The 47757-nt window shown below is 70.9% G+C and carries 38 protein-coding genes, 1 other RNA gene and 1 riboswitch; of the genes, 25 read left to right on the forward strand and 14 right to left on the reverse strand.

What is annotated here, in order from left to right:
- Positions 1-173 precede the first annotated feature (173 nt).
- The gene (locus ACI79V_RS19530; RefSeq protein ID WP_456891901.1) at positions 174-824 is read right to left on the reverse strand and encodes a hypothetical protein; all 651 of its coding nucleotides are present in this window, start codon (positions 822-824) and stop codon (positions 174-176) included.
- Positions 825-1083: 259 nt separating this feature from the next.
- A riboswitch (cyclic di-AMP (ydaO/yuaA leader) is annotated at positions 1084-1243 on the reverse strand.
- A gap of 201 nt (positions 1244-1444) precedes the next feature.
- On the opposite strand from ACI79V_RS19530, the gene rnpB reads away from it, so the two are divergent.
- An RNA gene (rnpB, locus tag ACI79V_RS19535) (RNase P RNA component class A) lies at positions 1445-1857 on the forward strand.
- A 46-nt stretch (positions 1858-1903) separates the two neighbouring features.
- Here rnpB and ACI79V_RS19540 read toward each other — a convergent pair.
- Together ACI79V_RS19540 and ACI79V_RS19545 are read right to left on the reverse strand one after the other, a co-directional pair.
- Positions 1904-3040, reverse strand: coding sequence for a tyrosine-type recombinase/integrase (locus ACI79V_RS19540; RefSeq protein WP_456891903.1), 1137 nt, complete (start codon positions 3038-3040; stop codon positions 1904-1906).
- A gap of 1 nt (position 3041) precedes the next feature.
- The gene (locus tag ACI79V_RS19545) at positions 3042-3701 is read right to left on the reverse strand and encodes a helix-turn-helix domain-containing protein (RefSeq protein ID WP_456891905.1); all 660 of its coding nucleotides are present in this window, start codon (positions 3699-3701) and stop codon (positions 3042-3044) included.
- Positions 3702-3791: 90 nt separating this feature from the next.
- Between ACI79V_RS19545 and ACI79V_RS19550 the strand changes: the two genes are divergently transcribed.
- From ACI79V_RS19550 to ACI79V_RS19575, 6 genes are all read left to right on the forward strand, one after another.
- On the forward strand, positions 3792-4013 hold the full coding sequence (locus tag ACI79V_RS19550) for a helix-turn-helix transcriptional regulator (RefSeq protein ID WP_456891907.1): 222 nt from the start codon (positions 3792-3794) through the stop codon (positions 4011-4013).
- Positions 4013-5020, forward strand: coding sequence for an AAA family ATPase (locus tag ACI79V_RS19555; protein WP_456891969.1), 1008 nt, complete (start codon positions 4013-4015; stop codon positions 5018-5020). The genes ACI79V_RS19550 and ACI79V_RS19555 overlap by 1 nt, the downstream gene beginning before the upstream one ends.
- A 485-nt stretch (positions 5021-5505) precedes the next feature.
- Positions 5506-6264 (forward strand): hypothetical protein, encoded by a 759-nt coding sequence (locus ACI79V_RS19560; protein WP_456891909.1) that lies wholly within the window; start codon positions 5506-5508, stop codon positions 6262-6264.
- Between the two features lie 96 nt (positions 6265-6360).
- Positions 6361-6741 carry a hypothetical protein gene (locus tag ACI79V_RS19565; protein WP_456891911.1) on the forward strand — a complete coding sequence of 127 codons (381 nt, stop codon included), beginning with the start codon at positions 6361-6363 and terminating at the stop codon, positions 6739-6741.
- Positions 6742-6867: 126 nt separating this feature from the next.
- Complete coding sequence (locus tag ACI79V_RS19570; protein WP_456891912.1) at positions 6868-8283, forward strand: ATP-binding protein; 1416 nt, start codon at positions 6868-6870, stop codon at positions 8281-8283.
- Positions 8244-10262, forward strand: a complete 2019-nt coding sequence (locus ACI79V_RS19575) for a Druantia anti-phage system protein DruA (RefSeq protein ID WP_456891914.1) — start codon at positions 8244-8246, stop codon at positions 10260-10262. Before ACI79V_RS19570 ends, ACI79V_RS19575 begins: the two co-directional genes overlap by 40 nt.
- On the opposite strand, the gene ACI79V_RS19580 is transcribed toward ACI79V_RS19575, so the two are convergent.
- From ACI79V_RS19580 to ACI79V_RS19600, 5 genes are all read right to left on the reverse strand, one after another.
- Positions 10263-11492, reverse strand: coding sequence for a RecB family exonuclease (locus tag ACI79V_RS19580; protein ID WP_456891916.1), 1230 nt, complete (start codon positions 11490-11492; stop codon positions 10263-10265).
- Positions 11489-17086, reverse strand: a complete 5598-nt coding sequence (locus ACI79V_RS19585) for a DEAD/DEAH box helicase (RefSeq protein ID WP_456891918.1) — start codon at positions 17084-17086, stop codon at positions 11489-11491. Before ACI79V_RS19585 ends, ACI79V_RS19580 begins: the two co-directional genes overlap by 4 nt.
- Positions 17083-18162, reverse strand: coding sequence for a hypothetical protein (locus ACI79V_RS19590; RefSeq protein WP_456891920.1), 1080 nt, complete (start codon positions 18160-18162; stop codon positions 17083-17085). Before ACI79V_RS19590 ends, ACI79V_RS19585 begins: the two co-directional genes overlap by 4 nt.
- 2 nt (positions 18163-18164) lie before the next feature.
- The gene (locus ACI79V_RS19595; RefSeq protein ID WP_456891922.1) at positions 18165-21017 is read right to left on the reverse strand and encodes a hypothetical protein; all 2853 of its coding nucleotides are present in this window, start codon (positions 21015-21017) and stop codon (positions 18165-18167) included.
- Positions 21018-21704: 687 nt separating this feature from the next.
- The gene (locus ACI79V_RS19600; protein WP_456891924.1) at positions 21705-22574 is read right to left on the reverse strand and encodes a hypothetical protein; all 870 of its coding nucleotides are present in this window, start codon (positions 22572-22574) and stop codon (positions 21705-21707) included.
- A 910-nt stretch (positions 22575-23484) separates the two neighbouring features.
- Here ACI79V_RS19600 and ACI79V_RS19605 point away from each other — a divergent pair.
- Together ACI79V_RS19605 and ACI79V_RS19610 are read left to right on the forward strand one after the other, a co-directional pair.
- A complete protein-coding gene (locus tag ACI79V_RS19605) occupies positions 23485-24048 on the forward strand; it encodes a dihydrofolate reductase family protein (RefSeq protein ID WP_456891925.1) in 564 nt (187 codons plus the stop codon).
- A 110-nt stretch (positions 24049-24158) separates the two neighbouring features.
- Positions 24159-25040, forward strand: a complete 882-nt coding sequence (locus tag ACI79V_RS19610) for a response regulator transcription factor (protein ID WP_456891927.1) — start codon at positions 24159-24161, stop codon at positions 25038-25040.
- Here ACI79V_RS19610 and ACI79V_RS19615 read toward each other — a convergent pair.
- Positions 24931-25269 carry a GYD domain-containing protein gene (locus ACI79V_RS19615; protein WP_456891929.1) on the reverse strand — a complete coding sequence of 113 codons (339 nt, stop codon included), beginning with the start codon at positions 25267-25269 and terminating at the stop codon, positions 24931-24933. The two genes, ACI79V_RS19610 and ACI79V_RS19615, sit on opposite strands and share 110 nt — an antisense overlap.
- 180 nt (positions 25270-25449) lie before the next feature.
- Between ACI79V_RS19615 and ACI79V_RS19620 the strand changes: the two genes are divergently transcribed.
- The 7 genes from ACI79V_RS19620 (at position 25450) to ACI79V_RS19650 (ending at position 36578) form a co-directional block, all read left to right on the forward strand.
- Positions 25450-26583: a serine hydrolase domain-containing protein gene (locus ACI79V_RS19620; RefSeq protein ID WP_456891931.1), complete on the forward strand. Its 1134-nt coding sequence runs from the start codon at positions 25450-25452 to the stop codon at positions 26581-26583.
- Positions 26584-26782: 199 nt separating this feature from the next.
- Positions 26783-29011 carry an RNA polymerase recycling motor ATPase HelR gene (helR, locus tag ACI79V_RS19625; RefSeq protein ID WP_456891933.1) on the forward strand — a complete coding sequence of 743 codons (2229 nt, stop codon included), beginning with the start codon at positions 26783-26785 and terminating at the stop codon, positions 29009-29011.
- Positions 29012-29033: 22 nt separating this feature from the next.
- Entirely contained in the window at positions 29034-30494 is a 1461-nt protein-coding gene (locus ACI79V_RS19630) for a family 14 glycosylhydrolase (protein WP_456891935.1), read from the forward strand.
- A 153-nt stretch (positions 30495-30647) separates the two neighbouring features.
- Positions 30648-31484 (forward strand): hypothetical protein, encoded by an 837-nt coding sequence (locus tag ACI79V_RS19635; protein ID WP_456891937.1) that lies wholly within the window; start codon positions 30648-30650, stop codon positions 31482-31484.
- A 45-nt stretch (positions 31485-31529) separates the two neighbouring features.
- The gene (locus ACI79V_RS19640; RefSeq protein WP_456891939.1) at positions 31530-35297 is read left to right on the forward strand and encodes a CHAT domain-containing protein; all 3768 of its coding nucleotides are present in this window, start codon (positions 31530-31532) and stop codon (positions 35295-35297) included.
- A 79-nt stretch (positions 35298-35376) separates the two neighbouring features.
- Entirely contained in the window at positions 35377-35895 is a 519-nt protein-coding gene (locus tag ACI79V_RS19645; RefSeq protein ID WP_456891941.1) for a nitroreductase family deazaflavin-dependent oxidoreductase, read from the forward strand.
- A gap of 50 nt (positions 35896-35945) precedes the next feature.
- Positions 35946-36578, forward strand: coding sequence for a hypothetical protein (locus tag ACI79V_RS19650; protein WP_456891942.1), 633 nt, complete (start codon positions 35946-35948; stop codon positions 36576-36578).
- Positions 36579-36666: 88 nt separating this feature from the next.
- On the opposite strand, the gene ACI79V_RS19655 is transcribed toward ACI79V_RS19650, so the two are convergent.
- Positions 36667-36807: a hypothetical protein gene (locus ACI79V_RS19655; RefSeq protein ID WP_456891944.1), complete on the reverse strand. Its 141-nt coding sequence runs from the start codon at positions 36805-36807 to the stop codon at positions 36667-36669.
- A 174-nt stretch (positions 36808-36981) separates the two neighbouring features.
- Between ACI79V_RS19655 and ACI79V_RS19660 the strand changes: the two genes are divergently transcribed.
- Positions 36982-38382, forward strand: coding sequence for a TonB-dependent receptor (locus tag ACI79V_RS19660; protein WP_456891945.1), 1401 nt, complete (start codon positions 36982-36984; stop codon positions 38380-38382).
- Positions 38383-38400: 18 nt separating this feature from the next.
- On the opposite strand, the gene ACI79V_RS19665 is transcribed toward ACI79V_RS19660, so the two are convergent.
- Positions 38401-39297, reverse strand: coding sequence for a helix-turn-helix transcriptional regulator (locus ACI79V_RS19665; RefSeq protein WP_456891946.1), 897 nt, complete (start codon positions 39295-39297; stop codon positions 38401-38403).
- A 187-nt stretch (positions 39298-39484) separates the two neighbouring features.
- On the opposite strand from ACI79V_RS19665, the gene ACI79V_RS19670 reads away from it, so the two are divergent.
- Genes ACI79V_RS19670 through ACI79V_RS19680 form a run of 3 tightly spaced genes read left to right on the forward strand, consistent with a single transcriptional unit; the run spans position 39485 to position 42256 of the window.
- On the forward strand, positions 39485-40321 hold the full coding sequence (locus ACI79V_RS19670; RefSeq protein WP_456891948.1) for an alpha/beta hydrolase: 837 nt from the start codon (positions 39485-39487) through the stop codon (positions 40319-40321).
- 58 nt (positions 40322-40379) lie between these two features.
- Positions 40380-40763, forward strand: a complete 384-nt coding sequence (locus tag ACI79V_RS19675; protein ID WP_456891950.1) for a hypothetical protein — start codon at positions 40380-40382, stop codon at positions 40761-40763.
- 35 nt (positions 40764-40798) lie between these two features.
- A complete protein-coding gene (locus ACI79V_RS19680; RefSeq protein ID WP_456891951.1) occupies positions 40799-42256 on the forward strand; it encodes a protein adenylyltransferase SelO in 1458 nt (485 codons plus the stop codon).
- Here ACI79V_RS19680 and ACI79V_RS19685 read toward each other — a convergent pair.
- Together ACI79V_RS19685 and ACI79V_RS19690 are read right to left on the reverse strand one after the other, a co-directional pair.
- Positions 42205-42645 carry a hypothetical protein gene (locus tag ACI79V_RS19685; protein WP_456891953.1) on the reverse strand — a complete coding sequence of 147 codons (441 nt, stop codon included), beginning with the start codon at positions 42643-42645 and terminating at the stop codon, positions 42205-42207. The genes ACI79V_RS19680 and ACI79V_RS19685 overlap by 52 nt on opposite strands.
- Positions 42638-43591, reverse strand: coding sequence for an ABC transporter substrate-binding protein (locus ACI79V_RS19690; protein ID WP_456891955.1), 954 nt, complete (start codon positions 43589-43591; stop codon positions 42638-42640). Before ACI79V_RS19690 ends, ACI79V_RS19685 begins: the two co-directional genes overlap by 8 nt.
- A 178-nt stretch (positions 43592-43769) precedes the next feature.
- Here ACI79V_RS19690 and ACI79V_RS19695 point away from each other — a divergent pair, with 178 nt between their 5' ends.
- The 3 genes from ACI79V_RS19695 to ACI79V_RS19705 all read left to right on the forward strand — a co-directional run bounded on the left by ACI79V_RS19695 (position 43770) and on the right by ACI79V_RS19705 (position 45792).
- Positions 43770-44261: a hypothetical protein gene (locus ACI79V_RS19695; RefSeq protein ID WP_456891957.1), complete on the forward strand. Its 492-nt coding sequence runs from the start codon at positions 43770-43772 to the stop codon at positions 44259-44261.
- Positions 44258-44899 carry an SIMPL domain-containing protein gene (locus ACI79V_RS19700; protein ID WP_456891959.1) on the forward strand — a complete coding sequence of 214 codons (642 nt, stop codon included), beginning with the start codon at positions 44258-44260 and terminating at the stop codon, positions 44897-44899. The genes ACI79V_RS19695 and ACI79V_RS19700 overlap by 4 nt, the downstream gene beginning before the upstream one ends.
- Positions 44900-45054: 155 nt before the next feature.
- Positions 45055-45792: a hypothetical protein gene (locus tag ACI79V_RS19705; protein ID WP_456891961.1), complete on the forward strand. Its 738-nt coding sequence runs from the start codon at positions 45055-45057 to the stop codon at positions 45790-45792.
- Between the two features lie 124 nt (positions 45793-45916).
- On the opposite strand, the gene ACI79V_RS19710 is transcribed toward ACI79V_RS19705, so the two are convergent.
- Complete coding sequence (locus ACI79V_RS19710) at positions 45917-46183, reverse strand: DUF1905 domain-containing protein (RefSeq protein WP_456891963.1); 267 nt, start codon at positions 46181-46183, stop codon at positions 45917-45919.
- Positions 46184-46524: 341 nt separating this feature from the next.
- Here ACI79V_RS19710 and ACI79V_RS19715 point away from each other — a divergent pair, with 341 nt between their 5' ends.
- Together ACI79V_RS19715 and ACI79V_RS19720 are read left to right on the forward strand one after the other, a co-directional pair.
- Positions 46525-47208 carry a prepilin peptidase gene (locus ACI79V_RS19715; protein WP_456891965.1) on the forward strand — a complete coding sequence of 228 codons (684 nt, stop codon included), beginning with the start codon at positions 46525-46527 and terminating at the stop codon, positions 47206-47208.
- 212 nt (positions 47209-47420) lie between these two features.
- Complete coding sequence (locus tag ACI79V_RS19720; RefSeq protein ID WP_456891967.1) at positions 47421-47630, forward strand: Flp family type IVb pilin; 210 nt, start codon at positions 47421-47423, stop codon at positions 47628-47630.
- Positions 47631-47757 lie beyond the last annotated feature (127 nt).

The raw sequence follows: 47757 nt of genomic DNA on the forward strand, positions 1-47757 counted from the left end.
CCCCCCCCCCCCCCCCCCCCCCCCCCCCCCCCCCCCCCCCCCCCCCCCCCCCCCCCCCCCCCCCCCCCCCCCCCCCCCCCCCCCCCCCCCCCCCCCCGGGATGAGGCCGGCCGGTGCACGACGAAGCGTGCCGTGGGGACGCGGCCGGGGTACCGCGTCCCCACGGCCGCCGGTCAGTTGAAGCTGACGTGCACGTGGTCGTAGTGGTTGGCGGTGATCGACCCGCGGTCCTCCATCGCCTGCCAGCCGGAGCCGCCGATCATGTAGATCCGCTGCTCCCAGATGACGTAGTCGACGTTGAACCGCTCGGCGTTGTCGATCACGTACTGGGCGACGGCGTCACCCTTGGCGGAGTCGCTGTAGACCATGAAGTCGGCGGCGAGCTCCTGCGTCGGCGAGTGGCCGGGCCGGGTGAGGACCGTGGACACGCCGAAGGCCTGGGTGACCTCGGCGACGACCGGGCGGACGTGCGCCGCCCACGCGCTGTAGGCGGTCGAGGTGGGGGTCGGCTTGCCGCTCAGGTCCGTCGAGACGGGCAGCGTCGCAGCCGGAGCCGGTGCGGCAGCCCCGGTGGGCACCGCGGGCGCCTCCGCCGGAGCGGGGGCGGGTGCGGGGGCCTCCGCCGAGGCCTCGGACCCGGACTCGGCCGGAGCCGTGGCCGAGGTCCGGTCCCAGCGGTCCCAGCCGCCACGGTCCCAGCCGCGGTCGCGGTCCCAGTCGTGGGCCTGAGCAGCGGACTGGCCGGCGAGGCCGAAGGCGACGGCGAAGGCGCCGACGGTCAGCGACCGGCGGACGCCGGTGCGGCGAGGGGTGTTCGAGGGCATGGTGAGGAGAGCTCCTGACTGTGGTCCGTGGGGCCGCCCGCTGACCGGGCGGGTCCCCGTTCCGGATGAGGGGTGACCTGAGGGGACGGGCAGCCGGACGCGCGCGACCGTGCGGAGCCCGCCGGAGGCAGGCGACGCGCAGGGGTGCCGAGGTCCGTGCCCGGTACGCGGCGACCGGCGTAGGTGTCCAGCGGGTCGCGGCGACGGTGTCTGGGGGTGCGAGGACGGGCGCCGCTCGGCGCCCCTCGCTGCAGATCTCCGTTTCTCCCTTGGCCGCCTACCGGGTCAGCTGACGGGTTCGGGCGGGGATGCGCCCTACCCGCCCCCGAGCAGGGCTCGGGAGGCGGGACTCACCCCAGTGGTGCGGTGGGTCCCCGGTTCGCGTCGACGGGGCCGGCGCGACTCGGCGGCATCCGGCGCGGTTCCCCCGGATGGGGGAGGTGACGACCGACCGGACGCCGAAACCGTAGAGGTCTTGTGCGCTTGTGCCAACTCCGGGTCGGTGAACTGGAGGAGTTGGCTGGTGGGCCCCGGCGTGTCTTTTCACCGGGAGCGTCGCGCCGGTGGCCGGGCGTCATGGGACCCCGTGCGGAGGGCCCGTAGACTGGCCGCACGACGGACGAGTCGGCCGGGCGGTCGCGTCGGCGGGGGAGACCCCGTCGCCGAGGAACGTCCGGGCTCCACAGGGCAGGGTGGTCGCTAACGGCGACCCGGGGTGACCCGCGGGACAGTGCCACAGAGAACAGACCGCCAGCGGCTCGCCGCTGGTGAGGGTGAAACGGTGGTGTAAGAGACCACCAGCGCACCGGGTGACCGGTGCGGCTCGGTAAACCCCACCCGGAGCAAGGTCGAGAAGGGACGGCGGCTGGGCGACCGGACCGCCGTCCCGCGCAGGCGTTCGAGGGCTGCCCGCCCGAGCCTGCGGGTGGACCGCTCGAGCCCGCCGGCAACGGCGGGCCTAGATGGATGACCGCCCATCGGGAGGCCGCGAGGCGCCCGAGGACAGAACCCGGCGTACAGGCCGACTCGTCCGTCGCCCCCGCTCCAACGGGGCGTTGGCCTGCAGAGACCTCGCTGCGTTACCGAACCGCCAACGCCTGGGGGCACACCGGGGGCACGACCGCTCCGCGCCAGGCCTCGTCCACGGCCTCACGGGTGCGGTCATCGGAGTCCGGCCACAGGTGCGAGTAGGTGTCCAGCGTCTCTGAGGCCGAGGCGTGCCCGAGACGCGCCTGGACGGTCTTCACCGACTCGCCGTGCCGGATGAGCAGCGACGCGTAGTGGTGCCGGAGCCCGTGGAACGTCTCCGTCGTCGGAAGCCTCACCGCCCGCGCGGCGGGCTGCCACACCTGCGCTGAGAACGCCGTCCGCCGGATCGGCTTGCCCACCTCTGTGGTGAACACGAAGCCGTCCGCGTCGACGGGAAAGGCCGCCAAGTGTCCCGCCAGGGCGTCCAGGACGAGCTGGGGGAGCGGGATGGTCCGGTGGGAGGCGGGCGTCTTCGGTGGGGCCAGGAAGGGCTCCCTGCCCGGGAGGAGCACGAGCTGCCGATCCACCGTGATCTGGCGCCGGAGGAAGTTGATCCGGTCGACGGTCAGGCCGAAGACCTCGCCCTGACGCATCCCGGTGCCGGCAGCCAGCACGAGCAGGGCGCGGTAGCGGTCCGGTGCGGCGGCGATGAGCGCGGCCACCGCCTCGGTGGACAGTGGCTCCACCCGCTTCGGCTGCCGCTTGGGGAGCTTTGTCCCCTCGCACGGGCTCGTCGCCACTCGCCGGTCGCGGACGGCGGCCTTGAAGATGCCGGCGACGATGCGGTGCACCACACCGACGGTGGACGGCGCGAGTGTCTCGGACAGCCGCTTCACCCAGGCCTGGATCTCGCTGGGCCGGATGTCGGCGAGCGGCCGGTGGCCCAGGTGCGGGTACGCGTGCCGGCGCAGCATCGTCTCGTGGTGCGCCTGCGTGGTGGGACGGTGCACCTGCCCGGCGCGCCACTGCTCGGCGTACTCCTGGAAGGTCACCTTTCCGGCCTTTGGGTCGACGTAGGCCCCGGTCAGCATCGAGTGCTCGATGGCGGTGGCGTACCGGTCGGCGTCGACCTTCCGCGTGAACGTCTTCTTCCGCTGGGCCCCGGTGAGGTCTCGCCACCGCGTCTCCCAGGTGACCAGGTCCGGCTTTCCCTCGCGCCGCCGGTTGCGCTTGTAGACGCTCGCCACGCTAGTTCCCGACCTCTCTGGAAGCTGGACCATCGACCGTCTCGATGACATCCGCGGGCCAGATCTCCGGTGGCAGCCGGCCCGGCTCCAGCCCCAGGTCCCTCATCCGCCGACGGTGGCGACTCCATCTGTTGGCTGCTGCGATCAGCTCTCTGCGGGCCTGCTCGACGACTCCAGGTGACGACTCTGGCGCGTGTAGCAGCCAGCCGCGCGCGACGAGGTACGAGTCTCGGAGCGCGTCGTCTTCTCGGAACATCGCGACCGGTGGGTCCGCCCGCACGCCCGAGTAGGGCTCGGACACCTCGGCCCCATCCGACGCTCTCGGTGTCCCGCCCTCACCGGTGAACCAGCGCACCGCGGTCCAGGTGCCGACGCTTGTCCCGGGCAGTACCTCCACGTCCGACCGGCGTCCGAGGGGGAACAGGAGTGTCACGGGGGGGACGTCGAGGGCACGCGCGAGCACGAGGACCTCGGGAATCCCGATGGAGTCCCTGCGGCCGTTCTCGAGGTTGGCGATCACGGAGCGAGGCACCGGGTGGCCGAGGTTCACCGTGGCGTCCGCGAGCTGCTGGGCGCTCATGCCCCGCTCTTGACGGATGGCCTTGAGCTGACCGGCGATGACGGCCGTGAGCCGCTGCGCCCACTCGTTGTCCTGTGTCACAAACGCACAGTAACAACGCGCCTTGACAGCTGTCCACACACCGTGGCACCGTCTGTCTCGTCACAACACATCGTATCTAGAGAGTGACTCATGGCAACACAGATGAACCGGATCGCCGAAGCTGAGCCGCTGCTCACGGCGATCGACGTGGCGGGCTACCTCGGCGTACCCGTCGCCACCGTGTACGCCTGGAACAGCCGCGGGCTGGGCCCGAAGCGCTTCCGGGTCGGGAAGTACGTGCGGTACCGCCGTACCGACGTGGACGCCTGGCTGGACCGGCAGGCTCCCGGCGTCACCGACTGGCCGGCGTGATGCTGAGCCTCGCGCCCCAGCTGGAGCTGCGGCCGAACTGGTCCCGGCTGACCAACATCAACGCCCGGACCCCGATCGAGATCCTCGTCGAGGAGAACGACCGGCCGGTCTTCGTGATGGACGGCATGATCCACGCCGCTTCCACCCTGGTGTACGGGCCGCCCAAGGTCGGCAAGACCGGCCTCGTGGTTCAGCTGGTCCGGGCGGTTGCCTCCGGGGAAAGCTGGCAGGGGCACACCGTTCAGGCCGCGCGGTCGGTGCTCATCCTCGCCTCCGACGGTGGAGGGCGGATCGAGTACGCCCGGCGACTGGGCTCCTCGGCCTCACCGTGCGTCGCCGTCGCAGCACCGCCGGACTGGAGGAACGAGTCGGCCTGGACCCGGCTCGCCGGCGAGTGTGCGGCAGAGGACGTCGGGCTCGTGGTGCTGGACAACCTCCTGTCCTGGGCGAAACAAGCGGACATCACGGAGAACGCGCAGGTGGGCACTGCACTCGCGAACCTCGACAAGGTGCTCGACCACGGGCTCCCACTCGTCGTGGTCCACCACACGCCCAAGAACAGCGGTGACCGCCCGTCCGGCAACACCAGCATCGAGGCCTACTTCCGGCATCTCGTCCTGGTCAAGGACGGATGGCTGACGACGAGCGGCAACGAAGTCCCTCGGATCCGTCGCCGTCTGTCCTACGACGAACAGGGTCTGATCGAGGGGGTCGGCGATCCGGATCCTGGGAAGCCTCGGCACTCCGGCCGGCGGCCGGAGGCGCAGAACCTCCGGGAAGCGGCTCACGCTGCTCTGCGTGCCGCCGGGCCCGAGGTCCTCGTGTCGATCAGCCAGGCGAAGAGGCACGTGGCCCACAGCCTCCCGGGTGTCCGGTCCGAGCACCACGCCAAGCAGTTGATCGAGGAGATGATCGCCGTCGGTTGGCTGACGACGAGGGGCAGCGGGCGCCGCGGGACCAGCGCCCGACTCCTGATCAACACCATGCCGGAAGTGGTCGGAAAGTGATGCCTCGACCGGGAAGTGAGTGAGTGGTTTCCCCCCTACAACCCCCCTTCCCGACCACTACTACATCCCCGAGTCCGGGACGCCCCTGAAGGGCGTCCCGGGTCGATGGCCGGGGTGCCCTACGGGCCCCCACCTGGGCAGATCCCGACCCGTCGGCGCCCGGAGGCGCCGGCGCCGAATGAATCTCAGCGTCAAGGCCGAGGTTGCGGAAGTGAGCGCCACGCAGGCGCTCAGTCGACGGGCTTCGACTCGACTGGGGCTATAGCCCTGCGCGCCGAGGCGACGCCCGGGCGCCTGCGGGCACCCCCTGCCGCCGAACCAACCTGATGGTCGAGGCACCGCGCGAAGCGCGGAGTGCTGGCGACCCGTCCCGTCGAGGGACGTCTCCGGGGCCTGAGGCCCCGAATCCACATCCAGTGGGGCCGCCGTTGGGCGGCCGTGGCTTCGCCCTGCCCGAAAGCAGGGGCCCGACACGAAAGAGACCGATGAGCCCCCACGACCTCAAGTACCTCGACGTCGAGCAGTTGCCCGGCCGGCAGCTCACGCCCGCGCAGATGAGCGAGCTCGCCCACATGCGGTACGTCGGCCGCACATGGACAACGCACGCGCCGTGGAGCGACAACGCAGCCCTCATCGCCTGCCGCATTGCCCAGCTCGCCGACGACGGCACGCTCAGCCCCGACCAGCGAGGCATGGTCCTGACCGGTGGGCACGAGGAGTCTGAGGACATCACGGCGCGGCTGCAGGGCTACCTGCCGGAGCTCGCGGTCCGCAACCTGACGGTCGATGACCGGTTGAGCCCCGGGCTGTCGAAGGCGTGCCGGGACGCGGTGACGGAGGAGGCCGCGGTCCAGGTCATCACGTACCGGAAGTTCCGGGAAGCGCGCCAGTCGTTCTGGGACGCCGGTGGCCCAGTGGTCTTCCTCGACCAAGCAGACCGACTCGCGGAAGGCGGCCACGACTATGAGTTCGCCAAGCAACTGGCTCACAAGGCCGTGTCCGTCCACCTCTTCACGGTCGTGCGTCCGCTCGACAACCCGGGTCCCACGTTCCACCTGGGCAGCCTTCTCCGGCTGCCGGACTTCCCCCGGACCCTCCAGCGGTTCAAGACCGCCTTCGTCAGGTCGACCGGCTACGGCCTGAACGAGGTCACGTCCTGGCGCGAGTCGGCGATGAAGGAGCTTGTCGAGATGCTCGACCTCCACCACCACGAGCGCGTCGGTCGAACCGACGATGATAGCTGATCCGGACGCCGCCTCCTGTCGATAGGGCTGACGGGGTGCGAGGAGGTGATCAGTACGTGGGGTGCTGCGCGGTGGCCGTGCGCGAGGATGACGAGCATGGCAGCGATCCAGACATCTGATGAGATTGAGTCCCTTCTGGCGCGCCTGGAAGGCATGGAGATCGAGAGGCTTCAGGTGCTCGGCATCAACTCGCTGAAGTCGCTGTCGCCGATGCCCGAGGCGCTCGCGGGCGACGTCATCGCTTCCACGAGTGTTGAGGATCACCTGCTCACGATTGTCACTGCGGCCCATCAGGTGGTCTTCGACCTGCAACGGACCGGCAAGCTTGTGTGGCTGCGCAGCGCCACGCCCTACGTGATGACGGCAGGCTCCACGCGGCCAACGGTTCGCCTGATCCTTGCCGATGGGCAGGGTCTCGATCTCACGGAACCGGCAAAGACCAAGCGGATCAGCGTCACCATCTCGTCACGGTCTTGAGGAGAAGATGGGCCTGTCGACCTGCTGCGCATCCGGCGTTCGAGCAGCTACTCTAGATCGACCGAGTCTCGTCCCGATGTACGGAGGATCATGAGCCGACTTGCTCAGGGCGCTGACGACCTCGTGGTGTCCTCCAACTTCATCCGGGCCGTCCGCGAGGCCGGCTATCTGAGCATCTCGACGGCCCTCGCTGAACTGGTGGACAACTCGCTGCAGGCTTCGGCCACTGAGGTCGCGATCACGATCCGGCGAGTCACGTCCGATGGCCTTCCAGAGATCACCGTTGAGGACAACGGCATCGGCATGACCAAGGGCGAGCTTGAGCAGTGCCTGCGGTTCGGCGGCTCCTCCCGCTTCGACGCCCGGCAGTCATTCGGACGGTTCGGCATGGGGCTGCCGGCGGCGAGTCTCAGTCAAGCGCGGCGGGTGGAAGTTACGGCGTGGCGGAACAACGGCGTCGAGCAGACGGTCACACTCGACGTGGACGCGATTGTCGCGGGATCGGAGCCGGCATTCGCTGCGCGGCGCGGACTGCAAAGCACGGGGATATCCGGCTGTCGAGTTCGCTGGGTCGAGTGCGACCGGATCGAGTACCGGCGCTTGGCTTGGCTGGAGCGCTCGCTGCGCCGCGACCTGGGGCGCATGTATCGCCGCTTCATCGCGGGTGGGGTCACTATCATGATCAATGGCGCCAGGGTTGAGGTCGTCGATCCGACACTGAGGACGACCAAGGTGGAAGGTGCAACAGCTCAGCTGGCATTCGACGAACTCCAGTACGAGTTAGAAGCCACGGGCGGCGGCACGTCCGTTGTCACCGTTCGGTTCGTGATGTTGCCGGTTCACCGCTGGCACAGCCTCGACAACGTGACCAAGCGCCGAGTCGGCATTGTTGGAGGAGGCGGGGTCTCGATCCTAAGGGCCGGTCGAGAGATTGCCACTGGCTGGCACTTGATGGGTGGCAAGCGACGCGAGAACTACGACGACTGGTGGCGCTGCGAGATCGAGTTCAATCCGAGTCTCGACGAGCACTTCGGCATCACCATCAACAAGCAGGGAATCCGCCCATCGGCAACCCTTCGTGAAGCAATCGAGCCGGAGCTTGAGTCGATCGCCCGGCTCCTGAGCGCACGAGTCCGCCAAGCCTTCGAGGACGTGAAGTTCCAAGCCGCCGCAGAGAAGTCCTGCCGCATCGCCGCGGCTGCTGACCCGGATTTGCCGCTCATCTCATCCGGCGGGCGCAGCGGACCTATCCAGTACCGGATCGGCTCCGACGCGCTGCCGATGGCGGTGATGCTCCAGGCGCAGCTGGCTCAGCGGACGCTCGACTTGACTCTCAACGCTGACCACCCTGCCTTCGCGGCGCTGTACCAACCACTGCAGGGAATTGACGGCGACGCCGCAGCTGACCTGCGGACGTCGATCGAACTCCTCCTGCTGTCCTTTGCCCGGAGCGCGGCACAGTTGGAGCGGGACGGCCATCGGATCGACGACCTACTTGAGGCGTGGAGCGCTACGTATGGACGGATGCTGCAGAAGTCATGACCGGGGACGCGAAATACATCCCGTTGGCGTTGCCGTCCGGGGCAACGCTCAACGAGCGGCGGGGCTTCATCCGCCTCTGCACCCTGCTCTCCTGGGCACAGCTCGATCCCGAGGTCGCCGTGGATCACGCATTCTGGATCACCGCGGCCGAACTCGGAGACCTCTACAACAAGCCCTGGCTGGCAGCGGCAGCACACACCCTGATCGATCTCGTCGACCAGGGCTGGATTATCCAGGTCGACAAGCTCGGTGCCTTGCTGAGTCCCCCGGACGTACACCTCGACCGTGAGGCGGAGAAGGCGCGCATACGGCGGCAAGAGCACATTCGCCGTGACGCTCAACTTCGCCAGCCCAGCGTCCGGCGCTTCGTTGCGAACATGGAACGATCACATCAACACCGAGGCCGCCTCGTTTCGATCTTCAACCTGATGCGGGACGGGCGCGAGCTTGCGGATGCACTGATAGGCGGGGGCGACGCGTCAGAGGTCATCCAGCCGTACGTGCAAATAGCTGACAGTTCCCTCAAGTGCGAACTGACCGGCTTCAACCTGCACGACATCTGGCGCTACTTCCGCCACACCTGGTCCAACGCCTACTCGACGGTGCCCGGCCGGTCAATGCCGGTCTTGATCCGCGACGCTGCTACCGAGTTTCACGCCGTGATCGGGCTCGCGGCGATCTCGAGCCCGGTTGTGCAGATCGCCGAGCGGGACAACTGGATGGGCTGGGACACCAAGCAGTTCGTCGCCGACGTTCAGGCCGCGCCGACCGACAAGATTGCCCGCTGGCTAGCCGGACGGATCAAAACCCAACGGCTCGAGATTTATGTCGATGACTTGCTCCGAGACGGAGTCATCCAGCCGAACGACCTCAAGACCCCAACTCCGGATGTTGCAGCCCGCTTGCGAGCCGATGCGGAGCGTCACCGGGCAAAGCACCACCGCGGGGGTCCGATCCGGAAGGTTCGCGACATCGAGACTGATGCCTGGGTTGCGCGTGCTGAAACGCCCTTGTTCAGGTCCAAGCGGTCCGCGCTGCTCGCTGAGACACTTGAGATCCAGGGTCTGCTGGGCGCCTACCTCGGGGCCAGGCCGTCGGCGTCCGGACTCCGGGAAGCACTGGCTGATCCCAAGGCCAAGGCGCAGATCGGTCGCATCGCTCGACGAGCGCGCGGCGAACGCGTCGGCACCGTGATTGCTGATCTCACCGTCTGTGGCGCGGTCGCTCCGTACAGTTCGTTGGCGGCCGGCAAGCTGGTCGGCGCCCTGGCTGTGTCACCGGTTGTCCTGGCTGCCTACCGGGCCAAGTACGCCCGCCCGAGCGAGATCGCCTCGGCGATGGCGGGCCGCCCGATCGCGCGCGAGGCTCGCTTGTCGTTCGTAGGAACAACGTCGCTGTATGGCACCGGTTCGAGCCAGTACAACCGGCTGTTCTGGCCGGCGTCGACCATGGGCGGTCCGGAGAGCCAGCGCATGGGGTTCCATGAACTCGGCCGCTCGCGGTCCTTCGGAACGTCCCACTTCTCCGATGCGACGGTGGATGCGTTGGTCCGGCTCTCGGAGCAGACCGGGAGCCTCACGCGCGTCAACAGTCTGTTCGGGGAGGGTGTGAGTCCGCGTCTTCGCAAGGTTCGATTTGGCCTCGCGGCGCTGGGATGGCCTGCAAACGAACTCCTCAAGCATGGACGGGAGCGAATCCTCTACGGCGTACCCCTCGTCGAGAATGTGCGCGACTACTCGCTGGGCGTCGACGCGGAGCCCGACTATCTGCTCGACCCCGAGCCCGATGACGTCGGCGAATCCGTCGCGAAGTGGTGGTTGGAACGATGGGCGTTGAAGCGCGCGGCTCAGGAGCACGTGGTGGCGGCCATGAAGGGCCATCGGTTGGTGCGGCCGGTGCGACACGGCGCCCGCGTGCCTCTACCGGCATCCAACGCTGACGAGCAGTTGCCTTTCAGTGTCGATCAGGCCCAGGCGTAGCTACGAGGACGCCGCGTACCACTCAGACGTACTCACCATCGAGATGACGAGCCGGTCCTGCTCGTCCGGATCGATAGTTCGGCGAACGCCGAGGAGCCGTACTCGCGCACCCTGCGGGAACGGCACATTCGTCTCGACTGTCCGCACGAGCACCTCTACTGTTGCGTTGGCGGCCTCCAAGTACCAGCTTCGGGTCCCATGCGGCCGAAGAACGCGCCCTTCGAAGTCGAACCATTCCTCAGTCGTGGTCTCCGACACCGCCGGCGGGATGGTCGACCAATAAACATCACACAAGTGCTTGACCTGACAGAACTGGCAGCCCTCAGGGCTGGGGGTTGCCGTCGGTGCAACTTCTTCGGTGATCGCATCAGCTACCGCGATCCGCGCTGCGGTTGAGCTCTCCAATGCATTCAGGCCCGCCTGGTCGAGGGGCTCCACGAAGCGCGTGCGCGATGGGTACGCGACTTCTAGCTTGGTAGCTGGCCGACCCTCAGGGTTGGTCTGGTCATCGAGGCTCCACAAGAGCGCGTAGAGCCGCACCTGATCGTCGTGACCGGTGTCTTCCTCGCCCGTCTTGAAGTCCACAACCGTGACGTCAGCATCGTCAATGACCAACAGGTCGATGCGCCCGGTCAGCCGCAACGTGTCGGCGCAGACTTCACGCTCCGCATGCGTGCCAGGGGCAGCAGGCAACCGTGAAGGTTTTCCGGTCCCCCACGTTGAGGCCTCCGCTGTCGATGAGCCTCGACCGGCTGGCAAGGCTTCCCGACCGAGGAAGACCTTGACCTGGTCAGCCGCCTGCGGTGCGCGGCGGATCAACTCCTCGCGCACTCGGTCAATCCGCTCAGCGCTGACCCGGGGGTTGTCGTCGAAGCGGGCAAGCTGGTGCTCGATCTCCCGCATGACGATCCCGCGCCAACCACCCTGGTCGCCGAGCACGCTGATGACGGCGCCGGGGGTGGCCGCCTCGATGCTGGCGTCGGCCAGCGCCTGCGCCAGTCGCTCGACGACGCCGTGGACGACGTTCCCAAAAATTGCCGCAACCACCGGCAGCGACGGATACCCCCGACGACCCCACAGGTCTGGATAGGTCGCATGCGAGAGCATCCAGCGGCGAGGACAAACCTCGATCTCCTTCAGCGACGAGTAACTCCAGAGCGCGGGCGTCGTCGGCCAATGACCCCAGATGCCCGGTACGTCGGTGTCGAACCGAGCGCCCTCGGTCGTCACCGCACGAACTCCCGCACCTCAAGCGACGCGCTCGGCAGACTGCGAGCGATGATCAAGTCGTCGACCAGCTTGACACGCTCAAACGTCTCCTGGTGCACCCGGTGCAGTTCAAGGGTTGGGGCGACATCAGGCGTCAGCGGTCCATGGACCCCGATGAGCGCTCGCTCACCGCTTGGCTTGGTCGCGAGAATCGGCACCTCAACGCTGCCGATGCCCTCGACACTCACCGTCGCGTTGCGCTCGAACTCGACGCCGTCGATCCCCGAACGGACCAGATCCTCGTACAGCCGGTCTGCGGAACGGTCCAGACGCTGCTGCGACAGCGTCGGAAGGGTCCCGTCAATCAGGTAGCGCAGAAGGCTCGCGCCGACGTGCCGGTCGAGCTGGGTGTGTTCGAAGCGGTTGCGGAAGCTCCGCAGACACCGGTAGCAGGACTCCTCGCAGTCGGCCGGGCACTCTTCGAGTCGCTTGAGCGCGAGCTTGAAGAGGTCGATGCCGAGCTTGCCGGCCTGCTCGGTAAATCCAGCACCGCCGGCCAGCGTGTCGTACAGATAAATCTCTGCTTCACGGCCGTGACCGCCCAGAGGCGTCAACGCGGGCCGGAACTCCGCCTGAAGCTCGTTGGCCTCAATCTCCAGCGCCTTGGTCGCCGCGATGGTGAGCGCTTCCGCCACGGTGCGCAGCGCCACTTGCGAGGACAGGTAAGACGGTCGCAGGGTCACAGGATCGGACACAGCCATCCGGACGAGCAACACATCCGAGATGAAGTCAGTGCCGAGCACCAAGCCACGCGAAGCTCGGCCGCCTGGACACATCGTGTCCTTCGGGTCAGTCGGGAACGGCTTCGGGTGCGTTCCCGCCAAGAGTGGCGTTGGCATCGCCGTCGGTTCGATGAGCCCGCACCATGTGCAGAAGGTGTAGCCCTCGTTACGTGGTCCCGTGTTCGAGACCAGAAGAGGCTGACGGTCAAAGTTCTGATGCACGCGCTCGGTCACCGGTTCCCACAGCGATTCATCCCCCGGGCCGCTGGCAATGAGCTTCGCCCGGGTCGCGTAAGAGATCGCCGGGGCGTCATCCGGGCTGGTGCCGGGCGGTTCCGAGATCGGGTGTGCGAAGCCGGGCGGCCGCAGCCAGTTCATGCCGGGGCCGAAGCGCTCTCCCTTGCACGCCGGGCAGAAGCTAGTCCGCCCGCGGTCTGCTTGCTCCCAAGGAACGTGCGTCGCGTAGTGGCAGTCCTGGCACTCGAAGTACATGAGGCGGTTGCGCCACGCGTCTGTGAGCTCACGTCGCATCGGCGAGTAGAGCGCAGACGACGTCCACTCGCGCTTGTCCACCCATACGACCTTGCCTGGCGCGTACTGGCTCAGCGCGACGCTCAGGCCCTGGCTCGGTGCGTACTGGAACACCGGTCGGAAGGCAGTCGACCGGCCCTCATCGAAGATGTGGAAGCTGACCACGTCCGTTGGGAAGGCGTATCGCGGCAAGATCCCCTTGTAGAGGAGTCGGTCGAGCAGCTTCGTGCGGGCACGTTGCGAGCTGAGGTCTTCGCCGCCATCTTCCGACGGGATCTCGGCGTCGGCGTCACCGTCTCCGTCGCTGCTGTCTGTCTCAGAAGCGTCGTCGGCGTCGGGCGTCGGTGCTCCTTCGTCAGCGTCCGAGTCCGCGGTGGTGCCACCGCTGGCCGCGATGTCCAACGCCTCGTCGATGCCACCAAGCGTCGTCTTGATCAGCCCGTCGAGAACCTCGTCCCGGTCGTCGCCGGCAATCTCATCCGGAAGCCAGCCATCGACCTCCGTGCGGAGCGCTGACTCGTTCGCGGCGAGCCACTTCTCGAAGTCCGTTCGGTTCAGGGTCGCCGTGTCCGACAAGAAGTCGGTCACCGAACCGAGCACCTCGAAGAGGTTGGCCGGCATGGTCTCGGGGTCGAACGTCGTGACCCGATCCTGGTGGTAGCGCTGAAGCAAGAACGCCGTCACATGACGCTTGGCGATCTCGATGTTGCCCATGGTCAGGATCGGGTCCGTGACCTCCCCGCTGATCATGTCCTTCGGCTCACGGAAGTAGTGGTCGTCGTGCGTGTCCGCACTCCCGAACGCGATGACGGTGGCGACGGCGTTGCCGCGACGGCCGGCGCGACCGGCTCGCTGTTGGTAGTTGGCGCGTGAGGGCGGCATGTTTCGGAGGGCTACGCCGCTCAGGCTGCCGATGTCGATACCGACCTCCATGGTGGTCGTGCACGACAGGAGGTCGATCGCAACCTCCGGTTGTTCGCCTGGTGCGGGAACGGCGATGTTGACGTCCTGGAAGAGGAGTTCGTACATCTCCGCCTTGGAGAAGATGTCATCCGTCTGCGACGAGTTGAGCTGGGCGGTGTGCTCGGCCGCCACGATGCTCATGACCTCACCGGGCGGTGTCGCCATCGCGCGCTTCGAGCTCGCGCGGTAGTACCCCTTCCGTGCGCTGAAGACCTCGTCCTCGTCGGGGTCCAACTCGCGTACCTTGTCGGCTCCGCAAGCTATGCAGGTCTTCCGGCCGGGGAACGGCCGCTGAGTGAACCGGCACTTGTCGCAGTAGCCCCAGACGGGGTCGATTTCGAGCGCTAAGTTGCGGGCCTGCAGCTGGTACCTGTCGCCGACCTTCTTGCAGAACTTCCCCTGCAGGACAGGGAGCCATTCCTTCTCGAAGGTCTTGCGTGCTTCCTTGGACGGCAGCCAACTCATCAGCTTGCTGAACTTGCCCGACACTGCCTGGACCTTGGTGCCCTTCCAGTCGGCACTCATGGCAGAGAACCAGATGCCCGTCCGCGTCCAGAGGGACAGCCACAGCCGGACGAGGGCTAGCTTCTCCTGAGGAGTCACAGCCACACCGGGGATGTCGATGAGTTCTCCGAGGACTTCGTCGCGGAGATTGCCACGCTCCCGAATTGATGCCAGGCCGAGCGCAGCGAAGTTGTAGTAGCGGCTCGTCAGCGTCGGGACCAGGTTGCGCAGCAGCGACTGCGGCGGGTCGTCGTGGATCGAGTACAGCTGATAGAACTCAAGCGGATCCGTGAGCGCACCCTTGTCGATCGACTTCGACACCTGCGTGAACGCCGTGAAGTCTTCGGTGCCGGTCAGTTCCGGCCGCAGGCGGACACCGAGCAGCTTCGCGCCCACCATGGCGGCGAGGTAGATGTGCTCCAGGCTCAGAGTCGGTGCGATCATCTGCTTCGAGAGTTCGTCCCAGCCCTTCAGCACGATCGGCCGAACGGCGTCGCGGAGCGAATAGTCCTGGACGTTCGGAGCTAGTCGGGCTGCAACCTGACGCGAGTCAGAGAAGGCCAGCACCTTTCTCCCGCGCAGGGGCGCGAAGTCGTCGGCGGGCTGCGGGCCGGGCGGCTGCACTTCGATCTGTCGGCTCACGAGGGCCTGGAATGGCTGGTCACCCTTTGTCTGGTGATCCTGAACGCTGGTGCGCCCGAAGTTGGCCTGGTCGCCGCAGACCCCACAAGGGATGAACTCACCGGTGATCTTCGACTTCGGCGAGTCATCATCATCGCCCGTCGACTGCTCACCGTGACGCGGGTACCGCAGCCACACCTTCCGCCAGCGCTCCCCAAGGTCCTGAGGGTTCAGCCTGCCGGTGATCAGGTCGAGTTCCTGAAGCTGGGCGTGGTCGATGTCGTCGGATGGCTCCTCAAGCAGCAGGTCGATCGCCTGCAATTCAGCGACCGGTCCCGAGGCCGCGTTGAAGGCGCGTCCTGGCTCCTGCCACAGATAGGTCGGGTTCTCAAGGTCGTCCGTGTAGGCGCGGGCGTACGCTGTCCCGCACTGCCGGCACGTGTAGAGCTCGAAGACCCGAGCGCCGCAGTCACAGGTCTGTTGCGGCTGCCCGTACATGGCACCGATCGGGCCCTTGGGGATGTCCCCTCGGTCGACGTCGCAGTTGGAATCGAGGCACGCCCACAGGCCTGGGAGACCGCGGAAGAAGGCGTGGACCCGGCACGGCAGCAGTCCCGCTTCCCCCTCGCTCCGGCGAGCAGCGCTCCCGAGCGAGATCAGCGTCGAAACAGCCTGGTCCGCGATGGTCTGCTCGACCTCAGGGAACACGAGAGCGCCAAGTTCACTCACCGGCAGCGCCTTCTTCATCGTCTCGTTGACGAGCCGCGCCAGCGGCGGGAAGTCACGCAGTGCCGCATGCAGGACCGCGCTGGACGTTTCTCCCGCGTCAGCCTTGACGCCGCGGTAGGCAAGTAGAGGATCCACTGCGTTGAGGCGCGCCTGGTCGCTCTCTGCGGCGTAGTAGTCCTCCATTGCGATCCCGGCCAGCGCCTCAGCGTCTGCCTGAGAACCGGGACCATCGGGAGAGCGGAGGTCGAGATCGCCGGTCACAGCGTCGGCGAAGTCGGAGACCTGCTTGCCGGTGAGGGCTGCAGCGAACTGCCGTGCGTAGTCCGTGCTGGAGAATGACGCGCTCGTGGCGATCACTTGAACTCGCTCGGCCGGGATGCCCAGTCGCGCGCGCAGTCGGCGCAACAGCAGTGCGACCTCCGCACCGGCGGCTCCCCGGTACAGGTGCGCCTCATCAACGATCAGCAGAAACTTCTCGTCAGGGTGGTCTTGGAGCCACTGCCGAGTGGCGTCGAAGATGGGCCGTTCGAGCGGCCGCATCAGCATGTACTCCAACATCGAGTAGTTGGTGATCAGGACGTCGGGGGGCCAGTTGAGGACCTCGTCTCGGGTGAGCAACTCGGCGTCCTCGGGCCGCATGACGGCACGGCGCGGCTTCTTCGTCTTGCGGTCGAACCACTCGCCCGAGCCGTACCACGCCGCCAGGTCCGGCTTGGCGGGCCACTTGCCGCGGTCCTCCAGCTCTTTCTTGAGCTTCTTGGCGCGTTCCTGACGTGGCGAGCCGTCCTTAGCTGCCTCTTCGAGCAGTTTGATGTAGTACTTCTTGATGGAGTTGAGCCGCAGGCCATCCTTCTTGGCCGTGCGCACCCCGGGGTACAGCGTGCGGCTGGTGTAGCGCGCGAAGCGGGCTGGCCGGTCGGCCCACGCGGTGAACTGGGACCTGACGCGCTTGTCCCCGAGCAGCAGCCTGAGGCGACCGAGCTGGTCGTTGACCAGGGCGTTCATCGGATAGAGCACCAACGCCCGCACCGCCGGGGTGGCAAATGAGTCGGGCCGGTTGGCCGCCTCGTCGGCGAGCTTGGCCAGCATCGGCAGCAGGAACGACTCCGTCTTCCCGGAACCGGTGCCGGTCATCACAACGAGGCTCTGGCCGTCCCGGGCTGTCGCTTCGAGGGCAGTCGCCTGGTGGGTGTAGGGCGGATCGAACACCAACGGCTTCCGGCCGTCGTCCTTCGACGTCAGGACGGCGAACAAGTCATGGACGGCGCTGTCGAGTTCGAGTTCGGCGAACCGTTTGCCCGGCGTGTAGCGGGGCGTGCTTTCCAGGAACGGCGCCTGGAAGGTGTTGCCCGGATCGTCGAGCAGCACCTGTCGCTGACGGATCAGGGACGGATGGCCTATGTGATAGGTCGCTTCGATGTACTCGCGAAGGGCCAGTCGAATCTCATTGATCGTCTCCGCAATGGTGAGGGCACGCGCCGTCATAGTTTCTGATCTTCCTTGATCGCGGTCATCCAGAGGGACGACGAGAGGAACTGTTGAGCGTCGACAACGGCAGCGTCAGGCACGCAGTACGAGAAGAGCGACTTGGGTCCCTTCGCCGCTGCGGGCCACCCGCTGATCGCCAGGTAGCGCTCCGCCCACGACGGCAGCGGCGCGAAGAAGTCGAGGAAGGTAGCGCCCGGCCGGTCGCCGGCACGGACTCGGTAGACATGGGGCGCCCCGCGGTCCGTGTCGAGCGCGGCTTGGATTCGCCGCGCCTCGTCCCACCCAGGAGCGATGGTGGAGTCGACGGGGAGATCGAGCACTGCCTGGGGCACGCCGCCCGCAAGGTCAACGGCGCACCAGATCGGTGCTCCATAGGCCTGCGGTCGTCGCCCGGTGAACATCCCGTTGTCCGCGTCGGTGGGCTCCCGCCAGCGCCCCTTGTAGAACTGACCAGAGCCGGCAGGCCCGAGGATGGTCAAGCCATTGACCACCCCGACAGCCCGCTCAGCAGCGAGACGTCCTCGGGTCTTCTCGATCACCTCGGCCGGCGACTCAACGCGGGGTGCCTTCGTCCACTGCTTCTTCGTCACGCAATGGAGTCCAGCTGCCACGAGGCTGGCGGCGCCGGAATCCGCATCCAGCAGGACGGATCGCGTGTGTGCGTCATAAATGATTTCGGCATCCATGGCGGTCGCGCCCAGCAGGGCCGCCGCGAGGGGCCGGATGCCGAGCAGCAGGTATTCGCCGGGGTGCTTCTCGACAAAGGACGGAGGGCCGAGGAAGAGCAGCCGGGATCGGCTGCCAGGCTGGTGAAGTTCGAGGAGATCCCCTGACATCACGAGGGCGTCCAGTGCCTCGACGACGGTGTCGCGTGCGAGCCCCTCAGATAGTGGTGCGAGCGCCTCCACTACGGCATCGACGATTTGACGGGGCGACGCCGGGCACTGGAATGACGCAGTTCGTCGGAGCGAGGCGCACAGGCCCTCGGTCGAGAACAGGTCGTCCGCCGCAGGGTCGAGCCCGAGAATGCCCGTGGCGCGAGCGGCGACCTCGGCACGCTCGATGCGTTGCACTGTCATCCGACTCCTCCTGCCAATTCGTTGATCGTCCCCAGCACGGCGAACCGCGCCGCACGAACCAGCACCGGGGTGGTGAGCACGCAGCGCAGATACTGGTTCACCTCATCCCGATCCCAGTCGAGGAGTTCGCCGGGGGAACTCGCCAGTTGGAGGAGGAAGCGGGCGCCCTTCCTGATGTCCGTCATGCCGCTCGACTTGGCGAGAGCAGCGATGGCCTCACTGAAGCCCAAGATCAGGGCTTCGGGACTGTTCCACTGCCAAAGATTAGATGCGATGGCCTGCGCCGTCGCCCACTGAGCGGTGGTGTCTCCCACCAACTTCTGAGCGCGGTTGAGGTCCACATCCTCTGCGGCGACGCCTGCAATCTGGTGCTCGAAGTGTGCCCACTGCCCCGGCGCGAGCATGACGGCCAAGGCTGTGGTGATGGCCTGGAGGACTCGTTCACGGTCTCGTACGCCGAAGGGGTGCGCCGGTAGTTCGGCGTCGCTCCATCGACGGTGGTGATCGATGAGATTGCGCGCCTCGGCCAGGGACTTCGTCCGCGCCGGGACAGACGGAGTTGTTGCCCCTATGCGCAGCAGTTGGTTGGGATCGGGCGGAACGATCTGTCCGGCGGTCTGCTCGCCGCTCGTAGCCCAGAGCAAGCCGCCCCGGGGCGGGCTGGCGAACTCCTGGTCGACCGGCTGCCTTTGAGCCGCGAGAGGACGATCCATCGGGAAGAAGTCGATGGCGACGGCGTCACCGTCGGTGCGATCGATCAGGCGCGCGGTGTAGTCGCCATCGTGGCACTTGGTGAGCACCCAGCGCAGTCCGCGGAACCCGCGTTCGCAGGTGAGGGCCGCGAACCCCACCCCTGCCCGGCTGACCGTGAGTTCGGCGACGTCAGCCTCGTCGTAGTGACGCGCGAGTTCGTTGGCCGCCCTCAGCTGCGGGAACACGCGGCGCCAGTCGTCTCCCGACACGGGCAGTTCCACCGAACGCCGGATTGTGTTGCCCAGCGATCGCCCATCGCCGTCACGAAGCGTGATCGCGAGGTCGGCCTGCATACCCGCGGGACCATCGACCTCAAGGGCGGCTCGACCGTCCCAGAGTTCCGGCAAGCTGGGCTGAGCCGGAGAGGTTCGCAGCCGGATGCCTTCGCCCGCGAAGATCCCCTCCCCAGGGGCCTGAGGGTCACGGATGGAGACGATTAGTGTGCCGCCCGCGCTGCGGCCGTCGCGCTCGAGGTCACCAAGAGCGACGACGACCTCATGTGTGCCGACGGCGAGCCCCTCCAGGGACAGGAACAGTTCGGTCGCACCCGCGGGCCAGTCGACGTAGTACGGGTCACCGTTGATGCTCAGCCGACACTTCTGAGGTGAGTGTTCGGCTCGAATGCTGACCAGTGCGGGCTCGCCGGCGAGCCATTCGACCGCGCCCTCACCATCCCAGCTGCTAGCCGTCACCCCGACCGGCTGAATCGACAGATCGGTCTGGACGGACAGCCCAGCCGACACCAACGCGCGGATCTCGGGCTCTGCAAGTGCCTCGGGCACCCGCAACGAGTACGCAGACACGGCCTCGACAGCAATCTCGACGGGCTCGCACCACGCAACCTCGGGAGGCGACAGATCAGGTGCGCCGACGATGCAGTAGAGGCCGCCGGGCCGGACAAACTTGCCCTTTACCTCGGTCGCCGGTCCGCCTTGCTTCCGGCGGAAGACCCACCAGGGGCCGCCGGTCATACGGCACTGATCGGCGATCAGGAGGTTCACTGTCGGTGACGCATTCTTGAGCTGCAGGAACGGCTCAACTGGCGACGGCCATGTGAACAGTTCGACCGGTGCCAGTGCGTAGAGCAATGCGCCGCTGCGAATGATCTCCCGGGAACCAGCAACGGAGGCGCGCGAGTCTCGGAGAACGTCGTAAACGACAGGAAGGCTGTTCTGGAGCGGCTTGAGATCAGGAATCACGGCATAGGCGTGCCACACTTCGCCCTGGAGCTTCAGCTGGAACTTTGGATCCGTGAGAGCCGGCACCCGACGATCGGATGTGGTGCTCTTCATTCCTCCGATAGGCCGTTGAAAGTTGCGCGTCTTGACGGTGCTTGCCGACTTCCGGGCGTCGTGGAGCCACCGCCGTGACTGCCGTTCACTGTTGAGGCTGTCGACCAAGCGATCCAGGGTCGAAGACTCGATGTACGGCGAGGGCTCGTCTTCCGCCGACAGGAGAAGCGCGACGGCAACGTGACCGAGCAGGGCGGTGTTCTGGCAGAACTTCTCGAGTCGCTCGCCGTAGTAACGCGACCATGAGTGGAGCCGCACGCCGAGCGCTTCCGGGTCATCAAGCGAACTGGGCCAGCTCGTGCGGTAGTCGTAGAGCATTCGAGCCAGCTGGACCTGGAGGTAGCGCGGCAGCACCGCGTGCGTGATCGGCCAGGCGATCTTGCGGAACGTTGTCGCCCAGGCTCCCTGCGGAATTGCCCCGCCGTACTCCTTGGAGAACCTGCGGAACCAGTCCCGCACGCGGTCCCGCTCGTACTCACTGTCCGACCAGCCGGGCGTGCTCGCGGCGTAGATCGGCCAGAACTCGATGCCGTCGTAGATATAACCGACCTCAGCGGCGTGAACGACGAATGGGAGCCACCAACGACTGGTGGCACGGGTGAGAAGGCGTTGGCGGTGGGCCGCGACGACGGCATCCCGCAGAAGCTTCCGGTCGTCCTCCGAAAGGCCGTGCTCCAAAGCGAAAACGGGCGCAGGAGTACCAAGCGACGCGCGGCGTTCGTGGAGGGCCTCGAAGTGCGCATCGAGTACCTCGTGGAAGTACTCCAGGGTCTCGGCTGTGCTGCCGCGTGCGACTTCGACCATCGTGATACACCCCCGTTTCCCCGTCGCCCCCCCAGATGCCGGCCACCTGGCTGCACCGAAGTTTGACTGAGAGGACCGACACATTGGCATGCCTGCCACCTGACCGCAGGGAGGTTTCACTGTGAGGACCGACACATTGGCCACGATCGAAGTAACTGGACGAGCAGGCGGTCAGCTGCCCGATGCTCACCGGTGATTCGCTGACCCCCGCGCGACGATGTGGGCACCCCTGGCGTTCATCCGCCAGCGCGCCAACTCCGGACCGACGCCGAAGCGCAGTGCCACCTCGTCGTCCGTCGCCCGCTGGCGGGCGAGCCGCTTCGCAGCCTCGAAGGGGTCAGCAGTTCCCCCGAAATCTCGGCTGCCTCGTCCTCCTGCACCTTGTCAGCTGTGCGGCAGCCGCGCTCATCTATCAGGCTGGTGCCGAACCCGTGCTCACCGACTGCGTGTGCCATCTCGTGGCCCATGGCCGAGCCTGTCTCGCGAGTGAGCGGGCGTCATCTCCGACGATGACCGCGCTAGTGCGGTGCGCAGCGGCGCGCCCGGGAAGACATGTGGCCGGACGTTGCGGAAGTGGACCCAGATGGCATGGTCAGCGGCAGGGTTGCGAGCGCAACGACCCGCACTGTCGTAGAGCTTGGTCAGTTGCCATGGATCGAGTGCCTTCATGGGCATGCAGCGGCGGAGTTACCGCGTGCGCATGCCGTCACGCCACGAGAGCAGGATTGAGGTCCCTATGCGCTCCCACCGATAGGTCGGCACCCCGGCATGTTCCATGGCGCGCATGCCCGCCTTGTACACGCCAAGCACCGCACCGGCGGTGTGCGCTAGAAGCGCACGTAAGTCCACGCGCAGCCCCCCCTGCCCATCTGCGTCGTTCAGTCTCAGGTCGAGTAGATCCAACGCGTGCGACTGAGCGTGGACGGCGGCGGAGCCAAGTCGATACTGCCTGTCGCTGTACTTGTCGTTGTCACCGAGCAGCGCGCGGCCCAGCGCCATCTCGCTGGGCACCTTGTCCTCCAAGTACTCCAACTGCCAGGCCCTCCCGGGTCGAGCCCGTTCCGTCCTAACAACAAAGTCGTGGGTGGCAGCCGTCTGGGTGACAGCTCGGCTTATCTCCCGGTATCTCGCCTGAGAGTCAATGTCATTCGGTTGCAACTCCGCGGCCTCGGCGATCGTGGCGAGTCGCACGTTCATCGTTCGGCGCAACCGCTCGCGCGCGTCCGCAGCCGGGTCAAGCAGCCAGTAGGAGCGGGCACACGCCGCACTTACTGTCCGGCCGAGCGTCACCGGCGCCGTCAGCACGTCGTCCAGCGGAAAGAGGATGGCCATGCTGAGCAGATGTGAGTGAGCCACCTCAAGCGGCAGGTTGCCAGCTATCACCGCATCGCGGAACGGTTGCTCACCCCACGGGCCCGCGTAGGTCGCCTCCTCCCTTGCTTCACGCGCTGCCCGGCTATTGCTGCGCCACGGTGGGGCGTCCGGGGCAAGGACGAGCTCGGACATTGCATCAGCCAGTCGTCGCAGGCCTTGGCCGGCTTCGTCGAACGATCGCATCGCATGACGCTGTCACACGCCCTACCGTCTCTTGGCTCAACTGGCTAGTGAGTGTTGCCACCGCATCCCGAGAGCCGGCTTGTGACCCAAACGACGTCGGCCCGTGGTCGCCGCCCACCTGGCGGCCCAACCGACGGCTCCGTCTGCGCCACCGACCTCGGCGCACCCGTCCGGTGGACCTCCTCTGTCCCTTAGTGGGCCGCTCAGGAACACGGGTCCCTGCTCTGGAATGAGCGGCCCATCGAGCCCTGTCCCCGGCTGCCGCTAGCCACCTCCGCGATCCGGCCATCCTCGTTCCGGGCCCTGAGCCCCCTGAGAAGCTCGAGCGGCCCGCCATGATCGAGAGGGCAGGGACCGGGCATCTCGCATCGTCTCTCAGGGCGTACGGACGGTTGTTAAATCGATACCTTGCGGTAGACGCCATCACGCTCCCCGATGCCCCGCCTACCCCAGAGAGCGCGAGCGGGGTACGTCCCTCCATCGTCCAGTCGCGCGTTAACAACCCCAGGTTGGTCGGGGGCACGCTGGGGGCACAGGAGGACGACAGATGATGAGAGGCGATACCGACTGCGGAGCGTAATACCCGCAGTTCAAGTGGCTGCTGTCTAGCGATGACTAAGAACGCACTACCGCTCGACAGTTCCCGGCGTACAGGCCGACTCGTCCGTCGTCCCGCCGTCGACCTCCGGTCCCACGCTCAGCGGGCGGCGTCGGTCCGTACAGGTGGTCGTCGGCGCGACCCCCGGCCGGCGTCAGACGGCCCCTCCCGGACGACGAGACCGCGACCGTCCCGCAGGGTGTCCCGCGGTGTTCCCGGTCCGGTCGAGCGGCCCTCGGTATGGTCCGACCGATCAGTTCGCCGCGCCGCGTCGGTCCGTACGCCGGACACCGACTCGCGGGAGGCTGCGCCGTGCGGAAACTGACCTTCGCCATGAACGTGAGCCTGGACGGCTACATCGCCGCGCCCGGCGACGGCCTCGGCTGGAGCGTGCCGAGCGACGAGCTGTTCCAGTGGTGGTCCGACCGGGTGGGGGCGACGGGCCTGGCGCTGTACGGGCGCAGGCTGTGGGAGGCGATGAGCTCCCACTGGCCGACCGCCGACCAGCAGCCCGGCGCCACACCGGCGCAGATCGAGTACGCCCGCCGCTGGCGGGACATGCCGAAGGTGGTGTTCTCCTCCACGATCGGCGCGGTCGACGGGAACGCCCGCCTGGTCACCGGTGACGCCGTCACCGAGATCACCCGGCTCAAGTCCGAGGACGGCGGTCCCATGGACGTCGGCGGCGCCACCCTCGCCGCGGTGGCCATGCGGGCCCGGCTGGTCGACGAGTACGCGCTCGTCACCCACCCGGTCCTGGTGGGCGGCGGCACGCCGCTCTTCACGGCCCTGGACGACCGGGTGGACCTGACCCTGGTGGAGACCCGGACGTTCCCCGGCGGCGTGCTCCTGACCAGGTACGAGACCAGGCACTGAGTGGCCGGGCCGGGGCGCCGGTCTGGCCGGGTACGGCGATCCGGTGCCACGCTGTCGTCCTCCGCACGACCTCCGCGGTCGGTGTCGGGGTCGCCGTGTGGGGAGGGCGGATGCGGTCGGTGTCGCCGGAGCTGGTCGGCGAGCTCGACGGCGTGACGGACCGGGCCGAGTACCTGAGCGTGGTCGCCGGAGCCCTGACGGACCTGCTGCACGCCGACTTCATCGGGCACGTGGCGCTCGACCTCGGCAGTCGGTGGGCCCGGGTCGAGCGACTGCCGCGCAGCGGACGGCCCGGTGGCGACGTGGCCCGGCAGTTCCTCGCCCTGGCCGACAGCCATCCGGTGGTGCGCAGCTACCGTGCCGACCGGTCCCGCGGTGCGCCGGCGCCTCGACGGCTGAGCGACGTGGCGACCCGGGCGGAGCTGTTGCGCAGTCCGGCCTACGTCGATCTGCTCCGCCCGGGCGGCGCCGAGCACCAGCTGACCATCCTGACCGCGCGCACGGCGGCCGGCGGCCGGGGGTGGACGGTGAACCGGTCGGGTGCCGACTTCACCGACCAGGAGCTGGCGTCGGCGTGCGCGCTGCAGCCGGTCCTGGCGCTGCTGGACCGGGCCGTCGGCGCGCGGTGGGCGACGACGCCGGACGGCGCGGCGGCGGCCGAGCGGCTCGGCCTCACCACCCGCGAGGTGCAGGTCCTGGCTCACGTCGGCGACGGGCTGACCGCGGACGCCGCCGCGCGCCTGCTGCGGATCAGCCCCCGCACGGTGCACAAGCACCTGGAGAACGCCTATCGCAAGCTGGACCGCCACGACCGGCTGCTCGCCGTCGACCGGGCGCGCGAGCTCGGCATCCTCCCGCGGCCGCGACCGCAGGCCGGTACGGCTATCCCTGCGACGCTGCCCCCGGCGGCCGGTACCGGACCTGCGCGGCCGTCCGCATGGCGTCCATCGTCTCGTCGACGCTCAGCAGCACCGTCGTCTCCACCGTGCTGAGCGCGCCACCGGCCGACAGCGCGAGCGCGACCGCGGCCATGGACACGTTGTCGGGGGCCTCCCACAGGGTGTACCCGTCGTGCGGGCCAAAGGCGTACCAGAAGCCGTGGAACTGCCCCCCGACCGACTCGATGTAGGTCCGGGCAGCAGTCCGGCGGTCCTCGGGGTGCTCGATCAGCCGGGCCCACGTCTCCGGGGTGTAGCTGAACCTGGTCAGGTAGAGCGGCATCGTCGCTCCCTCCCGAGCGTCGGCGTGCGCGACTCCGCGAGTGGAGATCGGAGCCTACGACCGGCCGGCGCCCAGCGGGTCGGCGTCGTCCGGGGCCGAGGCGCGTTGCGTCCTCGACGAGCCCGGTGGTGGGATCCAGCCGACGCGACACCGGGGTCGCGCCGGCCCCGAGGAGTCCTGATGGCCGAGGTCCACGGCACGTACGACGACCGGTTCCGCGGGGTGCGCGACGCGTTCGCCGCGCAGCTCGAGGGCGACGAGCTCGGTGGCTCCATCGCCGTCGACGTGGACGGGGAGACCGTCGTCGACATCTGGGGCGGCTGGCGCGACCAGGGGCGGACGACGCCCTGGACGCAGGACACGATCGTCAACGTCTGGTCGACGACGAAGACGATCACCGCCCTCGCCGTGCTGACGCTGGTCGAGCAGGGCCGGCTCGACGTGCACGCCCCCGTCGCGGAGTACTGGCCGGAGTTCGGGGCCAACGGCAAGGCGGGCATCCGCGTGGCACACCTGATGTCGCACACCTCCGGCGTGGCCGGCTGGGACCCGCCGTTCACCGTGGAGGACATGTACGACTGGGACAGCTCGGTCACGCGGCTCGCCGCCCAGGCGCCGTGGTGGGAGCCGGGGACGGCGTCCGGCTACCACGCGCAGAACCAGGGCCACCTGCTCGGCGAGGTGCTGCGTCGCGTCGACGGCCGGTCGCTCAAGCAGTACGTGGCCGAGGAGCTGGCCGGCCCGCTCGGGGCGGACTTCCAGATCGGCGCCGCGCCGGAGGACGAGGGCCGCATCGCGCCGGTCGTCCCCCCGCCGCCCCTGGCGTTCGACCTGGCGGCCATGGACCCCGCCAGCCCGGTCGTCCGCTGCTTCACCGGCCCGGTGGCCGACGCGAGCAAGGCCAACACGCCCGGGTGGCGGGCCGCGGACCTGGGCGCGCTCAACGGGCACAGCAACGCCCGCGGCGTCCTCGACGTCATGAGGGTCGTGTCGCTGGGCGGCGAGGCCGGAGGCGTCCGGCTGCTGTCGGACGAGACCCTCGACCTGGCCTTCGAGGTCCAGGCCGACGGCGTCGACCTGGTCCTCGGCGTGCCGTTCCGCATGGGCATCGGCTTCGGGCTGTCGCCGTCCGCGGCCGTGCCCTACCTGCCGGGAGGCCGGGTCGCCTTCTGGGGTGGCTGGGGTGGCTCGATGATCGTGATGGACCTCGACCGCCGGGTGACGACGAGCTACATGATGAACCGGATGGCACCGGGCATCGTCGGCTCCCCGCGCGCGCAGGCCTACATCGACGCCGTCTACGCCGCGATCTGAGGTCCGGCGGGACCACCCCCCGCCACTTCCAACGTATAGCGCAGCAGGGGGCTTGCGGCAAGGGCCGGGGGATGCCCCACACTCGCCCGGCCGACGCCCGGACCTGCGGAAACGGGACGAGCGACCCCATCCGCAGCGCCGCGTGCCCCGCGCGCGGCCGTGCCGGCACCGGCGTCCCGCACCACGGATCGGAGCCGACGTGCCCTCCCTGACCACCAGTGCCTTCGACCTCCCCGACCACCTCGCCGCCAAGGCCGACCCGGCGCTGGTCGCGGCCGACGAGCAGCACTTCGCGGCCATCGCCGACAGCCTCGGGCAGACCGTCGCCGACCTGTCCGCCCGCCTCGACGCCGAGCGCCGGGCCCCCGACCGGGAGGGCCAGGCGGCGCTCGACCGCGACCTGGAGGTCCACCGGCTCACCGCCCGGCTGCGGACGCTGCGCCGTTTCGGCCTCGACCTGTGCCTGGGCCGCATGGTCCGGTCCGACGACCCCGAGCCCGTCTACGTGGGCCGGCTCGGCCTCACCGACCGCGCCGGCCGACGGCTGCTGGTCGACTGGCGGTCGCCCGCGGCCGAGCCGTTCTTCGGGGCCACCCACGCCGACCCGATGGGCCTGGCCAGCCGCCGCCGCTACCGCTGGACCCGCGGCCGGGTCACCGACTACTGGGACGAGGTGTTCAGCCCCGACGGGCTCGTCGGCCACGCCGCGCTCGACGACCAGTCCGCCTTCCTCGCCAGCCTCGGCGGCAGCCGGTCGGACCGGATGCGCGACGTGCTCGGCACCATCCAGGCCGACCAGGACGCGATCATCCGCGCCGGGTCCCACGGGGCCCTGGTCGTCGACGGCGGCCCGGGGACGGGCAAGACCGTCGTCGCCCTGCACCGCACCGCCTACCTCCTCTACTCCGACCCCCGGCTCGGTCCCGGCCGGGGCCGGGTGCTGTTCGTCGGTCCGCACCAGCCCTACCTGGCCTACGTCGCCGACGTCCTGCCCAGCCTCGGCGAGGAGGGCGTGCAGACCGCCACCCTGCGCGACCTCGTGCCCGAGGGCGCCGACGCCGTCGTCGAGACCGACCCGCACGTGGCGGCCCTGAAGTCGTCCGCCCGGATGGCCGAGGTGATCGAGGCCGCCGTCCGGTTCCACGAGGAGCCGCCCACCACCGGGACGACGGTCTCGACCCCGTGGGCCGAGGTCTGGCTGGACCCCGACGACTGGGCCGAGGCGTTCGACGCGGCCGAGCCCGGCACGCCGCACAACGAGGCGCGCGAGCAGGTCTGGGAGGCGCTGCTCGCGATCCTGGTGGACGCGCACGAGGACGACGACGTCCCGGTCGACCTGCTCCGCCGGACGCTGCAGCGCGACGGCGACCTGCGGGCGGCCCTCGACCGCGCGTGGCCGCTGCTCGAGGCGGCCGACGTCGTCGGGGACCTGTGGTCGGTGCCCGCCTACCTGCGGCGGTGCGCCCCCTGGCTCGGCCGCGACGACGTCCGGGCGCTGCAGCGCGCCGACGCGCGGGCCTGGACGCTGCCCGACCTGCCGCTCCTCGACGCCGCCCGCCAGCGACTCGGTGACGCCCAGGCGGCCCGGCGCCGGCGGCGGCACGACGCCGTCGTCGCCGCCGAGCACGAGCGGATGGCCGGCGTCATCGACGAGCTGATCGCGGCCGACGACTCCGAGCTGCTGCTGATGACGAGCCTGCGCCACCAGGACCTCCGCGACGCCCTGGTCGACGACGCCGCGCTGCCCACCGCCGACCCGGACCTGCTCGCCGGCCCGTTCGCGCACGTCGTCGTCGACGAGGCGCAGGAGCTCACCGACGCCGAGTGGCAGGTGCTGCTGCGCCGCTGCCCCTCCCGCAGCCTGACCGTCGTCGGCGACCGCGCGCAGGCCCGGCACGGCTTCCCGGAGTCGTGGGAGGAACGGCTCGCGCGGGTCGGGCTCGCCTCCGTGCGGATCGCCTCGCTGGACATCAACTACCGGACGCCGGCGGAGGTGATGGCGCAGGCCGAGCCGGTCATCCGCGCCGTGCTCCCGGACGCCAACGTGCCGACGTCCGTCCGCAGCAGCGGCGTCCCCGTCCTCACCGGACCGGTCGCGGACCTGCACCGGGTGCTCGAGGCCTGGCTCGCCGGGAACGCCGAGGGCACCGCCTGCGTCATCGGCGACCCCTCCTTCCGGGCCACCTCCCGGGTCCGCTCGCTGACCCCGGAGCTGGCGAAGGGACTGGAGTTCGATCTGGTCGTCCTCGTCGACCCGGCGGCGTTCGGGACAGGGATCGAGGGTGCGGTCGACCGCTACGTCGCGATGACCCGGGCGACCCGGCAGCTCGTCGTCCTCACGAGTTCCGGAACAGGCCGCCGGGCGCGTCCGGCCGGACACGCTGGGCGGACGACTTCGGCCGGAAACCCCCCTGTGACCGAACCGTGACCGACTGGCAGCATGCAGCGCCGTGAGACGGACCACAGTCGCGATCGCCGCCCTGAGCCTGTTCCTCGCCGGCGCCGGTACCGCCCAGGCCGCGCCCGCCGACGGCCCGGTGCCCCCCGGGCCGGTCGCCAAGGACAACCCCGAGTTCACCGCCAACGTCATGGCACCGCTGAAGGTGGAGTCCGCGGAGGAGTGGGCGGACTTCGAGGCCGACCTGGAGACCGTCGCCGCCTACGGCGTGGACGCCGTGAGCGTCGACGTCTGGTGGGGTGACGTCGAGGGTGTCGCCGACAACCAGTTCGACTGGGCCTACTACGACCGGATCTTCGAGGTGATCACCTCGAAGGGTCTCGACCTCGCGCCGATCCTGTCCTTCCACCAGTGCGGCGGGAACGTCGGCGACGACTACACCAGCCTGCTGCCCGCGTGGCTGTGGCCGAAGTACGAGGGACGCAGCTTCCGGGGGATCAAGCTCGGCCCGAACGGTCTGCAGCACAAGAGCGAGCAGGGCAACTACAGCCGCGAGACCGTGCAGGGCTGGGCCGACCAGATCGTGATGAACGAGTACCGGGACTTCACCCGGGCGTTCGAGCAGCGCTACGGCGACCTCTACGCCGACGAGGTGGTGGAGATCAACGTCTCGCTCGGCCCGTCCGGCGAGCTGCGGTACCCCTCCTACAACCAGCACGACACGGGCACCGACTACCCGACCCGGGGCGCGCTGCAGTCGTACTCCCCGCTGGCCGTCCGCGACTTCCAGAAGTCGATGGTCCAGCAGTACGGCTCGCTGCGGGCGGTCAACCGTGCCTGGGGGACCACCCTGCGGTCGGCGGACGAGATCGCCCCGCCGGCCGACGCCGAGGCCTTCTTCACCAGCCGCGCGTACATGGACACGCAGTACGGCCGTGACTTCGTCGACTGGTACAACGGCTCGCTCGTCGACCACGGCGAGCGGGTGCTGACCACGGTCATCCGCACGCTGGGCAACGAGTTCCCCGAGGCCGACATCGGCTACAAGGTCCCGGGCATCCACTGGCAGATGACCCACCCGGTGCACCCGCGGGCGACCGAGGTGACCACCGGTCTGATCCAGACCAGTGTCGACGAGAACTCGTGGGCGACCGGGCACGGCTACGCGCGGATCGTCGAGCTCGCCAACCGGTTCGACGGCGGCCCGCGTGAGGTGGTCATGCACTTCACCGCGCTGGAGATGGACGACCAGAACTACGCGCCGCAGTACTCGCTGGCCCAGACCCTCGTGCAGTGGATCGGCGACTACGGGTTCCGCGCGGGCGTCGAGCTCAAGGGCGAGAACGCGCTCTCCGGCGGGGTCACCTGGGACGGCGGCTGGGACAACATCAACGAGGCCTTCGACGGGTGGGGGTACCTCGGCCTGACCGTGCTGCGGATGAACGACGTGGCCGAGGGCGTCGGCGAGACGCGCTACGCGCAGTTCATCCAGAAGTACAGCCCCAACCGCTGACCGCCCGGCGTCACCACCGCCCACGGGCGGGTGTCCCGGACACCCTCCCGTGGGCGGCACCTGACTCCCGGACGGGGGTCGCACTCTTCACCGGTGACGCACCGGTGACGCCCTCACCGCAGGCTGGCCCCATCGTCTGCGAGGAGAGGTCTGATGACAGCACCCACGGTGAGCTGGAACTACGTGCCAGGACTTCTCGAGCTGATGGAGGCCGGTGCCGAGTCGCCAGAGGACGTCGCCGACCGTGACTACGCAGTCCCGGCGGTCCGTGGCAAGGTCGGGGCGGTCGCACAACAGATGTGGGACTGGCTACGCGGGTTCCGTCGCGGGGTCCCCCTCTGCGAACGTGCACCCGCCTGGGTCCCTCTCGCGGAGCTGTGGGCCGCGCCCGGCAGCACGGCCGAACTCACCTACGAGGTCGTGGGCCAGCGAGAGCACCGCGCGGAGATCTCGATCGTGCCCGCGATGGGCTTCGGGGGTTTCAGCCGTCAAGAGCTCGCCCGCGACGTGGTCCTGCCCGCTGACGGGCAGGGAGTGCTCTACGAGACGCTGATCCACCTCACCGTCATCCCGTACGTCAACGACCTGACGGGTGAGGAACTCCTGCGCGTGGACGTGGACGAACGGGAAGAGACGCCCCAGTTCCGCGTGCGCGACCTGGTGGGAGAGTTCCGTCCCCTGAACGGCGCGACGCTGAGCGTCGCGGAGATACGCGCCGCCGGCTACACCGTCCCCCAGATCGAGCGCCGGGCAGATCGGGCAACCGCGACGAGCCTGTCCTGGTCATCGACGACCATGCGCAGCTGGTCCATCAAGGTGAAGCTCGGCGTCCCGGGCCTGCCCTCGACTCTCGAGCTCGGCGCGACATGCCAACGGTCCGAGGGCTTCAGAGCCGACTTCGAGCTACCGGGTCGACATGACTACGCGTTGTGTGCCCGCGCGGGTGAGGAGCCCGTGGTGCCGTTGCTGTTCGTCATCGCCTCGGAGTAGCCGGACATGCGGACGCCACCCACGACCCGGGCCGGTCAGGTCTGGGTGTCCCAGTACGTCGAGGCGATGAGCAGCTACGTGCGCTCTGGTGGTCGCGACGCCGGCGCAGCGGAGCGGGCGTGCGACGCCTTGCAGAACCTGGTGGTGCGCGAGCCGGAATACGGCACGGACGCCCGGCTGTTCGCCTGGCAGTTCGTCGCCGGGATGTGGTCCTCGCACCGGACCGACCTGGTCGCCGGGGCGGTCAGGGCGGGCTTGGACGCCGACCTCATGACCGAATCCAGCGGTCGCCATCCAGGCCCGGCCGCGCTCCTGCTGACGCACCTGGCGGCCTCGCAGCAGCGCGATGGTGCGCGGCTCGACGGACTGTCCACACTCCGCAGCGCCGACGCGCGGCTGGCCGGCCGCGATCCCGACGACGTCATCGCGTCGGCTGCCCTGGGTCACAGCGCGCTGGTGCGAGCGGAACTGCAGGAGCTCGGCCTTGAGAGGACCGAAGCACGCACGGCCTTCGCCGAGGCGCGCCGTTGGTTGGGGTCGCTGACGGCGGAGACGCACCGCGACCGCCTCCTGGAGCTGTGGCTGCCCGAGATGTACGGCGTCGGCGACGTCTCGCAGCAGCAGCGTGAGGGCCTCCGGCACGCCACCGAGGTGCAACTCGGGCAGTGGCACGTGGACGCGCTCCTGGGTGCGTTCCGGACCATCGACGGCGACGCTGCGGGCCTGGCTGAGCTCACCGAGGCGATCCGTGCGGCGATCGCCGATCGCCGCCTCGCCAAGGCCGTCCACCCACTCTTGCTCGTCGATCCCGTGTCCAGGCTCGCTCCGGGCGATGCGCGCGCCTTCGCAGACGCTCTGCTCAGGGCATCGTCAGCCGATCCGGCCGCTCTGCTGAGAGAGGCCGGTGACCTCCCGCCCGAGCTGATCGAGAGGTACTCCGCGGTCCCGACGGACCACGGGGAGGCACGGGCTCTCGAGATCGCCATGGCTGCCGCGATGGCGTCCGCGATGGAACGTACCGGCGACCACGAGCTCGCGAACGGTGCCTTCCACGAAGCCGTGACGTCCCAGATGAGCCGGCCCGGCAGCCCTGCCGTCCCTCTGGCCTTCCTCTTCGGGAGCTATGCGGGTCTGCTCGCCCGGAGGTCGAGTGACGAGCAGCGCGTCTCGGCCATGATCGACATGTTCCTCACGGTTTTCGACGCGGCCCGCAGATCCGATCCGGACGCGTTCGAAGATCTTCGTCTCCGGGCTCTCTTCGACCCCTTCGTGGCGGAGACGGCGAGCTGGCTGCTCGGGCGTGCTCCGGACATGGAGGACGAGCCCACCCGATACCGGATCGCCGGCCTGCTGGACCTCCTGCGGGTACCGCGGATCCCGCCGAGGACGATGCTGGGCGGCAAGGACGTCTTGGGTGACGGAGCCAGCGCGCTGGCCGCCGGTCTGCGCGTCGTCCAGGACACCCTCGGCCGTGTCGCGGCTGCTCTCGCGGGCGCCGACGGGGTGGTTGCCGTCATCCCGCACGAGCACGATTCCGGCGAGCAGGACATCGTCCTGGTCGACTCGGCCACCGTCTCCGTCCACCGCGTCGACCGCACCTTCGCCGGCGCGGTCGAGCAACTCGACCGCGCGGCGGAGTTGGCCCTGTTCAAGAGCAGCGCAGGACTCCTCGGCGGGACCGCGGATGCCTTGACACGACCGGCACGGGCGGCGTTCGACGCGCTCCCCGGAGCCGTCCAGGAGACGTTGCATGCCGCGAACACCGTGCTGGTGGCGCCCGATCACCGTCATGTGCTGTCCGACGTCCCCTGGGAGCTCCTCCACGATGGCACGGCCCACCTGATGGGTTCCCGTGTGGTCGCGAGGTTCACCTCGCTCCGTCACCTGGCGCGGACGCTCGACACCCCCGTCCTGCCGCCGCAGCGGCCTCCGCGTGCCCTCGCGGTCGCAGCCGCGGAGGGTCTGCCCGAACGTCCGCTGCCGACCGCCGACCCCGAGGTCTCGACCGTCCGAGACGTCCTGGCCGGCCGCGGCTTCGACGCGCCGCAGATCTCCCCCGGGAGGCTCTCCGCGGACTACCTCACCGAGCGCCTCGGCCGGGTCGACGTGCTGCACGTCGCTGCGCACGGAACCTCCGAGGCCGGCACCGAGTACCTGGTGCTGCCCAATGGTGAGCGGCTCTCGGTCGACGACCTCCTCCGGCGGCCCGCGCCCCGGCCGCCGTTCGTCTACCTCAACACCTGCGAGCTGGGACGGACGCGTTACCTGGGCGGGGGACAGGCGCGCGGCTTGGCGTTCACGCTCGCCGAGATGGGTGCCCCGGCCGTGGTGGCGAACACGACCGACGTCCTCGACACCGCCTCGACGTCGATCGCCGTGCGGTTCTACGAGGAGAGCCAGGACGCGCCTGCCGGTCAAGCTCTCCTGGCAGCCCGTCGGCGGCTCCTTGCCGATGGTGTCGATCCCGCGGTGCTGGCGCGAGTCGTCCTGATCGGAGACCCTTGGCACGTCCTCGATCCTCGTCAGCGCCAGGACGAGACCGTCGATGCCGCCGGTGAGCTCATCCGCACCTACTTCGACATCGAGCCCGGCGCCACCGACGCCGCCGCGGAGCAGCGGCTCGCCGAGGCCCTCGCAGGGCCTTCCTCCCACCACCGGCTCCTTGCTGCTCGTGCGCTCGTCTCAGCGGCGGCCGGGATCGCACCGGGGTCTTCCGACCAGCAGACGCGCGCCGACGTCGACATCGCGCTCGCCCTGGCCGACGAGCTCGGCGCCCCCGAGGCGCAGGCCGTCCTCCGCCTCCTGCGTGCGCAGGTCGGGCTGCCGGAACCCGCTCGTTGGACCGAGGAACAGCTGTTGCGTGACGCCGTCACGCACCTGGAGACGTTCGGGCCGGAGCAGCCTGCGTGGGGTCGCATGGCCTTCGGCATCCGAGCGCGCCTCCGTCGGGCCGAGATGGCGGCTCGGGGACTGACCATCACGCAGCGCCTGCCGGACGGCACCGAGCCCGACCCGGCCATGGACGCCGTGGTCGACGCCGTCCTCGTGTCCGAGCAGCGGGCGGAGGAACAGCGCGGTCGCGTCACCCCCCGTGTCGTGGAGACCGGACTGCACGACATCAGCTACAACGCCGTGGTCCTCGGGCACCCCAACCGCTTCGAGGACACGATCTCCGCCACTGCGTACTGCCGACTCCTGACGCGGAAGCTGATCGCGGGTGGCCACGTGCCGGCGACCAGCGAGGAGCGGACGCTCCCCATGGTCTGTGGCCTGCTGTGGCACCTGTGGTCCACCCAGAAGACCAGCTTCCTCGACCGTGACGTCGTCGAGGGCCAAGCCGGAGCGGTCGACGCTCTGGTCCGTGACATCGCTGCCGGACATCCGGTCGACGACGTGCTGGAGTTCCCCGCCGAGGTGGACCGCGTGCTGGCGGTTCTCGACGCCGTCCCGTGGGAGCGGGTGCACATCGAGGTGCCGACACAGATGGCCGACCTGGCCGATCGTGCCGAGGCACTGTTGGACACCATCCCGCCCGAGGAACTGCCCGCTGCGGCCGCCTTCGTGACCGGGGTCCTCGCCACGAGGAACACCTACACGTCGCTGGAGGGACAGGACGCGATGGAGGAGCACATGACCGCGGCCCTCTGGCGGCTGAGCCACGCCAACGATGCCCGCTTCGCTCCCTACCTGAACGAGGGATTCGCTCCCCTCCGGGAACGCGAGCCGGATGAGTTGTTGCGCTGGATGGCGGAGGACGAACTGTCGGCCACACGGCAGGCCGGCACACGCGCTGTCGGAGTGGAGGTGCACTGAGGTGTCCTGGCTGGCTGGACGACGGGTTCCCGCACCCGGCATACCACCGCGCGAGCCGCCGGTGCGCTGTGCTGAGGGCATGGGTTTGGCGAGGGACCTCGGCTACGGGTTCCACCCCGCCAACCCCGTCCAGCGGGCGACGCAGGCCGTCGTCGCGTCACGGCCGGGTGCGTGGGTCTTCGCCCGGGTGCTCCCCACCGTCGACGACTGGATCGGGCGGATCAGCCGGGGACGCACGAGCGCGCCCGAGCTCCTGGCCGGCCTGCCCGTCGTCGACGTCACCACCACCGGCCGCCGCTCCGGACGGCGGCGCACCACCCATCTCATCGCCGTCCCGCACCGCGACACCCTGGCGCTGGTCGGGACGAACTTCGGCCAGCCGGCCACGCCCGACTGGGTCCTCAACCTGGAGGCCGACCCGCGGGCCACCGTGACCTACCGCCACCGCTCCGTGGAGGTCGTCGCGCGTCCGGCCGGCGACGACGAGGTCGAGCAGGTCATGGCCAACGCGGCACCGCTCTACCGCGGTTACGCCGCCTACCGCCGGCGCATCGGCGACCGCCGGCGACTGCGGGTCTTCGTCCTCGCGCCCGCCTGAGCCCCGCGGCGGGGTGGGTCACCGCGCGCCCGGCCGGGTAGCCGGGCGGCATGGACCTGCTCTCCCTGCCCCGTGCCGCCACCGCGTCCGCGCTCGCCCTGGGGACAGCGCTGCGCGGCGCCCGGGTCTTCCACCCCCGCGGGGAGGCGTTCATGGCGACCGTCGAGACCGAGGGCGGCGGTGCCTGGGGCGCCCGGCTCCTCGACGAGGCGGGCCGCCACGACGTCGTCGTCCGCCGCTCGCGCGGGGCCGGGCTGCCCGAGCCGCTGCCCGACGTCGTCGGCCTCGCCGTCCGCTTCGACGGGCTGGGCCGGGCCGGCGGCCCGCTCGACGTGCTGGTCAACACCGCCGGCGGCCCGCCCGGACTGCGCCACCTGTTCCTGCCCGCGCCGCTGGGCCGGACGTTCTCCTCCGTGCTGCCCTACCGCACCGGCAGCGGCCGGCTGGTCCTGCTCGGGGCGCGCGACGACGGGACCGGCACCGGGTGGGAGCTCCTCGCCGCGACGCTCACCGGCGGCTGGGCACGGTGGGGGCACCTCACCCCGGGACCGGCGGTGTCCGGCGACCGGGCCGAGCACCTGCGCTTCGCGCCGACCCTGGGCGCCGACGACCTGCAGCCGGTCGCGCTCTTCCGCTCCGTGCGCGACCGGTCCTACCGGGAGAGCCAGGCGCTGCGCCCCTGAGATCGCCGCGCGAAGGCCGGCCCGAGGCTCAGCCGAGCGTGCCGCGCTCGGTGACCTGGCCGACGGCGTCCCGACGATGCTGCTCGACTCACCGCGGAGGACGAGGGTCCGTTCGGCGGAGCGCCCAGCCGCCCTCCGGGTGGAGGACGCCGCCGGTCTCCTCCTCGATCCCCTCCATCTGGTCGATCGGCATCCGCCGCCAGACCGAGTTCCTGGTCGGAGTGCTCATGGGTTTCCTCGTCTCCCGGGGCCCCGGCGGGGCACGGTGCGGGTTCCCGACGGGACTCCTCGCCCGTCGGCGCTCCCGCAGGGCGAGGGCCTCGCGTCCGCCGTCCGGTCCGGGTGCCCGGCGGTGCGCCGGGGACTACGCTCGCCGCCACCCTGGTGAGGACGGGAGCCCGCGATGGACGCCGGCGTCGACACCCTGCAGAAGGCACTGCAGATCAACCTCGACCCCCGCTGGTACGGCACGATCGCGGAGATCGGTGCCGGCCAGGAGGTCGCCCGGTGGTTCTTCCGGGCCGGCGGCGCGGCCGGCACCGTGGCCAAGACGATGTCGGCGTACGACATGGCGGTCAGTGACGCCGTCTACGGCAAGAGCGAGCGCTACGTCTCCAAGGGACGCCTGCAGGCGATGCTGGACCACGAGTTCCAGCTCAACCTCGACCGCCTGGGGGACCAGCGCGGCGACGACACCGCCTTCTTCGCCTTCGCCGACACGGTCGTGGCGCGCAGCTACCGGGGCGGGAACGAGTGCCACGGCTGGATGGGCGTGAAGTTCCAGTCCCACCCCCGCGACGAGCCCAGCCAGGTCGTCGTCCACGTGCGGATGCTCGACGACGAGGCGCCCCAGCAGCAGGAGGCGCTGGGCGTGGTGGGCGTGAACCTGCTGCACGCGGCGTTCTTCCACCACCACGAGCCCGAGCGCCTGGTCGAGAGCCTCCTCGACCAGCTCACCACCGGCCGGATCGAGATCGACATGATCGAGCTGTCCGGGATCGAGTTCCGGACGGTCGACAACCGGGTCATGGCGCTCAAGCTCGTGCAGGTCGGGCTCAGCGGGGCGGCGATGTTCGGCCCCGACCGGCGGGTGCTGCAGCCCAGCGAGGTGCTGCGCAAGAAGGCGATCCTGGTCGAGCGGGGCAGCTTCCGCCCGCCCACGGTGGTCAACATCGACATGCTGGAGGCGGCCCGGGCCGAGTTCGAGGCCGACCCCGCGGTCGCCGGACGCGACGTCCTGCTGCTCACCGAGCTGACGATGGCCAACCTGCGCGCCGGCGGTGATGTCGTCGACCGCCGTGACTTCCTCGCCCGCGCCGACCTGCTGGCCGCCTGCGGGATGACGGTGCTCATCTCCGACTACGTGGCCTACCACCGGCTCGCCGCCTACCTCGCCTGGCGCACCGACGGCCGGATCGGCATGGTCATGGGCCTGCCGAGCCTGCTGGACCTCTTCGACGAGGCCAGCCACGCCGACCTGCCGGGCGGCATCCTGGAGAGCTTCGGCCGCCTGTTCAAGAACGAGCTCCGGCTGTTCGTCTACCCGATGCTCCGCGACGGCGAGGTCACCACGGTCGAGACCGTCTCGATCGGCGGGCAGCTGCAGCCGCTCTACGACTACCTGGCGCAGCGGGGCAGCTTCGTGCACCTGGACCGGTACAAGCCCGAGTACCTGCCGATCCTCAGCCGGGACGTGCTCAAGCGGATCCCCACCGACGACGAGGGCTGGGAGTCGATGGTCCCGCCGGAGGTCTGCGAGGTCATCAAGCAGCGCGGCTTCTTCGGCTACCGGCGCGACCGCTGACCACGCGGCGGGGACCGGTCAGCGGGCAACGGCGGTCCGCTGCCACTCCCGCGGGCTGGTGCCGTAGGCGCGGCGGAACCGCCGGGCGAAGTGGCTGGGGTCGGCGAAGCCGCAGGACCGTGCGGTGGCGGCGATCGACCGCTGCCGCCCGGCGGGCGAGGCCAGCCGGGTCCGCGCGGCCTCCAGCCGCTGGGCGATCACCTCCTGCTCGAGGCTGACTCCGGCCGCGGCGAGGGCCTTGTACAGGTGGCGGACCGAGACCCCGTGCGCGCGGGCGACGGCGTCCGGCGTGAGGTCGGGGTCGGTCGAGTAGCGGGCGACGTGCGCCCGGACCCGGGTCACCAGGGGGTCCTCCGGCGCCGGGGGGTCGGGCCGGTCGTCGCCGGCGGCGGACAGGACGAGCGCGCGCACCAGCTCGACGGTCGCGCCGCCGAGGGCCGCCGCGCCGGGGTCGGCCGACAGCCCGGCCGCGTCGTCGGCGAGCCACTGCAGGTGCGCGCGCACCAGCCCGTGCAGTGCGCTGGTGCGCAGCCGGGGGGCCGCGCGGCGGACGACGTCGACGGGCAGGCCGAGCCGGTCGAGGGGGACCAGCAGCGCGCCGGACCGCCCGCCGGTGACCCGGGCGGACCCGGCGGGCGTGGCCGGGTCGACCAGCTCCAGGTCACCGCCCTCGACCGGCGTCCCGTGCCCGGGCCGGCCGGACCCGTCCGGGGCGCGGTGCGGGAAGACCAGGGCGACCAGGGAGGTGCCGTCTCGCGCCTCGTGCGGCCGGCCGCGGACCGGGCCCGGGCGGGTCGCGCCGGTGGTCAGCAGCACCGTCGTCCCGAAGGGGAACGCCTGCAGCCTCCCCGGCACCGCCGCGGGCTCCCCGCGGTGCCCGGCGCGGGGCAGCGGGATGGTCTCGGAGAGCAGCATCGCCGTCCCTGGGCGTCGCGCAGCTGACGTCCCCCGTGGACGCCGCCGAGCCTGGCAGAGGCCCGCGGTGATCGGAACCCGCCCGGGGATGCGGGCAGGGACCGGAGTCGTGCACGCAGGGACCCGTCACCGGCCGGGCCCGCTGCCAGGCTCCCCGCTGACCGGCCACCATCCCGAGGGAGCGACCGTGACCACGCCGACCGCACCGGACACCATCGTCCTGATCCACGGCTTCTGGGTGACCCCGCGCAGCTGGGAGAACTGGAAGACCCACTACGAGCAGCGCGGGTTCCGCGTCCTCACCCCCGGCTACCCCGGCTTCGAGGTCGAGGTGGAGGCGCTCAACGCCGACCCGACGCCGATCGCCGAGCTCACCCTGCCGGCGATCGTCGAGCACCTGGCCGCCGTCGTCCGCGGGGTGGAGCGGCCGCCGGTCCTGATCGGCCACTCCGCCGGCGGCACGCTCACCCAGCTGCTGCTCGACCGCGGTCTGGGTGCCGTGGGGGTGGCGCTGAACTCGGCGCCGACCGAGGGGGTGAAGCTGCTGCCGCTGTCGCAGCTGCGCTCCACCTGGACGGTGTTCAAGAACCCGGCCAACCGGCACCGCGCCGTCGGGCTCACCGAGGAGCAGTGGCACTACGCGTTCACGAACACCTTCTCCGAGGAGGAGTCGCGGGCGCTCTACCGGCGCTACCACGTCCCGGCGTCCGGCCGGATCCTGTGGAACTCCGTGCTCGCCAACCTCATGCCCGGCCCGCAGGACGCGCACGTCGACTACGCCAACCCGGCCCGGCCGCCGCTGCTGTTCGGCTCCGGCGGGGAGGACCACATCATGCCGCCGGCCATCCAGCGCTCGAACGCCCGGCACTACCGCGGTGACACGGTGACCGAGGTGCGCGACTACCCGGGCTACGCCCACCTGCTGCCGGCCCAGGAGGGGTGGGAGCGGATCGCCGACGAGGTCCTCGACTGGGCGCTGGCGCACGCCACGGGTCCGCGGCCGGAGGTGGCCGGCGCCCAGTGACGGGACCGGCGCGGTGGTCCTGCTGGCCGCGCGGGCCGATCCCGTCGATCATGGCGGGATGACGGTGATCGCACTGCCGAAGCCGGGTCGGTGGGTCTGGGACGCGCGGGACCGCAGCCGCGCCCTGCGCGTCTCCACCCACCCGGAGCAGGGCCTGCTCAACCTGAGCGTCTGGCGCGACGACCTCTGCGTCGGCACCGTCAAGCTGCGGCCGGAGGAGGTCTCCGGCCTGGTGGCCGCGCTGTCGGACGGGCTGGCCCGGCTGGCGGCCCGGCCGGCGGAGCCCCCGCGGGAGGGCGACGTCGTCGCCGACGTCGTCGCCCTCGAGACCCGGCTGGCCGCCGTCGAGTCGCGGCTGCCCGCCCGCCCGCGCGCCACGCGGCTCGTGCGCTCCCTGGTCGGCCATGCCCAGGACCGCCTCTCGGGTCTGCTCCGCGGCTGACGCGGCCGCCCACGGACGCTCGTACATTGGCGAGGATGAGCGTCGCCCCCGCCCTGACCGTCACCCTGCACGACCGGTTCGCCCGCGAGCTGCCGGAGATGGCGGTCGCCTGGCAGGCGGCGGAGGTGCCCGATCCGCGGCTGCTGGTGCTCGACGAGGACCTCGCCGCCGAGCTCGGTCTCGACCCCGCCGCGCTGCGCGGTCCCGAGGGGATCGGCCTGCTCACCGGCACCGCCGTCCCCGAGGGTGCGCACCCGGTGGCGCAGGCCTACGCCGGCCACCAGTTCGGCTACTACAACCCGCGCCTGGGGGACGGGCGGGCGCTGCTCCTCGGCGAGCTCGTCGACACCGCGGGCCGGCTGCACGACCTGCACCTCAAGGGCTCGGGGCGCACGCCGTTCTCCCGCGGCGGCGACGGGCTGGCCGCCGTCGGGCCGATGCTGCGCGAGTACGTCGTCAGCCGGGCGATGCACGCTCTCGGCATCCCGACCACCCGCTCGCTCGCCGTCGTCGCGACCGGACGGCCCGTCCGCCGGGAGACGCTGCTGCCCGGCGCCGTCCTGGCCCGGGTGGCCGCCAGCCACCTGCGGGTGGGCAGCTTCCAGTACGCCCGGGCCACCGGCGACGACGGCCTGCTCCGCCGCCTGGCCGACGTGGCGATCAGCCGGCACCACCCCGCCTGCGCCGACGCCGGCAACCGGTACCTCGCGCTGTTCGAGGCCGTCGTCGCGGCGCAGGCCTCCCTGGTGGCGCGGTGGATGCTCGTGGGGTTCGTGCACGGCGTCATGAACACCGACAACATGACGATCTCCGGCGAGACGATCGACTTCGGGCCGTGCGCGTTCATGGAGGGCTACGACCCGAACGCCTGGTACAGCTCCGTCGACCAGGGCGGGCGCTACCGCTTCGGCAACCAGCCGCTCGCGGCCGAGTGGGACCTCGCCCGGCTGGCCGAGGCGATGCTGCCGCTGTTCGCCGACGACCAGGAGCAGGCCGTCGCGCTCGCCGTCGAGGCGCTGCACCGGTTCCGCCCCGCCTACGACGCCGCCCTCGCGGCCGGCTGGCGGGCCAAGCTCGGCCTGCCCGAGGGGCTCGACGACGCCGTCGCCACCGCGCTGGTCGACGACCTGCTCGACCTGCTGCAGACGCACCGCGTCGACCTGACCGGCTTCGCGCGGCGGCTGTCCGCGGCCGCCCGCGGCGACGCCGAGCCGGCGCGCGGCCTGGTGCTCGACCTCGCCGCGGTCGACGCGTGGCTCGAGCGGTGGCGGGCGGTGGGGCCCGACGCCGACGCGATGGACCGGGTCAACCCCGTCTACGTCCCGCGCAACCACCTCGTCGAGGAGGCGCTGGACGCCGCGACCGCCGGTGACATCGGCCCGGTCGAGCGGCTGGTCGAGGTGGTCGGCCGTCCGTTCGAGGAGCGCCCCGGTCTGGAGCGCTACGCCGAGCCCGGCCCCGGCGGCCCGTACGTCACCTTCTGCGGCACCTGACCGCTCGCGGCGTCGAGGGCGGCGCGCACCCAGGCGAGCGCGGCGTCGTGGTCGGCGAAGGTCCGCTGGGGGTACCCCGGCCCGTGGCCCTCGTCCTGCCCGTCGCGGGTGAGCGAGCGGTAGCGGCGCTCGTTGAACACGTCGGCCCACGCGGCGATCGCCGGGACGTGCGCGGGCAGCTCCTCCGCGGCCCAGCGCTCCAGCGCCGCGCGGCCCTCCGCGGTGGGGGCGCCGAGCCGCCGCCGGTCGAGCACCACGCCGACGCGTCCGCCGGCGGAGCGCAGCGCGCCCGCGACCAGGTCGACGTCGGCCGCCGTCAGCCGCCCGACGAGGGCCAGGTGCAGCACCGCGCCGTCCCAGGTGGCCGACGAGGTGTCCGGCTCAGGCACCGGTGAACTCCGCGAAGCGGGCCGGCGCCTGGTCGGTCGTGGCCGGCTCGCCCTCGCCGAGCAGCGCGGCGCGCAGGTCGTCGAGCACCCAGCCCACGGAGAAGGCCGACGCCGACAGCCACGTCTCGCCGCTGACCTCGTGCACCGCGCCGGCCTGCACCGCCCGCAGCCCCGGCCACAGCGGCGACCCGGTGAGGCCGTCGGTGAGGTACGGGCCGCCGGAGAGGAGGAAGAGCGCGTCGCCGTCGTGGTCGGGCAGGGTCTCGGCGGTGAAGGTGACGAACGGGCTGGCCGGGTCGCCCGGCTGCTCCTGCGCGGGCGGGCGGGCCAGGCCCACCCCGGTCAGCACCGAGCCGACGGCGGTGGCGGCGGGCGGGGAGAAGAAGCCGCCGTTGTCGCCGACGACGGAGGTCACCGAGCCCGCCAGCCCGGCCGCGTCGAGGTCGGCGGCGAGGTCGGCCGTGGCCTCCTGCAGTCCCTCCCGGATCTGCGCGGCCTCGTCCTCGCGGCCCAGCGCCTCGGCGACGGTGGACAGCTGCTCGTCCCAGCCGGCGGTGTAGTCGACCACCGTGGTGGGGGCGATGGCGTCGAGCTGCGACTCGACCGAGGCCGTCGTCGGGATGGAGACGCCGATGACCACGTCCGGGGAGGCGGCGGCCACCGCCTCGAGGTCGAGCTCGGACCCGTAGGGCCGGGTGTCGAGGCCGACGTCGTCGAACACCGCCGACGTCGACTCGTACTCGAAGACCTCCAGCACGAGGTCGGGTTCCACGCCGAGGGTGAGTGCGTGCATCGCGGCGAAGTCGTCGAGGGCGAGCACGACCTGGTCGTCGGTCGCCGATCCGCTCGCGGCTCCGGAGGAGGCGGAGGCGTCGGGCTCGGAGCTGCACGCGGCGAGGACCAGGAGGCCGGCGGCGCAGCCGGCGGTGCGGGTACGGAGGGGCACCGGCTAGTCATAGGTGAGGGAAGGCTTGCCTCACAAGTGCCGTCGCCGGTCGGCCGGGGACGTTCTCGATCCGCTACCCGGCCGTCCTCCGGCCACCGGCGGGTCCACGGCGGCTGTTCGCGGCGTCCTCCGGGACCTACGCTCGGGCGGCCGGACACCGGCGGAAGGGGCGCTGACCATGCATCGGATCCCGGACTCGCTGCCGGTGCTCAGCCGGGGCAGGCACCGCAGCCCCGAGCGCGGCGCCTGCTTCCTCGAGTACACCTCGCTGCTGGCCGGCGAGCCGTTCAGCGACGCGCCGCGGTGCGTCGACGGCGAGCTGGCCGCGGTCCTGCGCCACGCCAACGACGTGCTCTCCGCCGCCGACCGGCCGCGCCTGCTGCCCCTGCTGGGCCGCGCCATCGGCCTCGTCTCCGCCGACGCCGGGCGGCTGCGGCGCGACGTCGCCCGGCGGGTCGTGGCCGACGTCGGCGCCCCGCTGTCGCCCGAGGAGCGGCGGTGGGCGGACGCCGGGGCCGTGGACCGGCTGTTCTGGTCGCTCATGCACGAGCCGGCGCCGGTGAGCACGTCGGCGGCGTGGGTCACCCGGTTGCTGGAGCGGCTCGACCTGCTGCACGGCTGCTACGAGGCGGCGCTGGCGGCTCCGGTGGGGGCCGGACCCCGCGGGTGAGCGCGCCGCGCGCCGTCGTCCGCGTGCGCGGTGAGGCCACCGCCGACCACCCGCCCGAGGTCGCGGTCCTCGCGGTGTCGGCGAGCGCGGTGTCCCCGGACAGCCGCCAGACGGCGCTCGACGAGGCGTCGCGGGTGGCCGCGCGGCTGCGCGAGGCGCTCGCGGCCGCCGACGGGGTGCGCCGGGTGGTGCTGTCCCGGGTGGCGGTGCACGAGCGGTTCGCCTGGGACCCCGGCGCCGGTCGGCACCAGCCGGCCGGGTGGGAGGCGACCGTGGCCGGCTCGGTGCACGCCGACGCCGCCGCCGCGGAGGCGCTGGCCGAGGTCGTCGCGGCCGCCGGTGCCGGCATCGGCGGCGTCGGGTGGGAGCTCGACGACCCGGCCGTGGCCCGCCGGGCGGTCCGCCGCGCCGCCGTCGACGCCGCCCGGGAGGCCGCCACCGACCTCGCCGACGCCGTCGGCCGGGGACTCGGCCCGCTGCTCGAGCTGGCCGACGCCGGGCTGTCGTCGGCCGCGGTCCCCGAGGCGATGGCCGTCATGGCGCGGGGCTCCGCGGAGGCCGGGCCGGGCCTGCAGCTCGACCCGCGGGACGTGACGGTGTCGGCCGTCGTCGAGGCCACCTACGCGCTGGACGACTGAGCCGGGCGTGCCATGATCGGTGCGGTCGGCGCCGGCCCCCGTCCGGGGACACCCGCCGGCCCCGACCCGCGACGCGCGCCGCGGGACCCCACGCCGGCCCGGCAGCCCACTGCCGGCACCCCGCGGGGCCCGCGAGGCGCTCGCGCGAGGACGCCATGACCGCTCCCACCACCCGCCCGCCCTCGCCCTGGCCGGGCTCCCGGCACGAGACCGTGCACCGCTGGCAGCTCGACGACGTCGCCTCGCTGGCCGACGTGGCTCCGCGGCTGGCCGCGCTGGCCGCCGAGCTGCGGGCCGCCCACGCCGCCGGCTGGACCCTGGCGCAGCCGCTGCGCGACGGCCACCTGCTCGCCACCCGGCCGTCCCGCCGCGAACGGGCCCGGGGCGCCGCTGCCGTCCCACCCGGGACCGGGGAGGCCCCGCCGCTGACGGGCCGGCGGGTCCGTCTCGTCGACGAGCCGCCGGTGCCCGGGGACGAGGTGCTCGACCTCGCGGCGGTCCCGCGCACGCCGGTGCTGTCCTGGACCGGTGGGGGACCGCACCAGCTCGCCGGTCCCGCCGTCGGGGCGGAGGTGCTCGCGGAGCTGGGACACCAGGTGTCCGCGGACCAGGCCGGACTGCGGCGATGGGCCCTGGTGCCCGCCCGGGTCGGCCCCGGGCTCGACCTCGTGGCCGAGTGTGGCGCCCTGCGGGTGCACGCGGTGGTCGACGGCGCACTGGTCCGCACGGTCGAGGCGCTGACCTTCCGGCACGCGGCCGACCGGGCGGCCACGCTGGCCGACGCCGCCGCGGCCTACGAGCGGCTGGCCCGGGTCGCCGAGGCCATGGCCGCCGCCGGTGGGCGGTTGACCGAGTGCGACGACGGTCTGCTCGTCGTCCGGTACGGCCGCTGAGCCGGCCCGCGGCGCGGACTCGCAGGCGGTTCTCGCGTCGGCCGGCGGTCCCTCTGCCGGCTCCTTCCGCAATCTGCGGTCGCGATCGAGCCGGCAGAGTGCGGAATGAGCCGGCACAGCGCTGTCACAGGCGGGTGGGGTCCACCTCGACGGCGACAGTGACGAGGTCGCCGTCGTCCTTGCCGCGGCGCACGCGCGCCGGGACGGGCAGCAGCCAGCCGGCCTCCCGGCCGCGCCACACGCTGGTCGACCAGGTCCGCCCGTCGACCGTGGCGGTCACCGGGACCCGGCCGAACGCGCCGGCGTGGTCGGGGGCGTGCTCGGGCGGCACTGGGGCGAAGACCCAGCCGGCCGCACCGGGCCAGCGCACAAGCGTCGCGTCGAAGGGCACGGGCGCAGCCTGCCGCAGGGGGACGACACGGCGGTGCACAGCAGTGACGCCGTGATCGCCCGCCACACCGTCGCCTCGCGCGGCCGACGGCGAGCCGACGCCCGTCGCGGACACCGCGAGCGCGCCGGCGGCCACGGCGAGAGGCCAGCGGGAGGTCCCCGGCACGCGGCGCGCCACGTATCTGGTCGCGGGGAGGGGATCGGTCGATCCTGCCCGGCCTTAAGGGAAGCCGCACGGTGGACTTCCCCCGTGGGGGTGCCTCCGCGGCGGGGAGGGGCGGGCCGCCGGCGCGGCTGTGTCACCGTGCTGGCCGTGCCCGCTCCCCGCCGTCGGACCGCCCGGTGACCGCCCCCGTGGAGGTCGCCGCGCTGGCCGTCGCGGGCCTCGCCGGCGCGGCGACCGGTCACCTGGTCGACCGTGCGGCCGCCCGCTTCCCGTGGCCGCGGCCGGCGACCGTCGGCGCGGTCCTCGGCGGGCGCGGGGGAGCGGCCCCCCGGGGCCTGCTGGAGGTGGCGACGGCGGCGCTGTTCGTGCTCGCCGCGCTGCGCTTCGGGCCGACGGCGGAGCTGGCGGCCTGGCTCTGGCTGGCTGCCGCCGGGGTTCTGCTCGGCGTCATCGACCTGCGCGAGCGGCTGCTGCCCAACCGGGTGGTCCTGCCGACGCTGGTCACCGGCGCGGTCCTGCTCACCGGTGCCGCTGCGCTCGAGGGGGAGTGGCCGGCGCTGCTGCGGGCGCTGCTGGCCTCCGCCGCGGTGTTCGGCGTCCTGCTGGCGATGGCGCTCGTCTCGCCGGCCGGCATGGGGATGGGGGACGTCAAGCTGGGTGCCGTCCTCGGGCTGTACCTCGGGTGGCTGGGTTGGCCGCACGTGGTCGTCGGCCTCTTCGCCGGGTTCCTCATCCAGGCGGTGCTGGCCCTCGGGCTGCTGGCGGCCCGTCGCATCGGCCTGCGCGCCGAGTTGCCCTTCGGCCCCGCCCTGCTCGTCGGGGCCGCGCTCGTGGCCGGGGCTCCAGCGCTGCTGTCCTGAGCACCCCCCCGCACCGCTGCACTGAAGGGGCCGCGACCGGTCACGGCGCGTGACACCGGCCCGTCCGGCTGCCCCGTCAGGAGGACCGGCGTCGCCCGATCCGGTGGAAGGTGCTCAAGCCGGCGTTTCTGCGGACCGACACCCCTGGTGTCCGCCGCGACGCCGGGTCGACCGACCCCGGCCGGACGGCACCGTCCCTCCAGGGAGTCCCCGTGCAGAACCCGTTCGCCGCCCTCGCCACCCTGCTCTCCTTCGCCCAGGACCGCGTCCGCCGCGAGGAGAAGGGCGCCACCGCCGTCGAGTACGGCCTGATGGTCGGCCTGATCGCGATCGCCATCATCGCCGCCGTCATGCTCCTCGAGGACCAGCTCTCGGCGCTGTTCACCGAGATCGGCGGCGAGCTGGAGAACGCCGGCGAGTGATCCCGGCTCCACCCACGGCGCAGTGGCCCCGTCCCCCCGGGGCCACTGCGCCGCGCCGTAATACGGCCACCACCAACGCGAACAACAACACCCGACGAGGTGGGGGGACGGTTCGCCGTCGCCTTCG

The sequence above is a fragment of the Geodermatophilus sp. SYSU D00700 genome (assembly GCF_054050255.1).

Excerpts from the sequence above, each read along its gene's own strand:
- ACI79V_RS19530 (WP_456891901.1), bottom strand. The coding sequence starts at position 824 with ATGCCCTCGAACACCCCTCGCCGCACCGGCGTCCGCCGGTCGCTGACC.
- ACI79V_RS19550 (WP_456891907.1), top strand. The coding sequence starts at position 3,792 with ATGGCAACACAGATGAACCGGATCGCCGAAGCTGAGCCGCTGCTCACG.
- ACI79V_RS19555 (WP_456891969.1), top strand. The coding sequence starts at position 4,013 with ATGCTGAGCCTCGCGCCCCAGCTGGAGCTGCGGCCGAACTGGTCCCGG.
- ACI79V_RS19560 (WP_456891909.1), top strand. The coding sequence starts at position 5,506 with ATGAGCCCCCACGACCTCAAGTACCTCGACGTCGAGCAGTTGCCCGGC.
- ACI79V_RS19565 (WP_456891911.1), top strand. The coding sequence starts at position 6,361 with ATGGCAGCGATCCAGACATCTGATGAGATTGAGTCCCTTCTGGCGCGC.
- ACI79V_RS19585 (WP_456891918.1), bottom strand. The coding sequence starts at position 17,086 with ATGACGGCGCGTGCCCTCACCATTGCGGAGACGATCAATGAGATTCGA.
- ACI79V_RS19595 (WP_456891922.1), bottom strand. The coding sequence starts at position 21,017 with ATGGTCGAAGTCGCACGCGGCAGCACAGCCGAGACCCTGGAGTACTTC.
- ACI79V_RS19600 (WP_456891924.1), bottom strand. The coding sequence starts at position 22,574 with ATGCGATCGTTCGACGAAGCCGGCCAAGGCCTGCGACGACTGGCTGAT.
- ACI79V_RS19610 (WP_456891927.1), top strand. The coding sequence starts at position 24,159 with ATGCGGTCGGTGTCGCCGGAGCTGGTCGGCGAGCTCGACGGCGTGACG.
- ACI79V_RS19615 (WP_456891929.1), bottom strand. The coding sequence starts at position 25,269 with ATGCCGCTCTACCTGACCAGGTTCAGCTACACCCCGGAGACGTGGGCC.
- ACI79V_RS19620 (WP_456891931.1), top strand. The coding sequence starts at position 25,450 with ATGGCCGAGGTCCACGGCACGTACGACGACCGGTTCCGCGGGGTGCGC.
- ACI79V_RS19635 (WP_456891937.1), top strand. The coding sequence starts at position 30,648 with ATGACAGCACCCACGGTGAGCTGGAACTACGTGCCAGGACTTCTCGAG.
- ACI79V_RS19645 (WP_456891941.1), top strand. The coding sequence starts at position 35,377 with ATGGGTTTGGCGAGGGACCTCGGCTACGGGTTCCACCCCGCCAACCCC.
- ACI79V_RS19650 (WP_456891942.1), top strand. The coding sequence starts at position 35,946 with ATGGACCTGCTCTCCCTGCCCCGTGCCGCCACCGCGTCCGCGCTCGCC.
- ACI79V_RS19655 (WP_456891944.1), bottom strand. The coding sequence starts at position 36,807 with ATGAGCACTCCGACCAGGAACTCGGTCTGGCGGCGGATGCCGATCGAC.
- ACI79V_RS19660 (WP_456891945.1), top strand. The coding sequence starts at position 36,982 with ATGGACGCCGGCGTCGACACCCTGCAGAAGGCACTGCAGATCAACCTC.
- ACI79V_RS19665 (WP_456891946.1), bottom strand. The coding sequence starts at position 39,297 with ATGCTGCTCTCCGAGACCATCCCGCTGCCCCGCGCCGGGCACCGCGGG.
- ACI79V_RS19675 (WP_456891950.1), top strand. The coding sequence starts at position 40,380 with ATGACGGTGATCGCACTGCCGAAGCCGGGTCGGTGGGTCTGGGACGCG.
- ACI79V_RS19680 (WP_456891951.1), top strand. The coding sequence starts at position 40,799 with ATGAGCGTCGCCCCCGCCCTGACCGTCACCCTGCACGACCGGTTCGCC.
- ACI79V_RS19695 (WP_456891957.1), top strand. The coding sequence starts at position 43,770 with ATGCATCGGATCCCGGACTCGCTGCCGGTGCTCAGCCGGGGCAGGCAC.
- ACI79V_RS19705 (WP_456891961.1), top strand. The coding sequence starts at position 45,055 with ATGACCGCTCCCACCACCCGCCCGCCCTCGCCCTGGCCGGGCTCCCGG.